Source organism: Mycobacterium sp. PSTR-4-N (assembly GCF_022348085.1).
Lineage (GTDB): Bacteria > Actinomycetota > Actinomycetes > Mycobacteriales > Mycobacteriaceae > Mycobacterium.
This window is the reverse complement of sequence record NZ_JAKRFN010000016.1, coordinates 1-55,911: the sequence shown is the minus strand read 5'-3', so window position 1 is coordinate 55,911 and position 55,911 is coordinate 1. Positions and strand designations below refer to the sequence as shown.

The window sequence follows — 55,911 nt, the reverse complement described above, 5'->3', positions numbered from 1 at the left end:
AATTCCTGATCAAGGACTGGGGTGTCGAGAAATTCCGCGAAGTGCTGGAGACGGAGTACTTGAAGCGCCCGTTGATCGACGGTCCCGCGCCCGAGCCGGTGACCCGCCCGATCGACCACGTCGGGGTGCAGAAGCTCCGCAACGGGCTCAACGCCGTGGGCGTCGCCCCGATCGCCGGGCGCGTGTCGGGCACGATCCTGACCAAGGTCGCCGACCTCGCCGAAGCGGCGGGCAGTGATCGAATCCGGTTCACGCCCTATCAGAAGCTGATCATCCTCGATGTGCCGGACGAGAAGCTGGACGAGCTGCGCACCGGTCTGGACGCACTCGGGCTGCCGTCGACGCCGTCGCACTGGCGGCGGAACCTGATGGCCTGCACGGGCATCGAGTTCTGCAAGCTGAGCTTCGCCGAGACCCGCAGCCGGTCACAGGTGCTGGTGCCGGAGCTGGAGAAGCGGCTCGAGGACATCAACAGCCAGCTCGACGTTCCGATCACCATCAACATCAACGGCTGCCCGAACTCGTGCGCCCGCATCCAGGTCGCCGACATCGGGTTCAAGGGCCAGATGGTCGACGATGGTGACGGTCCCGAGGAGGGTTTCCAGGTTCACCTCGGGGGAAGTCTGGGTCTGGACAGTGGCTTCGGCCGCAAGCTGCGCCAGCACAAGGTGGTCGCCACGGAGCTCGGTGACTACATCGAGCGGGTCGTTCGCAATTTCGTGAAACAACGAGAGCAGGGCGAGCGTTTCGCTACGTGGGCACTACGAGCAGACGATGCGGACTTGAGGTGATGTGACATGACCGACGTGATGACCGAGACGGACTTGCAGCAGTTGGCCGAACGCGGCGCGGCGGAGTTGGGGCCGCACGCATCTGCTGTCGACCTGCTGCGATGGACCGACGAGAACTTCGCGGGCAACTACATCGTGGCGTCGAACATGCAGGACGCGGTCCTGGTGGATCTGGCCGCCGCGGTGCGGCCGGGGGTCGACGTGTTGTTCCTCGACACCGGCTACCACTTCGTCGAGACGATCGGTACCCGCGACGCGGTCGAGGCGGTCTACGACGTGAACGTCGTCAACGTGCGGCCGGAGAAGACCGTCGCCGAACAGGACGCGCTGTTCGGCAAGAACCTGTTCGAGCGCAGCGCCAACGAGTGCTGCCGGATGCGCAAGGTCGAGCCGCTGTCCAAGGCGTTGGCGGGCTACTCCGCGTGGGTCACCGGTATCCGCCGGGTCGAGGCGCCGACGCGCGCCAACGCCCCGCTGATCAGCTGGGACAAGGCGTTCGGGCTGGTGAAGATCAACCCGTTGGCGGCGTGGACCGACGACGAGATGCACGACTACATCGACACCCACGGCATCCTGGTGAACCCGCTGGTCGACGAGGGTTATCCGTCCATCGGCTGCGCACCGTGCACGGCCAAGCCGATCGCCGGCGCCGATCCCCGTAGCGGCCGGTGGGCGGGGCAGTCCAAGACGGAGTGCGGGCTGCACGCGTCGTGACTCCCTCGCCGGACTCGCTGGTGCTGACGGCGCACGGCAGTGCCGATCCTCGCTCGGCCGCGACAGTGCGTGCGATCGCGGAGTGCGTTCGCCGCGTGCGACCCGGGGTCGACGTCCGGGTGGCGTTCTGCGAGCAGACCGCACCGAACCTCGTCGACGTGTTGCGTGAGGTGCCGCGCGGCCGCGCCATCGTCGTTCCGCTGCTGCTCGCCGACGCCTACCATGCGCGCGTCGACATTCCGGCGATGATCGCCGAGTCCGGCGCGGGCGCCCGCCTGGGCGCCGTGCTGGGCGAGGACGAACGCCTGATCGCGGTGCTGCGGCAACGGCTCGAGCAGGCGGGGTTGTCGCGCCTGGATCCGGATGTCGGTGTGATCGTCACCGCGGTCGGCTCCTCACATTCCCAGGCCAATGTCCGTACCGCGGCAGTCGCGCGCGAGGTGGTGCTCACCACCCGGTGGGCGGCCACGACGGCGTTCGCCACCGGTCCGTCGCCGTCTCCGGCCGAGGCGGTCGCCCACCTTCGACAGCGCGGGGTGACGCGGCTGGTCTTCGCGCCCTGGTTCCTCGCGCCGGGCCGCATCACCGACCGGGTCGCGGCGTTCGCGCGGCGGGAAGGCATCCCGATGTCGGCCCCGCTGGGGGCCCACCGCCAGGTCGCGGAGACGGTGCTGGATCGCTTCGACGCGGCCCGCTCTGCCCACGCGGCGGCCTGACCAGCGAATATCCCGGACTTCGGTACGCTCGGTGCCACCTGACGGCTCACGAGCAAGGACTCGATGCACCCTCATAGACCCGAGGCGGTCACATGCTGACCGCCGTTGCTGCAATTCTGCTGGGCCTTGTCGTGGTTTTCGCGATCACCGTGGCGACGGGATACTTCGTCGCTCAGGAGTTCGCCTACATGGCGGTCGACCGGTCGCGCCTGAAGGCCCGCGCCGACGCCGGTGACCGCGCCGCCGAACGCGCGCTGACGGTGACCCGACGAACGTCGTTCATGCTCTCGGGCGCGCAGCTGGGCATCACCGTCACCGGACTGCTGGTCGGGTACGCCGCGGAACCGCTGATCGGCCGCGGCCTGGAGACCCTGCTGGGTGGTTCGGGGCTTCCGATGGCGATCGCCATCGCGATCGGCGGCGTCGCCGCGATCGGTGTCTCGACGGTGATCCAGATGCTGTTCGGCGAGCTGTTCCCCAAGAACCTCGCGCTCGCCCGGCCCGAGCAGCTCGCCCGCCGGCTGGCCTGGTCCACCACCGCGTATCTGACGGTGTTCGGCTGGCTGATCTGGCTGTTCGATCAGTCGTCGAACCTGCTGTTGCGCGCGCTGCGCATCGAACCGGTGCACGATGTCGAGCACTCCGCCACCCCCCGCGACGTGGCGCACATCGTCGCGACATCGCGTGCGGCGGGCGAGATTCCGGCCGGGCTGTCCACACTGTTGGACCGGATCCTCGACTTCCCCACCTCCACGGCCCGGCACGCGATGGTCCCGCGGGCCCGCGTCGACACGGTGCTCGACACCGAGCCGGTGGCAGATGTGCTGTCCCGCATGGGGTGCGCCCACACCCGCTATCCGGTCGTCGCGGCCGGACACGACGACGTCGTCGGCGTCATCCACCTGCACGACCTCCTGTCGGCGGACCCACCCTCGGGCACCGCGGCGGATCACTGTCGACGGGCCGTGGTCGTACCCGAGACGCTGCCGTTGCCGAACGTCGTTCGCGTGCTTGCGGATTCACGGGAGGAGATGGCGATCGTCATCGATGAGTTCGGCGGCTTCGCCGGGATCGTGACGATGGAGGATCTGGCCGAGGAGCTGGTCGGCGACATCGACGACGAGCACGACGGGGCGGACCGCGACGAGCCGGTCACCGAGCTCGCCGATGGCTGGGTGGTGACCGGCGACCTCCCGGTGGACGAGGCCGAGCGCCTGCTGGGCGTGACACTGCCCACCGGCGACTACGAGACGGTCGCGGGCATGGTGATCGCACACGCCGACGGTTTGCCTGCTGTCGGCGATCGGGTGTCGGTGCCCCTGCCCGCCGAACCGTCCGATTTCCTGAGCACCCAACCACCCGGCGAACGGGCGCTCGTCGCCGAGATCCGCGCCGTCCAGCGGCGCGTCCCGGCGCACGTGCACCTGAGCGTGGCCGTCACTGACGCGAGACCACGGGCGGAGCACGATGTCTGATCTCTGGTCGATCTCTGCGATCACTGCGGCGCTGATCGCGTTGAGCGCCTTCTTCGTCGCCGTCGAGTTCTCGTTGATCGCCGCACGGCGCAGCCGACTCGGCGACGCGGCCGCCGACAGTCGCGGCGCAAGGGCTGCGCTGCGCAGTGCATCCGAGCTGTCGGTGGTGCTGGCAGGAGCGCAGCTCGGCATCACCGCCTGCACCCTGCTACTCGGAGCGATCACCAAACCGGCTGTGCACTATGCCCTTTCGCCGTGGCTGCAGACCGTCGGCGCGCCACCCTGGATCGCCGACGTCGGCGGGTTCGTGCTGGCTCTGGCGATCGTGACGTTCCTGCACTTGGTGATCGGCGAGATGGCGCCCAAGTCCTGGGCGATCGCCCATCCGGAGCGGTCAGCCGCTCTGCTCGCGGCACCGATGCGCGGGTTCATGTTCCTCACCCGTCCCCTGCTGCACGCGTTGAACCAGGCGGCGAACTGGTGCCTGCGCCGCGTCGACGTCGCCCCGGTGGACGAACTGGCCGACAGCCAGGACCCCGAGACGCTGCGCCAGCTGGTGGAGCACTCCGCGACCACCGGCACCCTCGACGCCGACTACCACGCGAACCTGTCCAGCGCGCTCGAGCTGGACGGCTTGCGGGTCGGCGAGCTGGCACGTCCGGCCGCGCCGACCGGCTGGGTCACCCCCGACGCCGATACCGGCCACATGCGTTCCGCCGCACGAGAGTCTGGTCACCTGCGACTCCTGGTGGGCGGCAGGGAAAGCGGCACCGTGCTCGGCGTCGTGCACGTCCGCGACGCCCTGGCCTCCACCGCGTGCGCTCGCGAGCTGATGCGTCCCGCGGTGACGTTGGCTGCGGACATGCCGATCTACGACGCCCTGCAGCTGATGCAGAGCACGCGCACGCACCTGGCGGTGGTGCCGACGGCGGGCGGGGTCGCGGTGCTGACCCTGACCGATGTCATGCACCGGCTGCTGGCCATCGACGCGGCGTAGCTCACACCGCCCACTCCTTGACCCTATACCCGGGGGGGTATAACTTCGTGATATCGGAATAGATACCCCACTGGGTATGAAGGAGACGAACGATGAAGTTCATCCAGTACTACCTCGACTGCCTGTCGCACGCCTCGTACCTGATCGGTGACGAGACGTCCGGCCGCGCCGCGGTCGTCGACCCACAGCGTGACGTGTCGGAGTACCTCGCCGACGCACGCGAGCTGGGCATGCACATCGACCTGGTGATCGAGACCCACTTCCACGCCGACTTCCTGTCCGGCCATTTGGAGCTCGCCGATGCGACCGGGGCCACGATCGTGTACTCCTCGGTCGCCGCACCCGAATTCGACGTCATGGGCGTCGAGGACGGGCAGCGCTACGCCCTCGGTCCCGCCGGCGGAGTCACGCTGGAATTCCGGCACACCCCCGGGCACACGCCCGAGTCGATGAGCGTGGTCGTCTACGAACGCGCCGCTGACACGGTTCCCTACGGCGTGCTGACCGGCGACACCCTGTTCATCGGCGACGTCGGCCGGCCCGACCTGCTCGCGTCGGTCGGCTACTCCCGCGAGGAGCTCGCCACGATGCTCTACGACTCGTTGCGCGACAAGCTGATGACCCTTCCTGACGCGACCCGCGTCTACCCCGCCCACGGCGCCGGGTCGGCGTGCGGCAAGAACCTCTCCACGGAGCTGTGGTCGACGATCGGCGAGCAGAAGCGGTGGAACTACGCGTTGACCGCCCCGGACCGGGAGACGTTCATCGCCCTGGTCACCGAGGGCCAGCCGCCCGCGCCCGGATACTTCGCCTATGACGCGACGTTGAACCGCAAGGACCGCGCGCTGCTCGACGAGGATCGGATGCCCCCCGCCCTGACCTACGACGAGATGGCCGACCGGCTGGCCGACGGCGCGGTCCTGGTCGACGGCCGCAGTCCGGTCGAGTTCGCCCAGGGCCATTTCCGCCAGGCGATCAACATCGGACTCGAGGGCCGCTACGCCGAATTCGCGGGTTCGGTCGTGACGCCGGACAACGACATCGTGCTGATCACCGAACCCGGTCACGAGCTCGAAGGGAAGAACAGGTTGGCCCGCATCGGGTTCGACCGTGTGATCGGCCATCTCGAGAACCCCGAACAGGCGATGCTCGCGCATCCAGACCAGGTGAAGATGGCATCGCGGTTGTCCGCCAAGGACTTCGGTCAGCGAGCGGCTACCATCACCGATCTGCAGGTCGTCGACGTCCGCAATCCCGGCGAGGTGCAGGCAGGCAGCATCCCCGGCGCGGTCAACATTCCCGTCGGCCAATTGCCCGGCCGGCTCGCGGAATTGGATCCGGCAGCCCCCACCGTCGTCTACTGCGCCGGCGGCTACCGTTCGTCCGTGGCGGCAAGTGTACTGCGCCGCAACGGGTTCGCCGACGTCAGCGACATCCTGGGCGGATTCGGCGCCTGGTCCGAGATCACCCAGAACGCCTGAGCCGAGCCGGGATTGTTCTGCCCGCCTCGCCTGTTATACCCCCACGGGTAGGATCGCGGACACCCTCGAACCTCGTGCGGAAAGGACCCGTCATGGTCGGTGACGAAGAAGCCATTGGCGCTGTCTTGAACAGACTCCGCCGAGCCCAAGGACAGCTCGCCGGTGTGATCTCGATGATCGAGCAGGGCCGGGAGTGCAAGGACGTGGTGACTCAGCTCGCCGCGGTGTCGCGAGCTCTCGACCGTGCCGGATTCAAGATCGTCGCGACGGGTCTGCGGGAGTGCGTCACCGAAGGCAAGGCCTCCGACGGCGGCACCCGCGAGATGAGTGTCGACGAGCTGGAGAAGCTGTTCCTGGCCCTGGCCTGATCACCGGAGCTGCGCGGGCTCGCCGTCGGTCACGTCGGCCGCGGTCCGCACGTCCTCGGGCAGCCGCGGCACCCTCGTGGCGCGCACGTAGACGGTGTCGCCGGGCCGCAGCGCCAACGCCTCGGCGTCGCCGCGGGTGATCTGCGCGGTGAACGGCGTGCGCGTGGCAGCGCTGGTGAGTTCCACCCGAACCTCGAAGCCGAGCATCACGATGCGGTCGATGGTCGCCTTGGTGACGCCGGCGGACTGCACCGAGTCATCGCCGTTGGCGATCGCCATGTCCGGGTTGCGGCCCACACGGATGTCGTGCGGGCGCACCAGCGCCCCGTTCAGCGTGGAGACCGCGCCGAGGAAACCCATCACGAACGCATTGGCCGGCCGGTCGTAGACATCGGTGGGTGAGCCGACCTGCTCGATACGACCCTTGTTGAGCACGGCGATGCGGTCGGCGACGTCGAGCGCCTCCTGCTGATCGTGGGTCACCAGCACGGTGGTCACGTGCACCTCGTCGTGCAGGCGGCGCAGCCATGCGCGCAGATCCTCGCGCACCTTGGCGTCGAGCGCGCCGAAGGGTTCGTCGAGCAACAGCACGTGCGGATCGACGGCCAGCGCACGCGCCAGCGCCATCCGCTGACGCTGCCCCCCGGAGAGCTGATTGGGATAGCGGGTCTGGAACCCGGCGAGCCCCACCACCTCGAGCAGGTTGTCGACCTTGCTCGCGATCTCCGCCTTGGGCCGTTTGCGGATCTTGAGTCCGAAGGCGACGTTCTCCCGCACCGTCAGATGCTTGAACGCGGCGTAGTGCTGGAAGACGAACCCGATGCCGCGCTTCTGCGGCGGCACGTCGGTGACGTCACGGCCGTGGATCGTGATCGTGCCGGAGTCCGGTTCGTCGAGGCCGGCGATGGCGCGCAGCAGCGTCGACTTGCCCGATCCGCTGGGGCCGAGCAGTGCGGTCAGCGATCCGGCAGGCACGACGAAGTCGACATTGTCGAGCGCGGCGAAATCGCCGTAGCGCTTGTTCGCACCGGAGACGGTGATCGCGTTGCTCATGAGGACATGACTCCCAGATGGTGGACGGAACTCATTGTGCGGCCTTGGTTCGGCGGGCGTCGAGGAGCACCTGGGCGACCAGAACCAGGACGGCGACGCTCATCAACAGCGTGGCGATCGTGTAGGCACCGTATTCGGTACCCCGGTTGTAGCGGTCGGCGACCAGCAGCGTCAGGGTTTGCGACTGGCCCGGCAGGTTGGACGACACCATGATGACCGCGCCGAACTCACCCAGGGTGCGCGCGACGGTCAGCACGATGCCGTACGTCAGACCCCAGCGGATCGACGGGAGCGTGATGCGCCAGAACGTCTGCCACCACTGCGCGCCCAGCGTGGCCGAGGCTTCCTCCTGATCGGTGCCGATTTCGTGCAGCACGGGCTCGACCTCGCGGATGACGAACGGCACGGTGACGAACACGCTGGCCAGCACGATGCCGGGGAAGCTGAAGATGATCTTGAGCCCGAAGTCGTTCTCGACGAAACCGAACAGCCCCGCCGATCCCCAGAGCAGGATCAGCGCGACACCGACGACCACCGGGGACACCGCGAACGGCAGATCGATGACGGCCTGCAGGACGCTCTTCCCGCGAAAACGATTGCGCGCCAACACCAACGCCGTCGGAACCCCGAACAGCACATTGAGTGGCACGACGATCGCGACCACCAGCAGGGACAGCTGTAGCGCCGAGATCGCCGCCGGGGTGCCGACGGAGGCGAAGAACGCCCCGAGCCCCGGCGAGAAGGTGCGCCACAGGATCAGCCCGACCGGCACCAGGACGAGGATGCCGACATAGGCGATGGCGACCCACCGCAGCAGGAGTTTGACGGCCGGGGACAGGATCATTCTGCGAGCTCGTCCCGCTTGGCGGCCCGGGCGCCGAGCGCCCGCAACACGAACAGCACGACGAACGAGACCGCCAGCAGCACGATCGAGATCGCCGCGGCACCGACCCGATCGTCGTTCTCGATGAGCGTGCGGATCCACTGCGAGGACACTTCGGTCTCGCCGGGTATCGCGCCACCGATGAGCACCACGGACCCGAACTCGCCGATCGCCCGCGAGAACGCAAGGCCCGCACCGGACAGCAGCGAGGGCAGCAGCGCGGGCACGATCACCTTCGTGAAGATCAGGTAATTGTTGGCGCCCAGCGACGCGGCCGCCTCCTCCACCTCGCGGTCGAGTTCGAGCAGCACCGGCTGCACGGACCGCACCACGAACGGGAGCGTGACGAACAGCAGCGCTACCCCGATACCCCACTGCGTCTGCTGCAGGTGCAGTCCGACGGGGCTGTTGGGGCCGTAGAGCGCGAGCATGACCAGGCTGGCCACGATCGTGGGCAGCGCGAACGGCAGGTCGATCACCGCGTCGACCAGGCGCTTGCCCACGAAATCGTCGCGGGTGAGCACCCATGCGACGATCAGCCCGAACAGTGCGTTGATCAGCGTCACGCCCACCGAGGTCACGAGCGTCACCCGGAAAGACTCGATGGCCGCGTTCGAGGTGATGGCAAGCCAGAAGGCACGCCATCCCCCCGTCGCGGACTGCCAGACGATCGCCGCGAGCGGGAGCAGCACGATGACCGACAACCACAGTGTCGCGGCGCCGACGCGCAGCGACGTACTGCCGTGGCGGTTTCGCCCGCGCCGGGGCGCAGGCGGTGCTGGAGGCGCTGCGGCGATCGCGGTCATCCCGTGGCCTGCTTGTAGATCTTGGTGATCGAGCCGTTGTCCTTGTCGAACAGCGCCGGGTCGACGTCGGACCAGCCGCCCAGATCGGCGATCGTCCACAGCTTCTGCGGCGTCGGGAAATCGGAGGCGAACTGGGCTGCCACCGCCGGGTCGACCGGGCGGAAGCCGGCCTCGGCCCACAGCTTCTGCCCCTCCGGGGTGTACAGGAAGTTCTTCAGGGCGTTGGCCTGCTGCTGATGGGTGCTTGTCGTCGTGACCGCCACCGGGTTCTCGATCTTGAACGTCTGCGGCGGGTTGACGTGCTCGACGGGCTTACCCTGCCGCTCGACGTTGATCGCCTCGTTCTCATAGGAGATCAGGACGTCGCCGGAGCCCTGCAGGAACACGTCGGTGGCTTCGCGACCCGACCCCGGCCGTGTCTTGACGTGCTCGGTGACCAGCTTGTTGACGAAATCGAGTCCGGCCTGGGCGTTCTTGCCACCGTCGCTCTTGGCCGCGTACGGCGCGAGCAGGTTCCACTTGGCCGAGCCAGAGCTCAGCGGGCTGGGCGTGACGACCTCCAGACCGGGCTGCAGCAGATCGTCCCAGTCCCGGATGTTCTTGGGATTGCCCTTGCGGACCACCAGCGACACGACCGAGCCGAACGGGATGCCCTTTGTGGCGCCGGCATTCCAGTCCTTGGCCACCTTGTCCGCCTTGACCAGGCGGGTGACGTCGGGCTCGACCGAGAAGTTCACGAGGTCGGCGGGCTTGCCGTCGACCACCGCGCGGGACTGGTCGCCGGAGGCGCCGTAGGACGTCGTCACCGCCACGCCCTTGCCCTCCGGGGTGGCCGCGAACGCCGGGATGATCTTGGACCACCCGGGTTCCGGTACGGCATAGGCCACCAGAGTCAGGGTCGTGTCGGCATCCGACGCGCCGTCGCCGCCCGCGACATCGCTCGAGCCACCGCCGCATGCCGCGACGAGCGAGGTGGTCAGGGCCAGCGCGGCGACTGCGCGCCATCGGTTGGGGAGTTTCATGAGCGACCTTTCCGGGTTTCGACGAACGTGAGGCGGAGTCCGGTCACGCGGGAAGGTGGGAGGCAAACCGTGCACGATCGGCACGAAACATGGTTGCCGAACACCTGACCGCCGAACGGGGTGAGGAGTCAGCAACAACAACAAACGTCAGCCACGGCGGAGAAACCGACGGCGATGAGGGCCACGATGTGACCCCCGATGACGCCGCCCGCCGTCTGCATGGCGGGAAGAATAACACCAGCGTGTGTCAGTCGGTGATCAGCGGGTGAGCAGCCACATCAGGATCACCAGCACGATGAGCGCGATCAGCGCCAGCGTCACCCGCGACCGCGGCATTCCACTCACCGACCCTCCACCCGGCCTTCCTCGACGTCGCTCAACGGTTCCTCCTGCGTGCGGCGCAGGTGGGCCCGCAGTCTGGTGCCGCCGTCGACGACGGCATCGAGCACGACCGCCGCCCCGTAGGCCAGCGCCAACACCACCGGCATCACCACCACGGTCTGCAGGACGAACGGCAACCCGGTCAGCCAGAGCTCCACTCCATCCCACCAGCCGAGGAATCCGCCCACCCGGCCAGACTAGGCGCACCGGTTCGGGTGGCGGCTTTGAGTAGACGACAGGCCGCCGCGCAGTCGATGATGGGCAAATGTCCCAGCCCAGCGAGGTCGTGTCAGGCGCCGTGAGCGCCAACGGAGAATCCTCGGCGTTCGCCCTGGCCACTGCCCCGTCGTACGCCAGCGCCGGTCCGCTGCGCAATCCGTTCCCGCCGATCGCCGACTACGCCTTTCTGTCGGACTGCGAGAACACCTGCCTGATCTCCTCGGCCGGATCGGTGGAATGGCTGTGTGTCCCGCGCCCGGACTCACCCAGCGTGTTCGGCGCGATCCTCGACCGCGGCGCCGGCCACTTCCGGTTGGGTCCGTACGGTGTCTCGGTTCCGGCCGCGCGCCGCTACCTGCCGGGCAGCCTGATCCTGGAGACCACCTGGCAGACGCACACCGGCTGGCTGATCGTGCGCGACGCACTGGTGATGGGGCCCTGGCACGACCTCGAACGGCGATCGCGAACCCACCGCCGCACCCCGATGGACTGGGACGCCGAGCACATCCTGTTGCGTACGGTGCGCTGTGTCAGCGGGACCGTCGAGCTGGTGATGAACTGCGAGCCGTCCTTCGACTACCACCGCACCAGCGCCAGCTGGGAGTACTCCGCGCAGGCCTACGGGGAGGCGATCGCCCGGGCGACGAAGAACCCCGACTCCCATCCGACGCTGCGGCTGACGACGAACCTGCGGATCGGGTTGGAGGGGCGCGAGGCGCGGGCCCGGACCCGGCTCAAGGAGGGCGACAACGTCTTCGTCGCCCTCAGCTGGTCGGGCCACCCGGCGCCGCAGACCTTCGACGAGGCCGCCGACAAGATGTGGCAGACCAGCGAGTGTTGGCGGCAGTGGATCAACGTCGGCGACTTCCCCGACCACCCGTGGCGGTCCTATCTGCAGCGCAGCGCGCTCACGCTGAAGGGGCTGACCTACTCCCCCACCGGCGCACTGCTCGCTGCGCCCACCACGTCCCTGCCGGAAACACCTCAGGGCGAACGCAATTGGGATTACCGCTATGCGTGGGTGCGCGACTCGACCTTCGCACTCTGGGGTCTCTACACGCTGGGCCTTGACCGCGAAGCCGACGACTTCTTCGCGTTCATCGCCGACGTGTCGGGCGCCAACAACGGGCAACGGCACCCGCTGCAGGTGATGTACGGGGTGGGCGGAGAGCGAAGCCTGGTCGAGGAGGAGCTCAACCACCTCTCCGGCTACGACAACGCGCGCCCGGTGCGCATCGGCAACGGCGCCTACGACCAGATGCAGCACGACATCTGGGGCACGATGCTCGATTCGGTGTACCTGCACACCAAGTCGCGCGAGCAGATCCCTGAAACTCTGTGGCCTGTGCTCAAGGAACAGGTCGAAGAGGCGATCAAGCACTGGCGCGAACCCGACCGCGGCATCTGGGAGGTCCGCGGCGAACCGCAGCACTTCACCTCCAGCAAGATCATGTGCTGGGTGGCCCTGGACCGCGGGTCGAAACTGGCTGAGCTGGAGGGCGAGAAGTCCTACGCCCAGCAGTGGCGGGCCATCGCCGAGGAGATCAAGGACGACATCCTCGCCCACGGCGTCGACTCCCGCGGTGTGCTGACCCAGCGCTATGGCGACGACGCGCTGGACGCCTCGCTGCTGCTCGCGGTGCTGACCCGGTTCCTGCCGCCCGACGATCCGCGGATCCGGGCCACCGTGCTGGCGATCGCCGAGGAGCTCACCGAGGACGGCCTGGTGCTGCGCTACCGCGTCGAGGAGACCGACGACGGCCTGGCCGGCGAAGAGGGCACGTTCACGATCTGCTCGTTCTGGTTGGTCTCGGCGCTGGTGGAGATCGGTGAGATCCACCAGGCGCGGCACCTGTGCGAACGGCTGCTGTCGTTCGCCAGCCCGCTCCACCTCTACGCCGAGGAGATCGAGCCGCGCACCGGCCGCCACCTCGGCAACTTCCCGCAGGCGTTCACCCACCTGGCGCTCATCAACGCGGTGGTGCACGTGATCCGCGCCGAGGAGGAGGCTGACAGCTCGGGCGTGTTCCAGCCGGCCAACGGGCCTGTGTGACAGAGGTTTTCGAGAAGACTCACGAACCCGCTTCGGCGACCATCGCTGCCGCGAGCTCTGCCGCCTCGCCGTCGATGCGGTAGGCGCAGGCCCACGCCTCGACCGTGGCGTTGGACACGACCGACAGTGCGTGCTGACACTGCCAGCCCGCTGCGTTCTCCTGCTCGGCCGTCTGGGTGAGCAGAGGCGCGCCGCCGTCGGTCACGTCGACGCCGATGGCACCCAGCGCCCAGCTGTAGTCACCGTCGTTGGTGCCGATCGACCGGTTCGCGCAGCCCTCCCACGCCTGTGACGACGAGTCGAAGAACGACTGCGCCTGCTGCGCTGACGGATACAGCACGGCGGTCAGTTCGACCCAGTGCTGATTGTCGTCGTCCGGTTCGCGGGCCACCCGATCACGCACCGCCGTCCAGCCCGTGTCGGCGTAGACGGATTCCTCTGCGGCATAGACCGCGCCGAGGCAGTCGATGTCGGACACGCTGCCGGAGTGGTCGGTCATCTCGTCGACGTCACCGGCGACCTGCATCCGGGTGCCGCCCATGATCGCGTTGATCTCACCGATGCTGAGCACGAGCCGGTCCAGCCCCGCGTCGTCGAGCAGGGGCACGTCGCCGCCTGCGCCTTCGGCACGGACCGCGGCACCCTCGACGGTGCTGACACATCCGGCGAGCACGGTCGAGGCGGCGAGCAGGAGGCCGCTCGCCCACCGCATCCGCGCAGATGTCACCGCGCCATTCTCGCACCGTCAGCGGTGCGAGGTGATCTTGTTCGCGATCAGTTCGGCCACGCCGACAGCGGGTTGCTCCTGGCCACCGGGACGCGGGTCGGTGACCTCGACCTCGACGATGCAGTCACCGGCCAGGGCGACCGCCCGCTGGGCCGTCGGCGATGCGGTACCCGCCGCCGTGTGCAGCACCCGAGCCGAGACGACCCGACTGTCGAACGACACGTCGGCGATGCGGCTGAGCTCACCGGCGCCGGCCTGCTCGCGAGCGACCGTGGCGCCGTTGCATCGTCGCCACCGTTGGCTGGTTGCGGCGAAGTACATCTGCGCGGCCGACGGGTCGCTCATCTGCACCACGCCGAAGAACGCGCTGACCGGCGGCCCGTCGAAGGTGCCGCCCGCCCAGGAGTTGGTGGCCACCGAACGCACAGGGCTGCCGTCGTAGGCGGCCTGCTGCAATCGGTACGCGGCACCGAGGCAGTCCGCCGGTGACGCCTCACCCGCGCCGACGCTGCGCAGCAGCATGTCCGGCCCGCCCTCGACGAGCCGGCCGGCGAAACCGGCGGGTGGGGTGCCCAGTTGCGCCGCCAGCTCCGGTGTCGTCGGGAGGAACTCTCCCAGCGGGACGGCCCGGATCGGTTGCGCCGCCTCGGCGATACGCACGACGGGTCGGTCGTCCACAGGAGCGGCTGCACAGCCGGCGAGGACGACGCACGCACCGGCGAGCGCCGCGAGTTTGGTGGCCACACCCTTCGATAGCACGCCCCGGTGGGCCGCGCACCCCGATCGAGCTCCGCTTGCCCCGCGACCGCGCGTGTCTGCGGGCAACACGCCGTGCGAACGCGGGAGTGTGCGCACGGTCGCCGGCTATCAGGACCTGTCGGCGTCGGCGACGATCTTCGTGACGACCTCGAAGGCCTGGTTCATCACATCCGGTCCGCACACCATTGCTTCGACGACCTTCGTGGCCGCCACCCCCATCGCGTGCTGACACTCCTCCCCCACGCGATCCGAGCGCGTTGCGCGCTGGGTGGGTATTCCGTCGGCGACCTCCACCGGCTCGAGCCGCCAGGTGGCCGGCGCGCTGCCGCCGGACGTCACCGGATACCCGGCGCACACGTTCCACGACAGCTTGGAGGTGCCGAGGATGCCTTGCGCCTCCTCGGCCGAGCGGACGACCACGACACTCTGGTCCACCGAGGCGGCAGACGACTCCGACGACCTGGTCAGCACCGCGGTCGGGCCGGCGTGTTGGTAGACGTTGCGATCGGCGATGCCGACGGTGTGCACACATCCCGGCGGCCGGGCGCCCTTCGCGAGCTCGTCGGTGAACTCCTTGCCGTCCGGTTCACTGTGGAAACCGCTGGCGTGCAACAGTTCATCGAGCTGGACATCGTCGAGCAGCACCGATTCCAACCCGCCCGACGGGGCGGGTACGGCGGTGCCCTCGACGCCTCCGCCACACCCGGTCGCGAGAACCGCCAGCGTGACGACCAGCCGGCGTCGCATCCCGACGACCTACTTCTTCGCCTTGTCGGCGGAGGCCTCGGTGGACAGTGCCGCGACGAACGCCTCCTGCGGAACGTCGACCCGCCCGATGGTCTTCATCCGCTTCTTGCCTTCCTTCTGCTTCTCCAGCAGCTTGCGCTTGCGGGTGATGTCACCGCCGTAGCACTTGGAGAGCACGTCCTTGCGGATGGCCCGGATGTTCTCGCGCGCAATGATTTTCGAACCGATCGCGGCCTGTACCGGAACCTCGAACTGCTGCCGCGGGATCAGCTCTTTGAGCTTGGTGGTCATCTTGTTGCCGTACGCGCTCGCCCCGTCCTTGTGGACGATGGCCGAGAACGCGTCGACGGCTTCGCCCTGCAGCAGGATGTCGACCTTGACCAACGCCGCCTCCTGCTCGCCGGCCTCTTCGTAGTCCAGGCTCGCGTATCCGCGGGTGCGCGACTTCAGCGAGTCGAAGAAGTCGAAGATGATCTCGCCGAGCGGCATCGTGTACCGCAGCTCCACGCGCTCGGGCGACAGGTAGTCCATCCCGCCCAGCTCGCCGCGCCGCGACTGACAGAGCTCCATGATCGTGCCGATGAACTCGCTCGGGGCGATGATCGTGGTCTTCACGATCGGCTCGTGCACCTCGCGGACCTTGCCCTCGGGCCAGTCCGAGGGATTGGTGACGACCATCTCCGTGCCGTCGTCCTTGACCACGCGGTAAACGACGTTGGGCGAGGTGGAAATCAGGTCGAGGTTGAATTCCCGCTCCAGCCGCTCTCGGGTGATCTCCATGTGCAGCAGCCCGAGGAAGCCGCACCGGAACCCGAAGCCGAGCGCCACCGACGTCTCCGGCTCGTAGGTCAGCGCCGCGTCGTTGAGCTGAAGCTTGTCGAGCGCCTCCCGAAGCACCGGGTAGTCCGATCCGTCGACCGGGTAGAGGCCCGAATAGACCATCGGCTTGGGCTCGCGGTAACCGGTCAGCGCCTCCTTGGCGCCGTGCCGGGCCGTCGTCACCGTGTCCCCGACCTTGGACTGACGGACGTCTTTCACACCGGTGATGAGGTAACCCACCTCGCCGACTCCCAGACCGTCGGAGGCCTTGGGTTCAGGCGAGACGATGCCGACCTCGAGCAGTTCGTGGGTGGCGCCCGTCGACATCATCGCGATGCGCTCGCGCGGGGTGATCTTGCCGTCGACGACACGTACGTAGGTCACGACGCCCCGATAGATGTCATAGACGGAGTCGAAGATCATCGCCCGGGCCGGCGCGTCGGCATCGCCGGTGGGGGCCGGGACCTGTCGCACGACCTCGTCGAGCAACGCGGCGACGCCTTCGCCCGTCTTGCCGGACACGCGCAGCACGTCGGAGGGTTCGCAGCCGATGATGTGGGCGAGTTCGCCGGCGTAGCGGTCCGGATCGGCGGCGGGCAGGTCGATCTTGTTCAGCACGGGGATGATCGTCAGATCCCGGTCCAGCGCCAGGTACAGGTTGGCCAGCGTCTGCGCCTCGATGCCCTGGGCGGCGTCGACCAGCAGCACGGCGCCTTCGCAGGCCTCCAGGGCGCGAGACACCTCGTAGGTGAAGTCGACGTGGCCGGGCGTGTCGATCAGGTGCAGGACGTGCTCCTGGTCACCGACTTTCCAGGGGAGCCGCACGTTCTGCGCCTTGATCGTGATGCCGCGTTCCCTCTCGATGTCCATCCGGTCGAGGTATTGCGCACGCATGTCGCGGTCGGAGACCACGCCAGTGAGCTGCAGCATCCGGTCGGCCAGCGTCGACTTGCCGTGGTCGATGTGGGCGATGATGCAGAAGTTCCGAATCTGCGCCGGCGCGGTGAAGGTCTTGTCGGCGAAACTGCTAATGGAATTTCTCCTGGTGAGCGCGATACGGGTACCGGAAACGGCCAGTCCAGAGTAACGAGCACCCGCCCGCACGACACAATCGAGCGCTGCGGCGAGCGCCTACAGTGGGGTGTTATGGCGTCATCGTCCTCGCCCTTCAAGACTTTCCAGAGGCTGGTGTTCTCCGAAGCTCCCAAGCTGGTGCGGCACATCCAGCGGTCGGATTCGCTACAGCGTGGGATCCAACAGGGCATCCAGTACGGGCTTGCGCAGGGCTTGCGGCTGGGCATGGAGGTCATCGCCGGCACCCAGACTCAGCCGGTCCCGGCGCTCCCCGCGGGCCGCCCGGTCTCGAACACCTTCGTCCCGACCGCGCATCGCGCCCGCCGAGTCGTCTACGCCCCCGACCTGGACGGCCGTGCCGATCCGGGCGAGATCGTGTGGACCTGGGTGGTCTACGAGGACGACCCGACCCGCGGCAAGGACCGTCCGGTGCTGGTAGTGGGCCGGGACCGCGACACTCTGCTCGGCCTGATGCTGTCCAGCCAGGATCACCACCGCGGCGATCCGAACTGGGTCGGCATCGGGTCCGGGTCCTGGGACTACGAGGGCCGGGCCAGCTGGGTGCGGTTGGACCGGGTGGTCGATGTGCCCGAGGAGGGCATCCGGCGCGAGGGCGCGATCCTGGACCGCACGACGTTCGAGGCGGTGGCCACCCGACTGCGCGCCGAGTACAGCTGGTCCTAGGCCTGCGCTGGGCCTGCGTCACCCCGAGAGCGCGGGCCACGCCAGGCCGGCGGCCACGCCCAGGGCCAGGCTCAGTCCGGCGGCCACCACCGCCGCACCCGCCGACCAGCGTCCGGCTGGGAACGCTCCGCCGGTTCGCTGCACCGCAGGGACGATCCAGCGCAGGTAGTAGAACAGGCTGATCAGCGTGTTGACGAACACGACCACCGCCAGCCATGCCGCCCCTGCCTGCCACGCCGCGGCCGTGGTGGTCAGCTTGCCGACGAACACCGCCGTCGGCGGGGTGCCGACGAGCCCGAGCAGCGCCACGATCAACGCGAGCGCGAGCCAGGGCCGCGCGCGCAGCAATCCCCGGTAGGACGCGAGTTCGCGGGCCTGCGGCAACGCGGTCGACACCGCGAACGCCGCACTGTTGGTCAGCGTGTAGGCGGCCAGGTAGAAGAGCAGTGCGGGCTCGGCCAGCGCGGCGCGCCCGGCGACCGCGACCGGTACCAGCAGGTAGCCGACCTGGCTGACGGTCGACCAACCCAGCAGCCGCCGCGGATCGGTTTGCCACATCGCGGCGAGATTGCCCAGCGTCATGCTCGCCACCGCCAGGACCGCGATCAGCAGCGGCCAGGCGACGGTGCCCGGCAGGATGTGAACCAGCCGGTAGATCGCGACGACCGCCCCCACCTTCGGCACGGTGGTGAGGAACAGCGCGGCGGTGCCGGTCGAGCCCTGGGCGGCGTCGGGCACCCAGAAGTGGCCGGGCACGGCACCGGCCTTGAACAGCAACCCGCCCAACACGCCGACCGCGCCGGCGGCGACGAGACCGACGGGCGCGCCCGCCAGGCGGTCTGCCACCTCCGGATACAGCGTGGTGCCTGCGGCGCCGTAGAGCAGCGTGACACCGAGCAGCATCAGGATTCCGAACAGCGCGCCCAGCAGGTAGGCCTTCATCGCCGCCTCGGCGCTGCGCGCACTGCCCGCCAGGCCGATGAGCGCATACAGCGGGATGCTGGCCAGCAGGTAGCCGACGGCGAGCACCATCAGGTCGTGGGCGCCGGCCAGCACGAGCACCCCCGCGGTGGCGAACAGCAGCAACGCATACGTCTCGCACTCGCGCGCCGAGCCGGCGAGTTCGTCACCCGCCACGACGAGCGCCAGCAGCGTGCCGAGCGCGGCGACGACGCGCACCACCCCGGTCGCGGTATCCGAGACGAACGTGCCGTCGAAGGCGCTGCCGCCGGGGCCGGCCCAGTGCACGGCGGCGACGGCCGCCGCAGCGATCAGCGCCGCCGCCGCCAGCGCTCGGCCCCATCGCTGGCGTTCCCTGCTCGAGAACGATCCGCTCAGCAGCACCAGCAGCCCCGCACCGAAGATCAGCAGTTCGGGCAGCACCGGTTACCGCCCGACCAGGGTGACGAGCGTGCTCGCGGCGGGCTCGATGATGTCGAGCAGCGCCCCGGGCAGCAGACCGATCACGACCGCCAGCCCCAACAACGTTGCCGGCGGCCAGAATTCGACGCGCGCCAGGTCGGTGAAGCCATCCGAGAGGCCCGTGGCCGGGCCGGTGAACATCCGCTGGAGCGCCCGCAGGAACAGCGCGGCGGTGATCAGGATTCCGGGCAGGGCGACGGCGGTGACGGGCGCGGTCGCGATGCTGCCGGCGAAGATCTGGAATTCGGCGATGAAGCCGGAGAACCCGGGCAACCCCAACGACGCGAACGCGCCCACCGCGAACAACGCCGCGAGCTTCGGGGCGGGACCGGCCAGGCCGCCGTAGTCGGCCATCCGGTAGCTGCCGGTACGGGCGTGGAACACCCCGGCCAGCAGGAACAGCGCACCGGTGATGAGCCCGTGACTGACCATCTGGGTGACCGCACCGGTGACGGCGATGTCGCGGGCGTCGGCGGTGCCGGTGGCCGCCACCCCCGCGGCGCCGACCGCGAGCACCACATAGCCCATGTGGTTGACCGAGGTGTAGGCGATCATCCGCTTGAGGTTCTCCTGGGCGAGCGCCACCAGCGCGCCGTACAGGACCGAGACGATGCCGACCGCGACGATCACCCATGCCCAGTCCCGCCACGCCTGCGGCAACATCGGCATCGCGATGCGCACGAAACCGTAGGTGCCCATCTTCAGCAGCACGCCGGCCAGCACCGCGGAGCCGATCGCGGGAGCATCGGTGTGCGCGGGCGGCAGCCAGGTGTGGAACGGGAACGCGGGGGTCTTGATCAGCAGCCCGATGAGCACCGCGGCCAGCACCAGCGCGCCGGCCGACGGACGGCCGTCCAGCGGCGCCGCGGCGGCCAACGCGAGCATGTCGAAGGTGTGCGGTTCGGCAGCGACGAAGAGGCCGATGAAGCCGGTCAGCAACGCCAGTGACCCGAGGAAGGTGTAGAGGAAGAACTTCAGCGCCGACCGGCCCGCATCGCCGTGGCCCCAGCCTGCGATCACGAAGTACATCGCGACGATGGACAGGTCGAAGAACACGAAGAACAGGATCAGATCCGCGGCGACGAAGAGCCCGAGGCTCACGGTCTGCAGGAACAGGAAGAGGGCGGCCTGTGTCCGGGGGCGGTCGGTGTCGCGCAGGCTGTGGACCGCGCACGCCAGGAAGATCACCGACGTGAGCGCGACCAGCGGCAGCGACAGGCCGTCGACACCGACGTGGTAGCTGCTGTCCACACCGGGAATCCACGCCACCTGTTCGTCGAAGGCCAGCGTGTTCGGCGGCGGGGTCTCGTAACGCAGCCACACCGCCGCGACCAGCGCCAGATCGACGGCGGCGGTTCCCACCCACAGCCATCGCACCGCGGCATCGCCGAGGCGCGGTACCGCGAGCAGCATCAGCGCTGCGGCCAGCGGCAGGAAGACGATCAGGCTGAGCACAGTCACCTCACGTGAGAAGGAGAAGGACGGCGACGACGACGAGGACGGCGGCGGCCATGTAGTACTGGTGCAGCTGCCCGGTCTGCGGGCGGCGCGCGAGCTGTCCCGACCGGCGGATCAGCGCTGCCGACGCCTCGACCGCGCCGTCGACGCCACGGTGGTCGGCGCGGTCGGCGCCCCGGGCCACGGTCACTGTTGCCGTCGCCGTCGTCTCGACGGCTCGGTCGAGCACCCGGTCGTCGAACCGGGCGAGCGCGTCGGCCAGCCGCAGCACCGGCCGCACGACGACCCGGTGGGCGGCCGCCTCGAGCCCGAGCCAGGAGCGCGCCCACCGCGGCTCGGGCACACCCCAGCGCAGCACCGCGAGCACCACGACGGCGGCGAGCACCGCCGATCCGACCAGCTCGGTCACGGGAGCGCTCTCGGCGATGCCCCAGGGCGGCACGGTGAGCACGCCGGCGGCCGCCGCGCCGAGCGCCAGCACCACCAGCGAGATCTGTTCGCCGGCACCGGGCGTCGCGTCGACGGCGTCTCCGCCGGGGACGGGCCGCCAGACGACGAGCAGGATCTTGCCCGCGTAGGCCGCCGACAGCGCGGTGGCGAGCAGGCCGGCCGCGTACCACCACACCGAACGGTCCAGGGCGACGGCGAGCACCGCGTCCTTGGTCGCCCACAGCGACAGCGGAGCGACACCGGCCAGCGCCAGCGCCGACACCGTCGCGGTGACGCCGACGACCGGCCAGCGCCGCGCGGCCCCCTGGAGATCGTCGAGCTTCTTGCTGCCCAGCAGCGCCAGCCACGCCCCGGCGGCGAGGAACAGACCGGCCTTGGTGAACGCGTGCGCGATGAGTTGGGCCGCCCCGCCACCGGTCGCGGCCAGCCCCGCAGCCATCACCACGAACCCCAGCTGCGCCGACGTCGACGCGGCCAGCAACTGCTTGAGATCGCGCTGCGCGATCGCGACCAGCCCGAGCGCGATCGCGGTGAGCGCACCGAGCCACACGGCAGCCGGCGCCGCCCACCCGGTGGCGGCCAGCAACGGCGACACGCGCAGCAGCAGATAGCCGCCCATGGCCACCATCGCCGCCGAGTGGAGCAGGGCACTCACCGGGCTGGGGCCCTCCATCGCCCGGGCCAGCCAGAAGGAGAAGGGCAACTGCGCCGCTTTGCCGAGTGCAGCGACCAGCAGGCCCGCGGCGATCACGTGTCGCCATCCCGGCGACGCGTCGCGCAGGTCCTCGAGCGCCAGCCCGGCTCCCCCGGCCAGCGCGGCGCCCGCCGCGAGGTAGAGCCCGAGATCGGCGCAGCGGGTGGTGAGGAATGCGGTCAGTCCCGCGGAGATTCGGTGGGCGTCCTGCCACCGGTAACCGATCAGGGCGTAGGACAGTGCACCCATGACCTCCCACGCCAACAGCAGCGTCGGCAGGGTGGTGGCGGTGGCGGTCAGCATCGCCGCGGCGGCGAACAGCAGCATGTACCCGTGGAACCGGGCGCCGGCCACCGCGCGGTCGCCGACCGCGAACAGCAGCACCAGCGCGGTGACCACCGCGACCGCGGGCACCAGCGCGGCCGACAACCCGTCGACGCCCATTCCGAACTGCGTGCCGGCCATGAACGCCACGCCGACCCGCGGCCGCGTCGACGCGACCGCGACCGACAGGGCGACCACCAGCACCGACACGACGATCGACACCGCCGCCGCGCTGCGCCGGCGCGGCCGGCCCAGCACCAGCGCAGCACCGGCTGCCGCGGGCAGGCACACCAGCGCCCACAGCGACGACTCGGGGAGAAAGAACACGGAGCTACCCGGACAGATCCGTGGCCATGTCGGTCATGTCCGCCTGGCGGCGACGGTGCAGCAGCGTCGCGACGGCGAACCCCATCGCCATCTCGACGGTCATCGCGGCGATGATCACCATCAGCAGCACCTGACCGGTCGGCGCCGGGGCCACGAACCACCAGATGCCCGCGGCGGCCAGGATCACCGCGTTGATCATCAACTCCAGGCCCATCATGACCATGACCACGACTTGCTGGGACAACGCGCCGTAGAGGCCGACGCAGAACACCGCGGCGGCCACCAGCAGCAGGGTCTGCAGCGTCATCGCCCCACCCCGCCCGGTTGCGGATCCTGCGGCGGCCGCGTCCCGAGGTCATCGCCGAAGCGGTCGTAGCGGCCGCGATGGGCGGCCAGTACCACGCCGCCCACGATCGTGGCCACCATCACCGGGCTGATCACGATCATCACCAGCATCTTCGGGCCCATCAGCGCGTCGCCGAGCGCCGCGGTGACATCGGGGGGCGGCGCCTGGCGGCGGGACGGCCAGTCGACCGCCAGGATGCCGGCGGCCAGCAGCAGGAACACACCCGCCGAGATACCCAGCGACATCCGTTTGCCGTGCACCATGCTCATCGGCATCAGCGCCGGGTTCATCCCCATGAACATGACCATGTAGACGGCCATCACCGCCATCTCCATCACCATCATCAGGATGACGACGACGCCGACGTAGCTCTGCTGCAGCAGCAGCACCACGACGCCGACGGCGATGAAAGACGCGGCCAGCGCGTAGGTGGCTCTCGCCATCGAGTCGACGGTGAACACCGCGATGCCGGCGATGACGGCCACGCCCGCGCAGGCCCAGAACACAGTGTCGGTCAGCAAGCCGGTGACCATGATGGTGATCAGCTCCTCCAAACGGCGACGACGGCGACGACGAGGTCCTGAACCAGCGCCAGCGGCAGCAGCACCAGCCATCCCACTTCCATGAACTTGTCCGGCCGCAGCACCGGGAGCCGGCGGCGTAGCCAGACCAGCACCGTCAGCACCGCGACCGCCTTGACCGGCACCCACAGCCAGCCCGGCAGCACCGGCCCGGCGCCGCCGCCGAGGAACAGCGGTACCGCGACCGCGGCGCCGGCGGCCAGCAACGCGTACCGGCCGAGCTCGAACAGCAGCCGGTCCACGCCGGACAGTTCGGCCGCGGCGCCGCCGGCGATGTCCAGCCCCACCGCCGCCGAGGCGGGTCCCCATACTGCGAACCCGGCGACGCCGAGGCAGTACACGACGAAGGCGACCGGCATCCACACCACGAACCAGAGATCCTGCTGAGCTGCCGCGACGGTGCCCAGGTGCAGGCTCTGCGCGGCGATCGCGGGCGCCACCAGGGCGAACATCAGCGGCAGTTCGTATCCGAGCGCCTGCGCGAGGAATCGGTACCCTCCGACCAGCGAGTGCGCGGAATTGGGTCCCCAGCCGGCGAGCCACACCAGCGCCCACACCGTCACGTCCATCGCGTTGAACCAGACGATCCCGACGTCGAGATCGAAGAGCACCCACTGCCCGAGGGGCACGACGGTGATCATCGACAGCGCGGCGACGAGCAGACCCGCGCCGCCGAGGCGCCACAGGGGCCGGTCGGCCTCCACCGTGACGCGCCGCCGCTGCCGCATCAGCCGCGCCGTCTCCAGCATCGGGGCGGCGACCCGCGCCCCGTCGAGGGCCGCCGCGTAGTACGCGAGACCCCCGAGCGCCAGGGCGGCCACCGGCGCCCACGCCCCGGACACCACCGTCGACGGTGCGCTCATGCCGTCTCCGCCCGGTCGGGTGAGGCTGCGTCGACACCCAGGCCGGCGATCACGAGGCGTACCGCAGCGACGTCGAGCCCCGTCACGATGCCGGGCAGGGCGTCGGCCGCCACCGTCGAGTCGACGACGAGCGGATCGGCGTCGGACGCGTTCGTCGTCATCTCCGCCGTGACCCGCAGGCGGGTGAGCAGCCGGTCCCAGGAGTCACCAGCCAGGAGCGAGGGCAGGCGAGCGCCGGCGACGTGGTCGGCGCTCAACGGGGCGAGGCCGCGCAGGGACCACCGCAGCAGCCTCGACCGACGCACGTCGCGCTGCAGCCGATCGAGCAGGCCGGCGGCACGGCGGTCGTGCGGGTCGTCGAGCAACAGGTCACGGCAGCGGCGCGCCGTCACCGCCCCGCGGCGCCACCCGGCCAGCGCGAACAGGTCGAGCAGGTGATCGCACAGCCGAGCGGCGCCGAGAGTGTCTGCCCGGCAATGGTTTTCGCCGTCGAGCACGTCGACGTCGACGTCGGTCACCACATCGCCGCTCAGGACGCAGCGCAGCACCACACCCGCGGGCCAGTGCGGCAGCACCGGCCCCAGCGGCAGATGCAGCACATCCATCTCGAGGCCGTCGCGGTCGTCGGCGCCCTCGGCCAGGGGGATGCCCGACGGCGCCATGTCGCCGTCACCGGTGTCGGTGTCGGTGTCGGGTCGTGACGGCCGGTTCCGCGCGTCGGCGACCTGAGCGGCGTCATCGAGCAACCCCGCCGCGGCGCGATCCAGCGCGTCGTCGACCGAACCCGCGTCGGCGATGTCGATGCGCACCCGCGGGCCAGGAAGCTGGTCCCACACCCGGTCGAGCACCGCCGCGAACTCCGGCCCGGGGCTTCCGCACACCGCGAGCACGTCGGCGTCGGCCGCAGACGTCGCCGTCGTCCACCCCCGACCGCGCACGCGGCGCTGCACCGCGACACGGGTGGACCAGTGGCCCGGGATCTCCACCGCCAACACATGGGTCCGGCGGATCGCGAGCCGCGCCAGCGGCGCGCTCAGGACCATCGCAGCGCACCCTCACGCCACGCCCAGACGACCGCCACGAACAGAGCGCCCAGGAACGCGAACATCTCGACGATCGCGCCGACCCCCTTCTCGACCACCACCACCGCCCACGGGTACATGAACAACATCTCGACGTCGAAAGCGAGGAACACCAGCGTCGCGGCGTACCAACGCACGTGATACCGCGACAGCGCATGCTCCTCGGGACGCCAGCCCGACTGGAACGGCAGCGACACCAGCGGATCGGCGGCCACCGCGGTCACCCGGTGCAGCAGATAGGCGCCCGCCGCCCCGATCAGGCACACGACGAGCATCGAGGCGATGCCGGTGTACACGTGCTCGGCTCCTCTCGGGCGTTCCGCGGCGTGTCCATAACTTCCCCCGGCGCCGCCGGTTAAACGGTCAGCGGGGCGCCCGCCACATCTGCCACATCGTCGGTCCGCCGCCCGGCACGACGAGTTCGCCCGTCACCTCGAAGCCGAACCGCAGGTAGTACGGCACGTTCGACTCCTTGGTGGACTCCAGGTACGCCGGCGCGCCCTCGGCGTCGCAGCGGTCCAGCCGCGAGCGCATCAGAGCGTTGCCGAATCCGGCGCCGCGCACGTCGGGGTCGCTGCCGATGACCGCGAGATACCAGTGGGGCTCCTCGGGATGGTGGTGTTTCATCAGCTCCGAGACCTCCATGCCGCGCTTGGCCTCGCCGCGCATCGCCAGCAGGAATGTCGGCATCATCGCCAGATCCTCGCGGGTGGTGGTCTTCCACCGCCCCGGCGGATCCCAGAGGGCCGCAGCGCCGAGATCGCCCCTACGGTGGGCCAGCTCGACAGCGTCGCCGGCGAGAAAGTGATGCCGGGTCATCGCCGCGAAGATGCGGGGCAGCGCGGTGGCGCGACGCGCATCGTCGGGCACCATCCACTGCATCACCGGGTCGTCGAAGAACGCCCGCCCGAGCACCCGCGACAGAGCCTTGACATCCGACCGGCGAGCAGCTGAGACGTCGATGCTCATCGGAAAAACCCTACGCGGCCGTGCCGATCTGCAGAAGCGGTATCACCCCGCCACCCACGTGGCGGATCTCCTCGATCTGCGGGTAGCCGGACAGGATGAACTCCGAGGCGCCCACGTCGGCGTACCGACCGAGCACGCCGGCCACGTCGGCGTAGCTGCCGACCGCGGCGGTGCCAGCGCCGTCGCGCACCAGGCTCGGACCCGCCCACAAACCCGGCGCGATCTCGAGGCTGCGGGCGTCGCGCAGCACCCCGTCCGTCAGCGCCGCCATCCGCCGCTGCCCCTCGGACACGCTCGCGGAGTAGCGGGCGTGAGCCCGCCTGACCTGCTCCGGGGTCAGGTCGGCAAGAAGTTCCTCGGCCCGCTCCCACGCCTGCGCGGTGGTGGGTCGGGCCACGGTGTGCAGCCGCACGCCGAAGCGCAGGGCGCGGCCGTGCTCGGCGGCCGCCGCGCGCACCCGCTCGAACTTCTCGGCGACCTGGTCGGGTGTCTCGCCCCAGGTGAGATAGACGTCGGCGTGTTCGGCGGCCACCGCGATGGCCTCGGGCGACGAGCCGCCGAAATAGACCGTCGGGCGCGTGGTGAGCGGGTAGGCGGTCTTTGCCCGCTCGACGGTGTAGAACTCGCCATCGAAGGAGAATTCGTCGTGGGACAGGATGCCGCGCACGATCGTCAGGAACTCGCTGGTGCGCCGGTACCGGGCCGTCTTGTCGAGATCGTCACCGAACCGGCGCATCTCGGCATCGTCGCCTCCGGTGACGACGTTGAGCGCCAACCGGTTTCCGGTGAACCGCTGATACGTGCTGACCTGCTGGGCCGCCAGTGTCGGGGAGAGCACCCCGGGCCGGAAAGCGACGAGGAACTTCAGCGCCCGGGTGTGCTGGGCCAGCGCCGCGGTGGCCAACCAGGAGTCTTCGCAGTACGACCCGGTCGGGGTCAGCGCCGCCTCGAAGCCGAGATCCTCTGCGGTGCGGGCCAGAACGGTCAAATTCTCCAGCGACGGCTCCAGGAACGAGGGCACCCGCGAACCAGTGGCGGCCTGATTGTCCGCGATCGTGGCGGTGTCGCCGTGGGTGGGTAGGTACCAGTGCAGCGTCGGACGGACAGCCATCTTGCGAGCCTCACTGGCACCCGCCCGACGGTCAAGAGTTTCGCCCACGGTGATCGCAAGATCCCAATCATGCTGCGCTAGTTACGATCACAGCGATCTCTATGCTGTCGACAGCCTGACGGTATGCGTAGGTTCTCCCGACGTGATCGAAATCGAGAAACTGACGAAGCGGTTCGGTGAGCGCGCCGTGCTCGACGACGTCAGCCTGTCGGTAGCCGATGGCGAGATCCTGGCGGTGGTCGGGCCCAGCGGCGCCGGCAAGAGCACCTTGAGTCGCTGCATCAGCTTCCTCGAACGGCCCACCAGCGGCACCGTCCGCGTGGACGGGAAGGACTTCACCACCCTGTCCCCCGACCAGTTGGTGGCGGCGCGCCGCAAGATCGGGGTCATCTTCCAGTCCGCACCGCTGCTGCGGCGCCGCACCGTTGCCCAGAACGTGGCGCTGCCCCTCGAATACCTCGGTGCAACAAACGAATCCGTCGATCGACGCGTCGGTGAACTGCTCGACCGGGTCGGCCTGTCCGACCGCGGCGCTTCCTACCCCGCACAGCTCTCCGGCGGTCAGAAGCAGCGGGTCGGCATCGCCCGCGCCCTCGCACTCGGACCGTCGCTGGTGCTCTCCGACGAGGCCACCTCGGGACTCGATCCGGCCACGACCACGTCGATACTCGATCTGCTCAGCCACCTTCGTGACGACTACGGCCTGTCGATCATCCTGATCACCCACGAGATGGAGGTGGTCCGCGACATCGCGGACTCGGTGGCCAGGATCGCCGACGGACGCATCATCGAGTGCGGATCCGTCGAGGACATCATCTTGGATCCTGAGTCGTCACTGGCGCACGAACTCCTTCCTGACCGGCCGAGAGTGCCGCTGCGCGACGACGGTGAGGTGTGGGAGGTGTCCTACGCCTCGCGTGACGTACCGCTGGACTGGCTGACCTCGATACAGCACGCCCCCGGCCTGTCGGGCACCCGGGTCAGCGTCCTCAGCGCCAGCGTGGAGGCGATCCGCGGAATCGCCGTCGGCCGCGCCGTTCTGGCACTCTCACCCTCTGCGCCAACGGGTTTCGCCCGGTATCTCACCGACCTCGGACTGCACGTCAGCGCACGCCGGTCCGCGGAGATCGCGGCGTGACACTGCTGGCCCAAGAAGACTTCAGCACGCCCTGGCACAAGGTACCCGGGCTGCTGTTGCCCGCTTACGGGGAGACGTGGCTGATGGTCGGCATCACGATGGCACTCGTCGTGCTGATCGGCATCCCGGTCGGAGTGATCCTGCACAACACCTCGGGGCTGGGTTTGTACCCGGACCCCCGGGTTTTCGTCGTGCTCAACACGATCGTCAACATCGGCCGCTCACTGCCCTTCCTGATCCTGATGGCGGCGATCATCCCGGTGACACGGTTCCTCGTCGGCACCACCATCGGCATCCCGGCGGCCGTCGTGCCGATGACCGTGGCCGGGGTTCCGTTCTTCGCGCGACTGGTACAGAACGCGCTGAGGGAAGTCCGCTCCGACGTCACCGACATGGGGCAGGTCTCCGGCGGGTCCACACTTCAGGTGATCCGCACCGTGCAGCTCTCCGAGGCACTTCCGGCCATCGCCGGAGCACTCACCGTCAACACGATCGCGATGATCGACTACTCCGCGATCGCCGGTTCGATCGGTGCCGGCGGAATCGGCAACCTCGCGATCACCTACGGCTACAACCGATTCGACGACAACATCATGATCGCGACCGCCATCTCGTTGATCATCACCATCGCCGTCGTCCAATTCGTCGGCGACCGTGTGGTCAAAGCCCTCACCCGGTGAAAGGACACCCATGACCGACCAGATCAGTTCGCCTTCGAGCGCGGGGCTCGACATCGACATCAAGAAGAAGAAGCGCTGGCCGTGGATCGCGGCCGCCGCTGTCGTCGTGCTCGCCGTCGCCGGGGGAATCTCCTATGCGCAGTTCTCCACCAAGGACAAGCCGTTCGGCACGACGTTGCCGGTGGCGACGTGGAGCACCGACATCGCCGCCGAGAACCTGCTGAGCTACATCGCGTCCGACATCGCGCCCGACCACGGGATCACCATCGAGCCCATCAAGATCGACAACCTCATCGAGATCAATCGCGCCGTCGACGCCGGAACCGTCGCAGGCAACTTCTTCGAGCATCAACCTTTTCTCAACGATGCCATCGCCGCCAACGGTTTTCAGCTGACCCTGGCCGCGCCGACGTTCACCTGGGACCAGGCCACCTACTCGGACAAATACCGCAACTGGGACCAGGTGCCCCAGGGCGCCAAGATCGCGCTGCGCGACGATCCCGCCGGACAGGCCATCGCATTGCTGGACCTCGCGCACGACAAACAGATCACGCTCAAGCCCGGTAAGGACACGCTCGCCGGTCTGCCCCAGCTCGGCGACATCGCCTCCAACCCGAAGAACTACCAGTTCGTGCAGGTTCCCATCGGCCAGCTGGCGCGTAGCCTCGCCGACGTCGACGCCATCGTGGTCCACATCTCCGACGTCTACGCCGCCGGCCTGACGGAACAGCAGATCCTCGCCCGCGAACCCGCGCCGAAAGGCAGCGAGGGCGGCCTGGTGGTGAGCGACAAGCACATCGACGACCCCAACGTGGTCAAGCTGATCGACACCTTCAAGGACCCCCGCATCGCACAGTTCCTGCAGACCACCGACAACACGCTGATCCGCGACACGTTGGGCCCGATCTCGTGACCGGCGCCAAGCGGCCCCTGTTCTACTCGGCGTTCGTGATGAACACCGCCTCCCATGTGCTGCACGGGCTGTGGCGGGCGCCCGAGGCTCGCAACCACGAGTTCAACAAGCTACGGCACTGGACGTCGCTGGCCTCGAGCGTCGAGAAGGCCGGCTACGATCTGCTGTTCTTCGCCGACGTGTTCGGGCTGCGCGCACCGTGGAACGGCAACTGGCGCAAGGCTGTCGAGGGCGGTATCCAGGTTCCGGTCAACGACCCGTCGTCGCTGGCGTCGGCGCTGGCGGTGGTCACCGAGAACCTGGGCATCGTGTTCACCAGTTCGATCGTGCAGGACCACCCGTTCAACTTCGCTCGCAAGATGTCATCGCTGGACCACTACACCGACGGGCGGCTCGGCTGGAACGTCGTGACGAGCTTCAATGCCAACATGTTCCGCAGTTTCGGCTACGACGGCACCCTGGGTCACGACGATCGCTACGACTGGGCCTACGAATACGTCGACGTCGCCTACAAGCTGTGGGAGGGGTCGTGGGACGAGGACGCGCTCGTCCAGGACAAGGAGCGCGGGGTGCACTCCGATCCGGCCGGCATCCACCGTATCCATCACGTCGGCAAGCGATACTCGGTCGAGGGGCCCCATTTCTCGTCGCCGTCGCCGCAGCGCACGCCGGTGCTGTTCCAGGCCGGCGCGTCGCCTGCAGGCCAGCTGTTTTCGGCCCGTAACGCCGAGGGTGTCTACATCAGCAGCCCGGACCCGGCGGCCGCCCATGCGCTGACCAACGAAACTCGGGCGCTGGCAGCCGACCACGGCCGGGATCCGGGCGACATCGCGTTCGCGCAGGGCCTGTCGTTCGTCGTCGGTGACACTCACCGCGACGCGGTGAGGCGCCACGACGAGATCAAACGCCATCTCGACCTGGAAGGCGTTGCGCTGCATGCCCTCGGCGACGCGGGTGTGGACGCAGGCCATCTCCCACTCGACACGCCCATCAGCCAGCTCGGCGAGTTCACCGGAGTGCAGGGTTTCGCTCGATGGGCCGCTGAAGCGTCGGGCAATGTGGAGCCGACGATCCGTGACCTGGCTTGGGTGCTCGAAGGGGCCAATCGGGTCGTCGGCACCGCCGACGAGATCGCCGATCAGCTCGAACAATGGCGGGAAGCAGGGGTCGACGGCATCAACGTGTACCACGCGACGGTGCCGGGCTCGTTCCAGGAGACAGCGGACCGCCTGTTCCCGACCCTGCGGGAGCGCGGACTGATCGCCACCGACAAGTCGGGGACGCTGCGGCACAAGTTGTTCGGCCGCGGTGACCGGCTTCCCGACAGCCACCCTGCTGCTGCCTACCGGGGTGCCTTCGCCGACAACTCGCTGCTGGACCCCGTCATCCCTGGGTGATGTAGTCCTGCAACCGCTGTTGCTCGCGCTCGAGCTCCTCCATGCGGGTCTTCACCACGTCCCCGATGCTGACGATGCCGCGCAGCCGGCCATCGACGACGACGGGCACGTGTCGCACCCGGTTGGTGGTCATCAACGCGCTCAGGCTGTCCACCGAATCATCGGGTCCGCACGTCGCGACCACGGTCGTCATGATGTCGGCGACGGGGCGGCGCAGCAGCTCGGCACCGATCTCGTGCAAACCGCGCACCACGTCGCGCTCCGAGACGATGCCCTGCAACCCCTCCTCGGACACCACCACCATTGCGCCGATGTTGTGCACCGCCAACTCCGTGAGCAGCCCCGCCACCGACGTGTCGGGAGTGATGGTCGCGACCGCGGCGCCTTTGACGCGCAGAACGTCGGAGATACGCATCGCCACCTCCTTGTGATGTAGCTCACTCAGGGTACTCCCAGCGAGCGCCGGAACAGAATGCCGCGCCGGATCGGTTGCCCCTTCGAAGACGACGACCATCGGGAGGACCGCATGACACACTCGATCACCCTGGGCGACCATCTGACCGTCAGCGCTCTGGGGTTCGGCGGGATGGCGCTGACGCCGGTGTACGGCGGCGCGGTCGACGACGCCGAGTCGCTGGCCACGCTGCATCACGCGGTCGACGTCGGGGTCACGTTCATCGACACCGCCAACGTCTACGGGTCAGGCGACAACGAGCGTCTCATCGCGCGTCTGCTCGCGGACCGCCGTGACGACGTCACGTTGGCCACCAAGTTCGGCATCGTCGCCAACCCGGCGGGCACCCGGGGCCGCGTCACCGTGCGCGGCGACGCGTCCTACGTGCGGCAGTGCATCGACGAGAGCCTGCAGCGCCTGCAGACCGACGTCGTGGACCTGTACTACCTGCACCGGCGCGACCCCGCGGTGCCGATCGCGGAGACGGTGGGCGCCATGGCCGAGTTGGTGCGCGCAGGCAAGGTCCGCCACCTCGGGCTCTCCGAGGTCTCGGCAGACGAGCTCCGGGCCGCCCACGCCGTGCATCCGATCGCCGCCCTGCAGAGCGAATGGTCGATCTGGACTCGCGACATCGAGGCCCAGATCGCACCCGTGGCCGCCGAACTGGGCGTCGGCATCGTGCCGTTCTCCCCGCTGGGCCGAGGGTTCCTGACCGGCACGGTGCGTTCCGCCGCCGACATCTCCGCTACCGACTTCCGCCGCACGATGCCGCGGTTCGCCGACGGTGCGCTGGAGGCGAATCAGCGCGTGGTGGACGCCATCGGAGAGGTCGCCGGCGACGTCGGCGCCACCGCAGCCCAGGTGGCGCTCGCGTGGCTCCGCCACCGGGCGGAGGAACTCGGCGTGGCCGGCGTGCCGATCCCCGGGACCCGGCGGGCGGCCCGCATCGACGAGAACCTGGGGTCCCTGACGGTGGCGCTGACGGCCGAACAGGTCAGCGCACTCGGGCGCGCAGGCGACGCCGTGACCGGCGGTCGTTACGCCGACACTGCGGCGGTGCGGTCGAGCAGCGACGAGAACACGACCGAGCTGTGATTGCGCCGCGCCGACGCTGTCCTGGCGGTATACCTGCTCCATGATCGAAGTGACCCTGCTCGGCACCGGCAGCCCCATCCCCGACCCTCGCCGCGCGGGGCCGTCGACACTCGTCCGCGCGGGCGGGCAGACGTTCCTCGTCGATTGCGGCCGCGGTGTTCTGCAGCGCGCCGCGGCGATCGGGGTCAACGCGAACAACCTGACCGCGCTGCTGCTGACCCACCTGCACAGCGACCACATCACCGATCTGGGCGACGTCCTGATCAGCCGTTGGGTGGGCAACTTCGCGCCCGACCTGACGCCGCTTCCGATCATCGGCCCGCCCGGGACCGCCGAGGTCGTTCAGAAGACGCTGGAAGCGCTGCAGTTCGACATCGGCTACCGCATCGCCCACCACGCCGACCTGACCGCGCCGCCTCCGGTGGAGGTCGAGGAGGTGACCGGTGGGGTGGTGTGGGGCCGTGACGGCGTGCGAATCGTCGTCGGCCCCACGGACCACCGCCCGGTCGCGCCGACCATCGGGTTCCGCATCGAGCACAACGGCGCCTCGGTGGTCTTGGCCGGGGACACCGTGCCGTGCACCGGTCTAGACGAATTGGCCGCTGGGGCAGGCGCATTGGTGCACACCGTGATCCGAAAGGACCTGATCGACGCGATGCCGGTGCAACGCATCCGCGACATCTGCGACTACCACTCCTCGGTGCAGCAGGCCGCCGAGACCGCGGCGCGCGCCGGCGTCGGCATCCTGATCCTGACGCACTACGTGCCCGCGCTGGTGCCCGGCCAGGAGGACGACTGGCGGGCGCTGGCGGCGACGGCGTTCGACCGTCAGATCGAGATCGGCGACGATCTGCACCGGGTGGAGGTGCACCCGGGGGTGTGCGTCAAGCCAGCCGGGTGATCTCCACGATGACGTCCAGATCCGTCGATCCCTCGCCCGAGTAGATGCCCTTGAGGGGGGTGACGTCTGCATAGTCACGGCCCACACCGACGCTGATGTACTGCTCGGTGATCTCGGTGTCGTTGGTGGGGTCGTAGTGCCACCATTCCCCGGTCCACGCCTGAATCCACGCGTGGCTCTGCCCGTCGATCGTCTCGCCGATCTGCGCCTCGCGCTGCGGATGCAGGTAACCGGACACATAGCGGGACGGAATACCCATGCCGCGCAACAACATCAGGGTCAGATGCGCGAAGTCTTGGCAGACTCCCTTGCCTTCGCGCAACGCATCGACACCGGAGGTGTGCACGCCGGTGGTCCCCGGCACGTACTGCAGTTCGCCCTGCACCCAGCGCGCCGCCTCGATCACCGCTTCGGCGGGGTCGTGGTACTTGGCGATGCGCCGGCCGACGCGTTCGATGCGCTTGCTGGCCGGCACGTAGTGGGTGGGTGCCAGCACCTCGTCGTAGCGGTCGATGACGGCCTCGCCGGCGAGGTCGGTCCAGGACACCTTCTCCGCCGGCGCCTCGGGCCGATCCGTCTCCACCACCGACGACGCGGTCACCTCGAGCTCGGTGTGCGGTGCGTGCAGGTCGAACGCGGTGACCGCGGTGCCCCAGTAGTCGACATAGCGGTAGGACCGGGTCGCCGGAACGGTCTCCACCCGATTGAGGATGACGTTCTGCCGCGAGTCCGAGCGCGGCGTGAGCCGCGCCTCGTTGAACGACGCGGTGACCGGGGACTTGTAGGCGTAGCCGGTCGAGTGGACCACGCGCATCCGCCACATTATCTGCTCCTCTTCGTGGTCTGCTCTTCGCCCGAGGGCTCATCGCTGCGCGACAGGCTCATCGGCCTCAGATCTCCCCTTCTTCGATCACCAGTGCATTGCGCCCGGCATCTGTCCACGCCACCCACGGCGCGGAGTGGAAGTACTGCAGCGCCACCGACTCTCCCACGTCGAAACACGTCTTCTGGAGCGCGGCCAAGCGTTCCTCGAGCGATTCGAGCAGCACCCCGGGCCGCAGGAATTCCAACTCGCTGCGCGCGCGGCCCAGCAGTAGCTGCGCTTCGGCGGTGGCGCCGAGACGTCCGTGCGGCCGGTTCATCAGCTCGTCGAGGCTGTGTTCGGCGAGCCTGAGCGAATAGAAGATGGACCGCGGGAACAGCCGGTCCAACAACATGAATTCGACGACGCGGCCGGCGTCGAGGGCGCCGCGGTAGGTCCGCAGATAGGTGTCATGGGCACCGGCGGAGCGCAGCAGCGTGACCCATGCGGGCGACGACGCGCTGTCACCGACCCGGGACAGCAGCAGACGAACCGTCATGTCCACCCGCTCCAGTGCGCGTCCGAGCACCATGAAGCGGTAACCGTCGTCGCGCGACAGCGTGGAGTCGGCCAACCCGGCGAACATCGCGGCGCGGCCCTCCACGTAGGACAGGAATTCGTGCGGGCCGAGCCGTTTGGCGGCGCGTTCCCGTTCGGCCAGGGCGTTGTAGGTGGTGTTCAGGCACTCCCAGATCTCGGTGGAGGTGACTTCGCGTGCGCCGCGGGCGTTTTCCCGGGCGGCCGAGATGGCCTCGACGATCGAGCAGCCGCCGTAGGTCTCCCGGCTGAAGGCCACGAGGTCGGTCAACGACCACACGTCGAGCACCTCGTCGGGCGGATCCATGCCCAGCACCCGCAGCAGGGTGCGCGACGCCTGGTCGGGGTCGACGCTGGAATCCTCCAAGAGTTGGTGCACCGTGACGTCGAGGATGCGTGCGGTGTCGTCGGCGCGCTCCACGTAGCGCCCGATCCAGTAGAGAGATTCGGCGTTTCTGGCCAGCATCGTCGCCCTCCCCTACTGCTGCTGCTGTTGTTGCTGCTGGTCGTGACTGGACTCGGCCTTGCCGTTGCGGCTGCCGTTCTTGGTGGCCGCCGCCCGGGGCAGGGAGCGCACCACCTCGGCGGCGCCCAGTTCACGGTCGGCGACCGACGTGCGCGAGGCCAGCACCCAGGTGTCCTTCGAGCCACCACCCTGGCTGGAGTTCACCACCAACGATCCTTCGGGCAGCGCCACCCGGGTCAGCCCACCGGGAAGCACGTAGACGTCGTCTCCGTCGTTGACCGCGAAGGGTCGCAGGTCGACGTGGCGGGGTGCGAGTTCGTCGTCGATCTGCGTCGGCACCGTGGAGAGCTGCATGACCGGCTGGGCGATCCAGCCTCGCGGGTCCGCGTTGATCTTGCGGGTGATCGTCGCGAGCTCCTTGGCCGACGCGTCGGGCCCGAACACGATGCCGTAGCCGCCGGAGCCCTCGACGGGTTTGATGACCAGCTCGTCGATGCGGTCGAGCACCTCTTCGCGTTCCTCGTCGAGCCAGCAGCGATAGGTGTCGACATTGGCGAGCAGCGGCTTCTCGCCGAGGTAGTACTCGATGATCGTGGGCACGTAGGTGTAGACGAGCTTGTCGTCTCCTACTCCGTTGCCCACGGCGCTGGAGATCACGACGTTGCCCGCGCGGGCGGCGTTGAGGATGCCCGCCACGCCGAGTACCGAATCGGGCTTGAACTGCATCGGATCGAGGAAATCGTCGTCGATGCGGCGATAGATCACATCGACCTGGCGCTCCCCCTCGGTGGTGCGCATGTACACGGTGTTGTCGCGGCAGAACAGGTCGCGACCCTCGACGAGCTCGACGCCCATCTGCCGGGCGAGCAGCGAATGCTCGAAGTACGCCGAGTTGTAGACCCCGGGGGTGAGCACGACGACGGTGGGATCGGCGACGTTGTTGGCCGCTGCGTTGCGCAACGCGCGCAGCAGGTGCGACGAGTAGTCACCGACGGCGCGCACCCGGTGGGTGGCGAACAGGTTCGGGAACACCCGCGCCATCGTGCGGCGGTTCTCCATCACGTAGGACACCCCGGATGGGGACCGGAGGTTGTCCTCCAGCACACGCCACGTCCCCTGCGCGTCGCGGATGAGGTCGATACCGGCGACGTGGATGCGCACCCCGTTGGGCGGGATGATGCCGACGGCCTCGCGGTGGAAGTGTTCGCACGACGTGACGAGCCGGCGCGGAATCACTCCGTCGCGCAGGATCTCCTGCTCGCCGTAGATGTCGTCGAGGTACATCTCCAGGGCCTGGACCCGCTGGCGGATTCCGCGCTCGAGGCGCGTCCACTCAGCCGCGGAGATGACCCGAGGGACGAGGTCGAGCGGGAAAGGTCGCTCCTGCCCGGACAGCGAGAACGTGATGCCCTGGTCGATGAAGGCGCGGTCCAGCGCGTCGGAGCGGGCCTCGAGGTCGGCCACGTCGGCAGGGGCCAGCTCTTTGTGGATGCCCTTGTAGGGGCCGCGCACGGTGCCATTGGCATCGAACATCTCGTCGAATGCCTGGGCGTAGGTGCCGAGTTTGTTGTATCCGCCGAAGATGCCCTCGTGCCGTCGGGTCGGCTTGGTGGTGCGTGTGGTTCGTGCGGTTTCTGTCGGCAAAGCTCTCGTGCTCCTCCCGTACGCAGACGTGCGCTGTGCATGTACTCCAGACACGCACCTTGCCATGCTGCAGCATTTCCGCCGTTTCGGCAGGCCAGTGGCCTCCGTTTTGGGTGATGTACTCGCTCGCTGCTAACCTGAACAGTCGCTGCCCCCCGCGGGCGCCCCCAGACTCATCCCAACCCGTCGAGATTGCCGAAGGATTACACGCGTGGCCAACATCAAGTCGCAGGAGAAGCGGAACCGCACCAACGAGCGCCGCAGACTGCGCAACAAGTCGGTGAAGTCGTCGCTTCACACGGCGGTCCGCGGGTTCCGGGAGGCCGTCGAGGCCGGTGACAAGGACAAGGCCGGCGCGTTGCTGCTCTCGACCAGCCGCAAGCTCGACAAGGCGGCCAGCAAGGGCGTCATCCACAAGAACCAGGCCGCCAACCGCAAGTCGGCGCTGGCCAAGGCGCTCAACAAGATCTGACGCGCCGCCTCAGTCGCTGACCAGTGAGGCGACCGAGCGCACCGCGTTCTCCAGCGCGTAGTCGGCATCTGCCGCCGCGCCTTTGACGTCGGCGTTGAGCGCTGCCACCAGACGCAGCGCTTCGGCCACGGAATCCCGCGACCATCGTCGCGCCTGTTTCTGCGCCTTCTGCACGCGCCAGGGCGGCATGCCGAGTTCTCCGGCGAGCCGATAGGGATCACCCGACAACGGCGCCACCCGTGCGATCGTGTGGACCGCCTCGGCGAGCGCATCGGCCAGCACGACGTGCGGTTCACCGGCCAACATCGCCCAGCGCAGCGCTTCGGCAGCCCCGGCGACGTCGCCGATGACGGCCTTGTCGGCGATGTCGAAACCCTTCACCTCCGCTTTCCCGGAGTGGTACCGCCGGACCGCGGCAGCGTCGACCACACCGCCGGTGTCGGCCACCAGCTGCGAGCAGGCCGACGCCAGCTCCCGCAGATCCGAGCCGATGGCATCGATCACCGCGTCGACGGTGTCATCGGAGACCTTCGTACGCAGCGCGCGAAACTCCTTGCGGACGAAGTCGACGCGGTCGGCGGCCTTGGTGATCCGCGCGCACGGGTGGACCTCGGCGCCGAGCTTCTTCAGCCGATCGGCGAGCGCCTTGGCCCGCCCGCCGCCGGAATGCACGACCACCAGCAGCATGCCCTCGGGCAGATCAGCGGCGGCGCCCTCGATGACGGCCACCGCCTCCTTGCCCGCCTCGGCTGCAGATTCGAGGACGACCACGCGTTCGTCGGCGAACAGTGACGGGCTGAGCAGCTCGGCGATCTCACTGGCGCTGACCTCCCCGGCCCGCAGGCGGTCGACCGGGACGTCGGTGGTGCCCGCCGAGGCGCGCGCCTGAGCCAGGACCGCTGCGACGGCGCGTTCGACGAGCAACTCCTCGTCACCGAGGATCAGGTGCAGGCCGGTGCTCACCGGACGATGGTGCCACGCCGGCCCGACAGCCCCCGATGCCACACCGCCGCAACCACGCAGGAGCCGGCCGCGACGACCGCCACTCCGGCCAGGCCCGACGGCACCGGCAGTGCCGCCACCGGCACCGCGGCCGCCCAGCGGGCCGTACTCGCCAGCCACCACACCTCCGGACCGGTGAACCGGATGAGCAGCTGGGCACCTGCCGGCCACAGCGGGCACAGCGCCGCCGCGGCCGTCCCGATCACCGTGATCGGCGCGATGACCGGCGCGACGGCCAGATTGGCGATCACCGCGACGAGGCTCACCGACCCCGACACCCCCGCCACGAGCGGGGCCGTGACCAGCTGCGCGGCCAACGCCACACTGACCGCATCGGCGAGCGGGCGCGGCCAGCCGCGGCGCGTCAGTCGCTGCGACCACACCGGCGCGACGAGAACCAGGCCCGCGGTGGCCGATACCGACAACGCGAAGCCGACGTCCACCGCGAGCTGCGGAGTGGCGATCATCAGCACGATGACCGCGGTTGCCAACGCGGGCAGCGCTTGCCGGCGACGATGGGTGAGCACGGCCAGCAGCGTGATGGCGCCCATGACCGCGGCCCGCAGCACGCTCGCCGACGGTTGGACGACGACGACGAAGCCGGCCAGCGTGACGGCGGCAAGCACGACGGCGATCCGGGGTCCGAGCAGCGCAGCGCTGAGCAGCATCGCCGCGCACACGATCGTGATGTTCGCGCCGGACACTGCCATCAGGTGGGTCAACCCGGCGACCCGGAAATCCTTGGCGGTCTGCGCTGACACCGCAGAGGTGTCCCCGAGCACGAGCGCCGGCAGCAGGGTCGCCTGGTCCGCCGGCAGGACGAGGCGGACCGCCTCGGCGAAGTCCGCCCGAATGCGGTGCGCCAGCCGGTACACCGGAGCTGCCTCACCGAGGCGTGGCCGCCCGGTCGCCGACAACACCGCGACGCTGAGATCGCGGCGACCCGGGCGGCCCACCCGGGCGCGGAAACCCGCCGGTCGACCCGCCTGGAGCGCCACGTAATCGGTGCCAGAGGCGAACACCAGCACCGCACCGGACGACGGAGCACCGTCGAGGCGGACGAGCGTGGCCCGGAACATCGTCCGGCCACCGTCGAGCACACGCGGCGTTTCGTCGGGTGTGACCACGACGTCTGCGACCGATCCGATGCGCGTCGTCACCGGGTGATGGTCCACGACGTCGACACGTAGGCACACCGCGACCGCGAACCCGCCACCCACCAGAGCGACCGCCGTCGCGGCGACCACCACCGAACCTCGCTCCGTCCGCCCGCCCGTGGCCTGTCTCCGGCTCGCCCACCACCCCGCCGCGGCGGTCACCGCGACCCCAGCGACGACGGCGGCACCTGCGGCGGCGTAACCCCACACGATCCCGGCGGCCGTCACCGCCCACGCGGTCAGCGCCGCGGGGATCAGCCGCACATCGGTCATCGCACGCTCGGTCACTTCACCGCTCGGTCACTTCACCGCGACGAGGGGGCGCAGCTTGTCCAACCTCGCCGGGCCGATCCCGTCGACGTCGCCCAACTGATCGACGCTGCCGAAGCGACCGTGCGCGTCCCGCCACGCCACGATCGCCGCCGCGGTGACCGGACCGACGCCGGGCAGGGCATCGAGTTGCTCGGCGGTCGCGGTGTTCAGGTCGACCGGTGTCTGCGCGGCCCCTGCCGCCGGCGGCGCACCCGCCGACGAGGTCGTGGGTGACCCCGGTGGCGCGGACGCATCCGACACCACCGAGCTGCCCATCTCGGTCGGCTGCCCGGGCACCGCGCCGATGCCCACGACGATCTGTTCGCCGTCGGCGACCTTGCGCGCCAGGTTCAGGCCGAGCACGTCTGCGCCGTCGAGCGCCCCGCCCGCCGCCTCGAGCGCGTCGGCGATCCGTGCTCCCGGCTCGAGCGTGACCAGACCGGGGCGGTGTACCAGCCCGACGACACTGACCACGGCAGGTCCCGGCGCCGCCGAGGTCAGCGGCGCGGGGGCGCCGGAGGCCGCCATCTCGACCGGCGGAAGCCTGGCCGACACCACCGCGGGTGGCTGGTCACGCATCAGACTGATGACCGTCACGAGCACCGCGATCACGCCGACGACGCCCAGAGCGACGACCCCGGCGCGGCCGGGGTCGGCGCGCACACGTGACAGCCACGCCGGGCCGCGGTCAGTGCTCTGCTCGGGCAGCCAGCGCGACAGCACGGAGTCGGCGCCGTCGTCGTCGGGCTCCGCAGGGTCCGCCGTGATGTCCGCCGCGACGTCGGAACCCAGGCGCCGCCGGAGCCGCTCGGCAGGCAGTTCGCTCGACATACCGCGACGGTAGGCACGCCCGCCGACGGGCACGGCGATGCGCCGCGTCAGCCCGCCCGGCCTGTGGATGAACTCGGCTCTGGGGACAGCGGGATAGCATGACCGCCAATGAACGGTCGAGCCCCGATGATCGCCGGCGCCGCGTTCGCGGTGCTGTACGCCACGGCCGTCGTCGTCCTCCACGCGCTGCCCGGCGCCGACCCCGGTGTCACCCGCGTGCAGGCTCTCCTGCTGACCTTCGCCGCGCTGGCGCTCGTGGTGGTGCTGGCCTTCGCCCGGGACCGGCTCAGCGGACCGCCCGCCCACCTGTTCACGATCGGCTCGACCCTGCTGGTGGCCGAACTCTGCATCGCCGTCTGGTTCCTCGGCGGACTCTCGCTGCGGCCCGGCCAGACCGCGGTCGCCACCGCACGCGCCATCGAGGACGTCGGCGTGATGTGGCTTCCCGTGGCCACGATCGCCAACATCGTGGTGGCCGCACCGATCCTGCTGTACGCCAACGAGGGCCGGCTGCCGCGGTGGCTCGGCATCCTCGCCGCCGTCTTCGCGGTGGAACAGCTGATCGAGACCATCACGGTGATCGGTCCGCCCGGCAGCTTCATCTCCCCCGGCGGCCCCATGAACCACTACGTCGGTGGCCTGCTGTCGGTGCTGTTCGTCGCCGGACTCGGTGTCGCGCTCGGCATCCCGACCGCCGGGGAATCCACCGCGACCCCCGAGGACACCGACGAGGCGAGTGGCGAGGCCGGTGACGGGGCCAGAGACGCCGACGACGCCCGAGAACCCGTAGGAGAGTGATGGCGCTTCCCCGCCTGGTACCGCAGTCGAGCGGCGACCATTCGAGCACCGACGGACTGCGCGCCGAGGTTCGAGGTTTCCTCGCCGAGCAACGCGCCGCGGGCACCTTCCACCCCTCGGTCGATGTGTGGCTGTCCGGCTGGGACGAGGCGTTCACCGCGGCGTTGGCCGCCCGCGGCTGGCTCGGCATGACGGTGCCTGTGGAGTACGGCGGGCCGGGACGGTCGTTCCTCGAACGTTTCGTGGTGACCGAGGAACTCCTGGCCGCGGGCGCTCCGGTGGCTGCTCACTGGATCGCCGACAGGCAGATCGTGCCATCACTGCTCAAGTACGGCACCGAGCGACAGAGGGCTCATTTCCTCCCGAGAATCGTTGCCGGCGAATGCTTTTTCGGCATCGGCATGAGCGAGCCGGATTCCGGCTCGGACCTGGCCAGTGTGCGGACCCGCGCGCAGCGGGTCGAGGGCGGCTGGCGGCTCACCGGCACGAAGGTGTGGACCTCCGGTGCGCATCTGGCCCACGCGTTCATCGCGCTGGTACGCACCGCACCCGTGGATCCCGCCCACCGGCACGCGGGACTGAGCCAGTTCATCGTGGACCTGCGCGGCGAGGGGGTGCAGATCCGGCCCATCACGTCGATGAACGGCGCCCACCACTTCAACGAGGTGATCCTGGACGACACATTCGTGCCCGACGACATGGTGTTCGGCGAGATCGGCGCCGGCTGGCAGCAGGTCACCTCGGAGCTGGCCTTCGAGCGCAGCGGACCCGAACGGGTGCTCTCGACGTTCATACTCCTCGACGCGATGGCTCGGGCGATGAGCGACGGCGAGCTCCCGCGCGATGCCGAGCTGGGCAGACTCGTGGGCCGTGTCGCCGGCCTTCATCAGATGTCCTCCGCGGTGGCCGGCGCGTTGCAGCGCGGCGAGCCGGCGGACGTGCCCGCCGCCGTCGTCAAGGTCCTTGGCACCACCACCGAAGGCGATATCGCCGAATACGGTCATCTGGCAACCGAACACGGTGCGAGCATCGCCGCGCTGGCCGAGGCGGCGGTGGACCAGCGACCCGGCTTCACCATCCGCGGGGGCACCAACGAGGTGTTGCGCGGCGTGATCGCCCGCGGATTGGGGTTGCGATGAGCGTGTCCGAGGTCGATGCCGCGCTGACCGCCATGATGGCGGCCGTGTTCGCCGAACACGGCGACGACAGGGATCTGTGGGATCGCCTCGACGCTCTGGGCCTGATCCGGCTCACCGGTTCGGAGGATTCCGGCGGCAGCGGCGCCGGATGGGCCGAGGCCGCCGAGCTGCTGTCCGCCGCGGTACGCCATGCCGCGCGAATCCCGGTGGCCGAGCACGATCTTCTGGCCTGCTGGCTCCTCGACGCCGCGGGTGTCCCCGCCGACTCCCGGCCACGCACCGTGGCACTGCTCGACTCCCGAGGCCGCGCAGACGGGGTACCGTGGGCGTCCCGCGCACGGCGGATCGTGCTGGTGTGGCAGCAGGACGACGGCTACCGGGTCGCCGACGTCGACGCCACCGATGTCTCGATCACGCCGGGCGCCAACATGATCGGCGAACCTCGCGACACCGTCGCCGTCGACATCGCGGCGGTGTCCGGCGTCGCGGTCGCCGGGGAACTCGTCGATACGCTGCGCCTCAAGGGCGCCCTGGTGCGCGCCGTACAGATCTGCGCGGCACTGGACAGCGCGCTCGAATCGTGCGTCGACCACGCGACCACCCGCATCCAGTTCGGCCGCCCGCTCGCGAAGTTCCAGGCCGTCCAGAACCTCGTCTCCGACATCGCGTGCGAGGCCGCGCTGGCCCGCTCGGCCACGGAGGCAGCCCTGTCGGTCGCCACGGCCACCGACTGGGCGGCCCCGCAGTTGGAATTCCTTGTGGCAGCAGCCCGTTCGTGCGCCGGACACGCGTCCTCCGTGGTGGTCCGCAACGCCCACCAGGTACACGGCGCGATCGGCACCACGATCGAGCACCGACTGCACCACTTCACGCGGGCGGCACTGGCGTGGCGTTCGGAATTCGGCTCGACGAGGCACTGGGATCAGCGGCTGGCCGACATGGCGGTGCAGGCCGCCCCACACGGGCTGTGGTCGTTGATCAGCCCCTGACGATCACCGAGCTGGGTTCGCGCGGTGCGCCCAGCACGTCGCGGTGCGACGGAGGAACCCGGCCCCCGGCATCGGTGATCCCGTACTCGCGCGCCACCTCTGCGCCGATCACGGCCCGGCCGCTGCGCTGGGAGAGTTGCGGATCGCCGAACATCGCGTCGATGAGATGCCCGGTGAATTCCGGTGTTTCGGCATGGGAGGCGAAGCCCTCGAGTGCGGCGGGATTGCCGTCGAACATGCGGCGCATGCGCTCGGTGAGCAGGATGCCCATCCAGATCGACACCGTCGCCACGCCGGTGCCGGCGAAGTCGACCGCCATGTCGGCGGCCATCTTGTCGGTGCCCGCCTTCTGCGCTCCATAGGCGGGGCCGTGCATGTAGCACACCGCTCCGGGAGAAGACGTGAACGCGATGAGCGCGCGGTCTCGCTCGATGAGCAGCGGGGCGGCGTACCAGGCGGCGACGTAGGAGGATCGCAAGCCGACGTCGAGGACGTCGGCCAGCGCTCTCGGCCTGCGCCAGAACGGATCCGGGCCCACCAGGTCGTCGGAGATCGCGGCCGCGTTGTTGACCAGGAGGTCGAGCCGTCCCTCGTCGCGCGCCAGCCGGTCGAAGAACTCGCCGACGGCGTCGTCGTCACGGTGATCGAGTTGCACGCCGACACCCCAGTGCGGGGCGGGATCGACACCGCGGCCGGTTCCGTACACCCGCCAGCCGTGAGCGGCCAGCGCCGAGGCGATGCCGTGCCCGGCTCCCCGGCTGGCACCTGTCACCACGGCGACCCGCGTCGACTCACCCATGCGGCAACTCTAGAGGCGGTAGGTTGACGCCATGTCAGATGCCATGTCGATGGACAAGCCCCTGCGGGTCATCCAGTGGACCACCGGGAACATCGGCCGCCGGTCTCTGCACGCGATCATCGGGCGCGACGACATGGAGCTCGTCGGCGTCTACGCCCACGGCGCGGACAAGGTGGGCGTGGATGCCGCCGAGTTGGCCGGCTGGCCCGAGCCGACCGGGATCGCAGCGACGAACGACATCGAGGCGCTGATCGCGCTGCGTCCCGACGCCTGCTGCTACAACCCGCTGTGGCCGAGCGTCGACGAGTTGGTGCGGCTGCTCGAAGCCGGTGTGAACGTCTGCTCGTCGGCAGCCTGGATCACCGGGGGCAAGCAGTCACCAGAAGACCTCGAACGTATCCGAAACGCCTGCGCGAGCGGCAATTCCACGATCTTCGGCAGCGGTGCACATCCGGGGATGTCGAATCTGGTCGGCATGGTGCTCAGCGGCGCATGCGAGCGGGTCGACGAGATCCGGATCACCGAGTCGGTGGACTGCTCGACCTACGAATCCGCCGGCACACAGACCGCGATGGGCTTCGGCCGGCACCCCGACACCCCCGGTCTGGCCGAGAGTGTGCGCCGCGAGAGCGAGGTGTTCGCCGAGTCGGCCGCCATGATGGCCGACGCCATCGGCGCGACGCTGGACCGGATGACCTTCGACGTGACGTTCACCGCCGCCACCGGAGACAGCGACCTGGGGTTCATGACGATCCCCGAGGGCACCGTGGGCGCCGTGATGGGATACCACCGCGGCTGGGTCGGTGAACGCAACGTGGTCAGCGTCGGCTTCAACTGGATCATGGGCAGCCACGTCACACCCCCGAAGCCTCTGGAGCACGGGCATGTGGTGCAGGTGTTCGGGGTGCCCAACATGCGCACCGTCGTGCACTGTCTGCCGCCGAGGGACTGGACCGAGCCCGGCTTCATGGGCCTGGGCATGATCTACACCGCGCTGCCGGTGACCAACGCGGTGCCCGCAGTGGTGGCGGCGCCGCCGGGCATCGTGACGCTGGCCGACCTGCCGCCGATCACAGGCCGGTTCGCGGGCTGACCTCGGACACCTGCACGGCCACCCCGACCGCTCCCCCGCCGACATGGACCGACAGCACCGGACCCATGTCCTCGACGGTCAACGACGACAACTGCGGCAGCCGCTGGGTCAGCGCCGCGCCGAGTCGGTCGGCGGCATCGTGATTGTCGACGTGGTGCACCACCACGTCCGCCGGCCCCGTGGCGACGATGTCGGCGACGCGATCCACCAGCGCGGCGTGCGCCTTGCTGACGGTGCGGATGCGCTGATCGAGCACGAGCCGGCCGTCCATGTCCAGTTTCAGCAGCGGCTTGAGCGACAACGCGGTGCCCAGCCACGACGACGCGGTACCGATACGTCCGCTGCGGCGCAGGTTGTCCAGCCGGTGCACCACGAGGAAAACCCGGGTGCGGTCGCGGGCCCCGCGGGCCGCCTCGGCGACCGCGTCGAGATCGCCGCCGCGGGCCGCGCAGCGCGCCGCCTCCCGCGCGATGAACCCGGTGCCCATCGCCGCCGAGCGCGAATTCACCACGCGCACAGACGCGCCGAACTCGCGCGCGGCAGTGACGGCAGCGCTGTAGGTGCTCGACAGAGCCGCCGAGAGATGCACGGCCACCACACCGTCGCCGTCGCTGTCGGCCAGCGCACGGCGATAGTGCTCGGCCAATTCCGTCGGTGCGGCGCCCGCCGTCGTGACCTTGGGCCGGTCGTGAAGATCATGCGGGACGTCGTCGACGCCGTCGCGCAGATCGGCACCGTCGACGAGCACGTGCAACGGCACCTCACGGATGCCACGCCGTGCCGCCTCGTCGCCCAGGCGAGCCGAGGAGTCGCTGACCACCACCACGGCCATGGTCAGGTGCGCGAATCCGGGATCGGGACACCGGCTTCAGCGAGCCCTTTGAGCATCATGTCGGCGACCGCCCGGTGCGCCTCGAAGTTCCAGTGGATACCGTCGGGATTGCCGCGGCCGCTGTAGATCTCGTCTGCGACGGCGGCTTTCAGGTCGACCAGTGGGACCGCGTGCTCCTGCGCCCAGCGGGTGAGCGCGGCGACCGTGCCGGCCCGGCCGTGGTGCGCTTTGCCGTAGGACGCCGCGGTGTGCACCGACGGCAGCGACGCCACCACCGGTATCCCGGGCCGGTTGAAATCGATGGCGGCGCGCGTCATCTCGAGGTATTCGACGGTCAGATGCGGCGGTAGCGCCGGCCGCGCGATCGGCGAGAGCCGCGGCTGCAGCCAGCTGTAGCCGTCGCGCACCCAGCGTCGCAGCCGCGGCGGCCGGGCGTAGCGGATCAATTCCCGCAGCGCGGTGGGCAGCACCGATGGCAGCGAGTCCATACCCGACGTCGCAAAGACCACGGCGCCGGCGCGGGGAAGCGCCGCCCACGACCGCGGATCCTGCGTCGCCGCCCACCACACGTCGCGGCTGGTCCAGCCTATCCGCCCGATGACCTCGACATCCCAGTCGAGCTGCGCGGCAACGAGATTCGGCCAGATCCGTGGGTCATCGGCGGGCAGGCCGCCGGTCGGGCCGTAGTAGGACAGGGAGTCGCAGAAGACGAGCAGCGTGCGACGGCCGGCGTCAGAGGACATCGCCTGCGACCTGCGCCGAGGCGTTCCACACGTCGAGGCGCCAGCGGATGTCGGCCAGGCTCGCCGGATCGCCGTCGCGGCGGGTGTGCCCGGCCAACTGCACCCAGCTGGCGTTGCCCAGCCCGCCGAGGACGGGCCAGTTGTCGACGGGCAGGTCGAGCAGCGCCGCGGTCAGCGCGGCGATCAACCCGCCGTGCGCCACGAGCACCACGGGCCGGTCGGCGGCATCGGCACCCCACTCCGGCTGGCCGGCCACCAGTTCGCGCACCAGCGGCAGGCTGCGGTCGGCGACGTCGACCCGGCTCTCCCCGCCGTGGGGGGCCCAGCGCGCGTCGTCGCGCCACGCCAGCCGGGCCCCGGGGGCGACCTCGTCGACCTCGAGGTGGGTCATCCCCTGCCAGTCACCCAGGTGTGTCTCCCGCAGCCGGGTGTCCAGCGACACCTGCTGACCGCACCGGTCACCCAGCGCCACCGCGGTGTCGAGGGCCCGGCGCAGGTCCGACGAGACGATCAGCAGCGGCTGACGTTTGGCGAGCGCTTCGGCTGCGACCACGGCCTGCTCACGGCCGAGATCCGACAGGTCGGTGTCCAGCTGACCCTGCATGCGGCTGCCGGCGTTGTACTCCGTCTGTCCGTGCCGCAGCATGACCAGCTTGCGCACCGTCACGCGTCGTCTCCGGACAGCTCCACCGGCACCAGCGGGCAGTCGCGCCACAACCGGTCCAGGGCATAGAAGTTCCGTTCGTCCTGGTGCTGGATGTGCACCACCACGTCGACGTAGTCGAGCAGGGTCCAGCGGCCCTCCCGGGTGCCTTCGCGGCGCGCGGGCTTGTACCCGGCCTGCCGCATCTCCTCCTCGACCTCGTCGACGATCGCGTTGACCTGGCGTTCGTTGGACGCCGAGGCGATGACGAAGCAGTCGGTGATGACGAGCTGCTCGGACACGTCGATGACGACGACGTCGTCGGCGAGCTTGGCCGCCGCCGCACGCGCGGCGGTCTCGGCCATGTGGATGGCTTCAGGTGTGGCGGTCAGGGGCGGTCTCCTTCACATGGGGTTGGTAGAGATGCCGTTTGGCGACGTACTGCACGACACCATCGGGCACCAGGTACCAGATCGGCCGCGAGGCTTCGGCACGCTCACGGCAGTCGGTCGACGAGATGGCCAGCGCCGGCACCTCCACCAGATGCAGGGCATCGTCGGGCAGTTCGGCCATGGCGGCGGAGATGTGTTTGCCGTCCAGCTCGTAGCCCGGCCTGCTCACCCCGACGAAACGCGCGATCGAGAACATCTCTTCCCAGTTCTGCCAGGACAAGATCGACGCCAGTGCGTCGGCACCGGTGATGAAGTACAGGTCGGCGTCGGGGTTGAGCGCGTGCAGATCCCGCAGGGTGTCCTTGGTGTAGGTGGGGCCGCCGCGGTCGATGTCGACCCGACTGACCGAGAACATCGGGTTCGACGCGGTGGCCACGACCGTCATCAGGTAGCGGTCCTCGGCGGGGGTGACGGTTCTACTGCGCTTCTGCCACGGCTGGCCGGTGGGTACGAACACCACCTCGTCGAGGCTGAACAGGTTGGCCACCTCGCTGGCGGCGACGAGGTGGCCGTGGTGGATGGGGTCGAAGGTTCCACCCATCACCCCGAGCCGCCGTCGCGTTTGCACGAATAGCGAGCTTACGGGACCGAAACGCAGGCCTCAGACCGATGAGAGCCGGTGGGCGCCCAACTCCTCGGAGACCTCGAAGGCCGCGCGATCGGCGCGGTACACGTCGCGCGCGTACTCCACGCATCGGCCGGAGGTGTCGCGGGTGCTGCGAGTCAGCAGGGTGCCCGCCGATCCGGCGCGCACGCCCAGCTGCATGCTCGACGCGTCGTCGAGCACGATCGACTCGAGCACCGCGGTGGACCGCGCCAGGTCGATCCCGTAGCGCGAGCGCAGCAGTGCCCACAGCGACCCGTCGTCCGGCTCGTCGAGGATTCCGGGAGTGAGGTCGGCGGGCAGGTACGTGGTTTCCAGCGCGAACGGCACGTCGTCGACGCTGCGCAGCCGGTAGAACACGTGCACTGCGGCGCCGTCGGGCAGGTCCAGCGCGCGCCCGACCGCGGGCTTGGCGGTCTGGTGTTCGGCCCACAGCAGCTTCGCCGCCGGCCGCCGCCCCATCCGTGCCACCTCTTCGGAGAAGCTACCGACGTGGAAGCGGACGCGCGGTTCGGCGACGAAGGTGCCGCGTGGCGGCTTCCGGTAGACCGCTCCTTCGCTCTCCAGCAGTGAGAGCGCCTGACGCGCGGTCATCCGGCTGACGCCGTGCTGTTCGGCGAGTTCACGTTCGGACGGCAGCAGGGTGTGCGGACCCAATTGCTCGGTGGCTATCCGGTCGCGGACGTCCGCGGCGATCGACATGTACAGCGGCGTGCCCGAGGCCATCCCGTCAGATTAGTCCTGCGAGCTGGGCTTCGACCGGTGTGACGGCGGGGTAAAAAGTCGGTTTCCGGATTGACGGGCGTCACAAGTGACCTTCATACTTTGGTTCAACCACATGGTCTATACCATCAATCGAACGGCCAGGAGGCTCCCGTGACCCGCCCTGACTCCCGCGACTCGGCCGAGCTCGCTCAGTTCGGCTACACCCAATCCCTGGAGCGGCGTACCGGCAGGTTCGCCTCGTTCGCCGTCGCCTTCGCGTTCGTCTCGATCGCCACGGGCATCTTCACCACCTACGGGGCGGTGTTGAACAGCTCCGGCCCCGTCGGGATCTGGACCTGGCCGATCGCGGTCGTCGGGCAGCTGGCCGTGGCATTCGTGCTGGGCGCGCTGGCCTCCCGCATCCCGGTCACCGGCTACCACTACCAGTGGATGTCGCGGCTGGCGAACCCCACCCTGGGCTGGATCATCGGCTGGATCTCGTTCACGTTCCTCGCGATCGTGGTGGTCGCGGTCGACTACACGATCGCCTCGACGATCCTGCCCGTGCTGCTCAGCTATGACAGCACCCCGACGATCGCCTGGGTGATGACCGCCGGTGTCCTGATCCTGCAGGCCCTGCTGGTGGCGCTGTCCACCCCGTGGGCCGAGCGGGTGAACAACAGCCTGGTGACGCTGGAGCTGATCGGGATGGCGCTGTTGACGGTGCTGCTGCTCGTGGTCGGCGCGGTGCGCGGCGATATCGATGTCGCGAACCTCGTCAGCAAGGGTGCGGTGGCGACGGAGGGATTCTGGAGCTTCGGCGACTGGACATCGGCCGGACCGTGGATGCTGGGCTTCCTGCTGGGCGCGTTCACGATCGTCGGTTTCGAATCCGCCGCCAACCTCGCCGAGGAGACCCACGATCCGGAGCGCGTGGTGCCACGCGCCATGTGCAATGCGGTGCTGGCCTCCGGTGTGCTCGGCTTCGTGTTCCTCATCGCGGTCACGCTCGCCGCCGGCGATCCCGTCGCACTGGCCGAATCGGGCACCCCGATCGCCGACGTCATCAAGAACACCCTGGGCTCGGTGGTGGCGACACTGCTGCTGCTCATGGTCGTGCTCGCGATCTTCGCGTGCGGTTTGGTCATCATGATCACCGGCGTCCGATTGACCTGGGCGATGTCCCGCGACCGCCGCTTCCCCGGCTGGCAACAGTGGAACCAGATCTCGCCCCGCTTCCACACCCCGTTCAAGGCGACCCTGCTGTACTTCGCGCTCGCACAGCTGATCCTCGCGATATTCGCCCACTCCGAGACCGCGCTGTTCACCCTCTTCAGCGCCGCGACACTCCTGCCTGCTGTGATGTACGCCTCGACGGTGGTGTTGTACTTGGTCAAGCGCTCGTCGCTTCCCCGTAACGGCAAGTTCGATCTCGGAAAGTGGGAGATGCCGATCCTGGTGGTGGCAGTCGTCTGGCTGGCCTTCGAGCTGGCCCTGTTCCGCGACGCCGCCTTCGAGCAGGCGTGGGCCTACGTCCTGGTGATGGTCGCGATCGGCGCGGCCTACCTCGTCTATCTGTTGATCCGACACGGTCGTGCGGGGCTGACGATGCCCGACATGGCCTCCATCGACGCCGAGCTGCGGGAGTGAGCGGAGCGATCCTGGCGATCGACCAGGGCACCTCGGGCACCAAGGCCGTCGTCGTCGACGACCGCGGCCGGGTGTGCGCAACGGCCGAGGTGCCGCTGCGGCCCGACTACCTGCCCGGCGGCGGCGTCGAGCAGGACCCCGAAGCGTTGTTCGCGAGTGTCGTCACCGCCGGACGCCGCGCGCTCGCCGAGGCCGGCGTGCCCGTGGCCGCGGTGGCGCTGGCCAACCAGGGCGAGACCGTGCTCGCGTGGGACCGCGCCACCGGCGCTCCGCTCACCCCGGCGGTCGTGTGGCAGGACCGGCGCGCCGAAGCGCTGTGCGGGTCGCTGGTCGAGCACGGTGCGCGCATCGCCGAACGCACCGGCCTCGTCCTCGATCCGTACTTCTCGGCGCCGAAGATGGCGTGGATCCGGGAGAACAGGACGCGCGACGGCGTCGTCACCACCACCGACACCTGGCTGGTGCACCGGCTCTGCGGCGCGTTCGTCACCGACGCCGCGACGGCCAGCCGCTCCCTGCTGACCACGCTGGACCAGGCGGTCCGGGTCCCGGAGTGGGACGACGAGCTCGTCGCGCTGTTCGGACTCGCCGGCGAATCGATGCCCGAGATCGTGGCCTGCGATCAGACCGTCGGGCACACCGACGTGTTCGGGCCGACGCTGCCGGTCGGCGGCCTGATCGTCGACCAGCAGGCCGCCCTGCTCGCCGAGAGCTGCCTGGAGCCCGGCTCGGCGAAATGCACATACGGCACCGGGGCGTTCCTTCTCGCCCAGCTCGGCACCGAGCCGGTGCGATCCCGGTGGGGGCTGACGACGTCGGTGGCCTGGCGGCTGCACGACGAGACCGCGTTCTGCGTCGACGGCCAGGTCTACACCGCGGCATCGGCGGTCCGGTGGGCCGTGGATCTCGGTCTGGCGCCCGCGCCCGACCAGCTCGACGCCGTGTCCGCCGACACGAGCGACGGCGTGGTCTGCGTGCCCGCTCTGGCGGGGCTCGCGGCGCCGTGGTGGAACGCCGCGGCCACCGCCAGCTTCACCGGCATGACATTGTCGAGCACCCGCGGGCACCTGGTCCGGGCGCTGCTGGAGGGGGTCGCCGCGCAGGTGACCGCACTGACCGAACTCGTCTGCGCCGACCTCGGCCGGCCGCTGACCCGGCTGCGGGTCGACGGGGGCCTGACCCGGTCCGAGGTGCTGATGCAGGCCCAGGCCGATCTGGCGCAGCTCCCGGTGGAGGTCTACCCGTCACCGCACGCCACCGCGCTCGGCGCCGCGGCATGCGCCCGGCTCACCATCGATCCCGGCCTCGCCGTCAGCGACGCGATCGGCGCCTGGACCCCGCAGCGCACCTACGAACCGCGCTGGCCGGCCGAGCGCAGCACCGACTTCCTGGCGCGCTGGCGCCGCACCGTTGAGGAGACCACCCAATGACTGCCGAACATGTCTCCGACGTCGTCGTCGTCGGCGCAGGCATCGTCGGCGCGGCGATCGCCCGCGCGCTCGCCGGCACCCACCTGTCCGTCACGCTCCTCGAGGCCCGTGACGACGTCGGCGACGGCACCAGCAAGGCCAACACCGCGCTGCTGCACACCGGGTTCGACGCCACCCCCGGCACTCTGGAGTCCCGTCTCGTCGCCCGCGGCTACGACCTGCTCGGCGCCTACGCCGAAGAAACCGGAATCCCCGTCGAGCGCACCGGCGCCATGCTCGTCGCCTGGACCCAGGAAGAGGTCGACGCGCTGCCCGGCCTGATGGTCAAGGCCGAAGGCAACGGCTACCGCGACTGCGGGCTCTTGAGTGCCGACGAGGTCTATCGTCGGGTCCCCTCGCTCGGGCCCGGGGCGATGGCCGGCCTGAGCGTGCCCGGCGAGTCGATCATCTGCACGTGGACCACGAACCTCGCGCTGGCCACCGATGCGGTGGCGCGCGGCGCGACGCTGGTCCGCGGCGCGCGTGTGACGACCGTGGAGCCCGGCGCCCAGCACACCACCGTGCACACCACCCGTGGCGAGATCCGCGCCCGCTGGGTGATCAACGCCGCCGGCCTGGGCGCCGATCACCTCGACGCTCAGTTCGGATACAAGCGCCTCACCGTCACCCCGCGACGCGGTGAATTGCTGGTGTTCGACAAGCTGGCGCGGCCCATGGTGCCGGTGATCGTGCTCGCCGTCCCGTCCTCGCGCGGCAAGGGCGTTCTCGTCAGCCCCACCATCTACGGCAACGTGATGGTCGGTCCGACGTCCGAGAACCTGACCGACCGGACGGCGACCGGAACGTCGGAGAAGGGGCTGGACTTCCTGGTGTCGAAGGGCCGCGCACTGATGCCGGCGCTGTTCGAGGAGGAAATCACCGCGACGTACGCGGGCCTGCGGGCGGCGAGCAATCACGACGACTACGTGATCGACCTCGACGCGGCCGCGCGTTATGTCCTGGTCGGCGGTATCCGGTCCACCGGCCTGACCTCGGGGATGGCGGTGGCCGAGTACGTCTGCGGTCTGCTCGCCGAGGCGGGGGTCGACGTCTCCGAGCGGGAGGGTCTGCCGCCTCCGCCGCGGATGCCGAACATCGGCGAGACCGGCGTGCGGCCCTATCAGGACGGGCAGCGCATCGCCGCCGACCCCGACTACGGCCGGCTGGTCTGCTTCTGCGAACGCGTGAGCGTCGGTGAGATCCGAGACGCATTCCAATCTTCCATTCCCCCAGCCGATCTCGATGGTCTGCGGCGCCGCACCCGGGTGATGAACGGGCGATGCCAGGGCTTCTACTGCGGCGCGCACACCGCCGAGCTGCTGGCCGAGGGAGTGGCGAGATGAGCCGGGTCGCGATCATCGGCGGCGGACCCGCCGGGCTGACCGCGGCCGCCGCGCTGGCGCCCCGCGTCGAGGGCGAGGTGCTCGTGCTCGATCGGGAACGCCACACCGGTGGAATCCCCCGCCACAGTGACCATCTCGGCTACGGCATGCGGGATCTGCACCGGTTCGTCTCGGGACCCGCCTACGCGCGGCGGCTGACCGCGATGGCGGTTGAGGCGGGCGCGACGCTGGAGACCGAGGCGATGGTCACCGGCTGGGCGGGCGAGCGCACGCTCCAGATCACCTCGCCGCGCGGGGTGCGGACCGTCACCGCCGACGCCGTGATCCTCGCGACGGGTGCGCGGGAACGGCCCCGCCCCGCACGGCTGATCCCCGGCGACCGGCCCGACGGTGTGTACACCACGGGACAGCTGCAGAATCTCGTGCACCTGCACCACGGCCACGTCGGCACCCGGGCCGTCATCGTCGGCGCCGAACTGGTCAGCTGGTCAGCGGTGCTGACGCTACGGGAGGCGGGCTGTGCGACCGTTGCCATGATCAGCCGATATCCACGCGCCGAGGCGTACGCCGCGTTCCGCCTTCCGGGCCGGGCGCTGATGTCAGGTCCGGTGCTGAGCAGCAGCCGGGTGGTGGCCGTCAACGGCAAAGGCAGGGTCCAATCGGTCACCGTCGAGCGCAACGGCGCCCGCCGCGACATCGCTTGCGACACCGTCGTTTTCACCGGCGATTGGATTCCCGATCACGAGCTGGCCCGCACCGGCGGGCTGGACATGGACCCGGCGACCCGCGGGCCCGTCGTCGACGCCGCGTTGCGCACCAGCCGGCCCGGCGTCTTCGCGGTCGGCAACCTGCTGCACCCGGTGGACACGGCCGACGGCGCCGCGCTAGACGGTCGCCACGTCGCCGCGGCAGTCGAGCATTGGCTCCACACCGGCGGCACGGCGGAACCGGTGTACAGCGCGGCGCACATCCGGGCGCAGGCGCCGTTGACGTGGGTTGCGCCGCAGCGGGTGTCGACGGTCGGCGGCAGCGCGCCGCGAGGTGATCTACTGCTGTGGACCGACGAATACCGCCGGCTGCCCGCGCTGCGCGCAGTACAGGACGGGCGCGTCGTCGGCACTGCCCGCACGCTGTGGCCGGCGGCGCCCGGTCGGGTGTACCGGGCACCGTGGTCGCTGGTCGCGGGGGCGGACCCCAAGGGCGGCGACGTCACCGTCTCCCTCTCCTGACTTCTGCCGCGAGTGTGCGGTTTCATCCGCAACACGCGCCTTGAGTTCAAGGGGTCGATGCAACAGTTGGCGGTTTGGACAGTAGTTGGTTAAGGGCTTCGGCTGGGGTTTTCCAGTCGAGGGTTTTGCGGGGTCGGCCGTTGAGTTCGGCGGCGACGTTGTCGAG

General features: G+C 69.6%; 58 protein-coding genes (1 of these 58 only partly in view). 24 read left to right on the top strand and 34 right to left on the bottom strand.

Annotation, left to right across the window (positions count from 1 at the left end; translation table 11 throughout):
* From MHN84_RS19910 to MHN84_RS19880, 7 genes are all read left to right on the top strand, one after another.
* Positions 1-791, top strand: partial view of a nitrite/sulfite reductase gene (locus MHN84_RS19910; protein ID WP_241206227.1) — the 3' portion only. Its footprint begins 886 nt before the window's first position; only the last 791 of its 1,677 coding nucleotides appear in the window; its start codon lies off the left edge, out of view; it ends in the stop codon at positions 789-791.
* Between the two features lie 6 nt (positions 792-797).
* The gene (locus tag MHN84_RS19905; protein WP_241206226.1) at positions 798-1,505 is read left to right on the top strand and encodes a phosphoadenylyl-sulfate reductase; all 708 of its coding nucleotides are present in this window, start codon (positions 798-800) and stop codon (positions 1,503-1,505) included.
* Complete coding sequence (locus tag MHN84_RS19900) at positions 1,484-2,221, top strand: sirohydrochlorin chelatase (protein ID WP_241206225.1); 738 nt, start codon at positions 1,484-1,486, stop codon at positions 2,219-2,221. Before MHN84_RS19905 ends, MHN84_RS19900 begins: the two co-directional genes overlap by 22 nt.
* A 92-nt stretch (positions 2,222-2,313) precedes the next feature.
* A complete protein-coding gene (locus tag MHN84_RS19895; protein ID WP_241206224.1) occupies positions 2,314-3,696 on the top strand; it encodes a hemolysin family protein in 1,383 nt (460 codons plus the stop codon).
* On the top strand, positions 3,689-4,693 hold the full coding sequence (locus MHN84_RS19890) for a hemolysin family protein (RefSeq protein ID WP_241206223.1): 1,005 nt from the start codon (positions 3,689-3,691) through the stop codon (positions 4,691-4,693). Before MHN84_RS19895 ends, MHN84_RS19890 begins: the two co-directional genes overlap by 8 nt.
* 92 nt (positions 4,694-4,785) lie before the next feature.
* Positions 4,786-6,174, top strand: coding sequence for a rhodanese-like domain-containing protein (locus MHN84_RS19885; protein WP_241206222.1), 1,389 nt, complete (start codon positions 4,786-4,788; stop codon positions 6,172-6,174).
* A 92-nt stretch (positions 6,175-6,266) separates the two neighbouring features.
* Complete coding sequence (locus MHN84_RS19880; protein ID WP_241206221.1) at positions 6,267-6,542, top strand: metal-sensitive transcriptional regulator; 276 nt, start codon at positions 6,267-6,269, stop codon at positions 6,540-6,542.
* Here MHN84_RS19880 and MHN84_RS19875 read toward each other — a convergent pair whose 3' ends face one another.
* From MHN84_RS19875 to MHN84_RS19850, 6 genes are all read right to left on the bottom strand, one after another.
* Positions 6,543-7,595, bottom strand: coding sequence for a sulfate/molybdate ABC transporter ATP-binding protein (locus MHN84_RS19875; protein ID WP_241206220.1), 1,053 nt, complete (start codon positions 7,593-7,595; stop codon positions 6,543-6,545). It abuts the gene before it with no gap.
* 31 nt (positions 7,596-7,626) lie between these two features.
* Entirely contained in the window at positions 7,627-8,439 is an 813-nt protein-coding gene (gene cysW, locus MHN84_RS19870) for a sulfate ABC transporter permease subunit CysW (protein WP_241206219.1), read from the bottom strand.
* Positions 8,436-9,284 carry a sulfate ABC transporter permease subunit CysT gene (gene cysT, locus MHN84_RS19865; RefSeq protein WP_241206218.1) on the bottom strand — a complete coding sequence of 283 codons (849 nt, stop codon included), beginning with the start codon at positions 9,282-9,284 and terminating at the stop codon, positions 8,436-8,438. Before cysT ends, cysW begins: the two co-directional genes overlap by 4 nt.
* On the bottom strand, positions 9,281-10,306 hold the full coding sequence (locus MHN84_RS19860; RefSeq protein WP_241206217.1) for a sulfate ABC transporter substrate-binding protein: 1,026 nt from the start codon (positions 10,304-10,306) through the stop codon (positions 9,281-9,283). The genes cysT and MHN84_RS19860 overlap by 4 nt, the downstream gene beginning before the upstream one ends.
* 128 nt (positions 10,307-10,434) lie before the next feature.
* A complete protein-coding gene (locus tag MHN84_RS30005) occupies positions 10,435-10,527 on the bottom strand; it encodes an Ms4533A family Cys-rich leader peptide (RefSeq protein ID WP_374238392.1) in 93 nt (30 codons plus the stop codon).
* Positions 10,528-10,647: 120 nt separating this feature from the next.
* On the bottom strand, positions 10,648-10,875 hold the full coding sequence (locus MHN84_RS19850) for a hypothetical protein (RefSeq protein WP_241206215.1): 228 nt from the start codon (positions 10,873-10,875) through the stop codon (positions 10,648-10,650).
* Positions 10,876-10,952: 77 nt separating this feature from the next.
* Between MHN84_RS19850 and MHN84_RS19845 the strand changes: the two genes are divergently transcribed.
* Complete coding sequence (locus tag MHN84_RS19845) at positions 10,953-12,959, top strand: glycoside hydrolase family 15 protein (RefSeq protein WP_241206214.1); 2,007 nt, start codon at positions 10,953-10,955, stop codon at positions 12,957-12,959.
* A 19-nt stretch (positions 12,960-12,978) separates the two neighbouring features.
* On the opposite strand, the gene MHN84_RS19840 is transcribed toward MHN84_RS19845, so the two are convergent.
* The 4 genes from MHN84_RS19840 to lepA form a co-directional block, all read right to left on the bottom strand.
* Complete coding sequence (locus MHN84_RS19840) at positions 12,979-13,686, bottom strand: sensor domain-containing protein (protein ID WP_308192966.1); 708 nt, start codon at positions 13,684-13,686, stop codon at positions 12,979-12,981.
* A gap of 18 nt (positions 13,687-13,704) precedes the next feature.
* Entirely contained in the window at positions 13,705-14,430 is a 726-nt protein-coding gene (locus tag MHN84_RS19835) for a sensor domain-containing protein (RefSeq protein ID WP_241206213.1), read from the bottom strand.
* Positions 14,431-14,553: 123 nt separating this feature from the next.
* The gene (locus tag MHN84_RS19830; protein ID WP_241206212.1) at positions 14,554-15,192 is read right to left on the bottom strand and encodes a sensor domain-containing protein; all 639 of its coding nucleotides are present in this window, start codon (positions 15,190-15,192) and stop codon (positions 14,554-14,556) included.
* A 9-nt stretch (positions 15,193-15,201) separates the two neighbouring features.
* Entirely contained in the window at positions 15,202-17,088 is a 1,887-nt protein-coding gene (gene lepA, locus MHN84_RS19825) for a translation elongation factor 4 (RefSeq protein WP_241206341.1), read from the bottom strand.
* A 69-nt stretch (positions 17,089-17,157) separates the two neighbouring features.
* Here lepA and MHN84_RS19820 point away from each other — a divergent pair, with 69 nt between their 5' ends.
* On the top strand, positions 17,158-17,769 hold the full coding sequence (locus MHN84_RS19820; RefSeq protein ID WP_241206211.1) for a type II toxin-antitoxin system PemK/MazF family toxin: 612 nt from the start codon (positions 17,158-17,160) through the stop codon (positions 17,767-17,769).
* 18 nt (positions 17,770-17,787) lie between these two features.
* Here MHN84_RS19820 and MHN84_RS19815 read toward each other — a convergent pair whose 3' ends face one another.
* The 10 genes from MHN84_RS19815 to MHN84_RS19770 form a co-directional block, all read right to left on the bottom strand.
* On the bottom strand, positions 17,788-19,152 hold the full coding sequence (locus tag MHN84_RS19815; protein WP_241206210.1) for an NADH-quinone oxidoreductase subunit N: 1,365 nt from the start codon (positions 19,150-19,152) through the stop codon (positions 17,788-17,790).
* Positions 19,153-19,155: 3 nt separating this feature from the next.
* Entirely contained in the window at positions 19,156-20,646 is a 1,491-nt protein-coding gene (locus MHN84_RS19810; protein WP_241206340.1) for a NuoM family protein, read from the bottom strand.
* A 7-nt stretch (positions 20,647-20,653) separates the two neighbouring features.
* A complete protein-coding gene (locus MHN84_RS19805) occupies positions 20,654-22,444 on the bottom strand; it encodes a proton-conducting transporter membrane subunit (RefSeq protein WP_241206209.1) in 1,791 nt (596 codons plus the stop codon).
* A gap of 4 nt (positions 22,445-22,448) precedes the next feature.
* Positions 22,449-22,751, bottom strand: coding sequence for an NADH-quinone oxidoreductase subunit K (locus tag MHN84_RS19800; RefSeq protein ID WP_241206208.1), 303 nt, complete (start codon positions 22,749-22,751; stop codon positions 22,449-22,451).
* On the bottom strand, positions 22,748-23,311 hold the full coding sequence (locus MHN84_RS19795; protein ID WP_241206339.1) for an NADH-quinone oxidoreductase subunit J: 564 nt from the start codon (positions 23,309-23,311) through the stop codon (positions 22,748-22,750). The genes MHN84_RS19800 and MHN84_RS19795 overlap by 4 nt, the downstream gene beginning before the upstream one ends.
* Positions 23,312-23,331: 20 nt before the next feature.
* A complete protein-coding gene (locus MHN84_RS19790; protein ID WP_241206207.1) occupies positions 23,332-24,234 on the bottom strand; it encodes a complex I subunit 1 family protein in 903 nt (300 codons plus the stop codon).
* Positions 24,231-25,277, bottom strand: coding sequence for a hypothetical protein (locus MHN84_RS19785; RefSeq protein ID WP_241206206.1), 1,047 nt, complete (start codon positions 25,275-25,277; stop codon positions 24,231-24,233). The genes MHN84_RS19790 and MHN84_RS19785 overlap by 4 nt, the downstream gene beginning before the upstream one ends.
* On the bottom strand, positions 25,268-25,612 hold the full coding sequence (locus tag MHN84_RS19780; RefSeq protein WP_241206205.1) for an NADH-quinone oxidoreductase subunit A: 345 nt from the start codon (positions 25,610-25,612) through the stop codon (positions 25,268-25,270). Before MHN84_RS19780 ends, MHN84_RS19785 begins: the two co-directional genes overlap by 10 nt.
* A 67-nt stretch (positions 25,613-25,679) precedes the next feature.
* A complete protein-coding gene (locus tag MHN84_RS19775; protein ID WP_241206204.1) occupies positions 25,680-26,285 on the bottom strand; it encodes a GNAT family N-acetyltransferase in 606 nt (201 codons plus the stop codon).
* A 10-nt stretch (positions 26,286-26,295) separates the two neighbouring features.
* Positions 26,296-27,396, bottom strand: coding sequence for an LLM class flavin-dependent oxidoreductase (locus MHN84_RS19770; RefSeq protein ID WP_241206203.1), 1,101 nt, complete (start codon positions 27,394-27,396; stop codon positions 26,296-26,298).
* Positions 27,397-27,538: 142 nt separating this feature from the next.
* On the opposite strand from MHN84_RS19770, the gene MHN84_RS19765 reads away from it, so the two are divergent.
* Genes MHN84_RS19765 through MHN84_RS19750 form a run of 4 tightly spaced genes read left to right on the top strand, consistent with a single transcriptional unit; the run spans position 27,539 to position 31,524 of the window.
* The gene (locus MHN84_RS19765) at positions 27,539-28,534 is read left to right on the top strand and encodes a methionine ABC transporter ATP-binding protein (RefSeq protein WP_241206202.1); all 996 of its coding nucleotides are present in this window, start codon (positions 27,539-27,541) and stop codon (positions 28,532-28,534) included.
* A complete protein-coding gene (locus MHN84_RS19760; RefSeq protein ID WP_241206201.1) occupies positions 28,531-29,214 on the top strand; it encodes a methionine ABC transporter permease in 684 nt (227 codons plus the stop codon). The genes MHN84_RS19765 and MHN84_RS19760 overlap by 4 nt, the downstream gene beginning before the upstream one ends.
* Positions 29,215-29,224: 10 nt before the next feature.
* On the top strand, positions 29,225-30,127 hold the full coding sequence (locus tag MHN84_RS19755) for a MetQ/NlpA family ABC transporter substrate-binding protein (RefSeq protein WP_241206200.1): 903 nt from the start codon (positions 29,225-29,227) through the stop codon (positions 30,125-30,127).
* 38 nt (positions 30,128-30,165) lie between these two features.
* A complete protein-coding gene (locus tag MHN84_RS19750) occupies positions 30,166-31,524 on the top strand; it encodes an NtaA/DmoA family FMN-dependent monooxygenase (protein WP_241206338.1) in 1,359 nt (452 codons plus the stop codon).
* Here MHN84_RS19750 and MHN84_RS19745 read toward each other — a convergent pair.
* Positions 31,511-31,939: a CBS domain-containing protein gene (locus MHN84_RS19745; RefSeq protein WP_241206199.1), complete on the bottom strand. Its 429-nt coding sequence runs from the start codon at positions 31,937-31,939 to the stop codon at positions 31,511-31,513. The two genes, MHN84_RS19750 and MHN84_RS19745, sit on opposite strands and share 14 nt — an antisense overlap.
* Positions 31,940-32,050: 111 nt before the next feature.
* Between MHN84_RS19745 and MHN84_RS19740 the strand changes: the two genes are divergently transcribed.
* A complete protein-coding gene (locus tag MHN84_RS19740) occupies positions 32,051-33,073 on the top strand; it encodes an aldo/keto reductase (RefSeq protein ID WP_241206198.1) in 1,023 nt (340 codons plus the stop codon).
* A 40-nt stretch (positions 33,074-33,113) separates the two neighbouring features.
* Complete coding sequence (locus tag MHN84_RS19735; RefSeq protein ID WP_241206197.1) at positions 33,114-33,974, top strand: ribonuclease Z; 861 nt, start codon at positions 33,114-33,116, stop codon at positions 33,972-33,974.
* Here the strand turns inward: MHN84_RS19735 and MHN84_RS19730 are convergent.
* From MHN84_RS19730 to MHN84_RS19720, 3 genes are all read right to left on the bottom strand, one after another.
* Entirely contained in the window at positions 33,958-34,797 is an 840-nt protein-coding gene (locus MHN84_RS19730) for a transglutaminase family protein (protein ID WP_241206196.1), read from the bottom strand. The genes MHN84_RS19735 and MHN84_RS19730 overlap by 17 nt on opposite strands.
* Before the next feature lie 67 nt (positions 34,798-34,864).
* Positions 34,865-35,839 (bottom strand): alpha-E domain-containing protein, encoded by a 975-nt coding sequence (locus MHN84_RS19725; RefSeq protein ID WP_241206195.1) that lies wholly within the window; start codon positions 35,837-35,839, stop codon positions 34,865-34,867.
* 12 nt (positions 35,840-35,851) lie between these two features.
* Complete coding sequence (locus tag MHN84_RS19720; protein WP_241206194.1) at positions 35,852-37,483, bottom strand: circularly permuted type 2 ATP-grasp protein; 1,632 nt, start codon at positions 37,481-37,483, stop codon at positions 35,852-35,854.
* 211 nt (positions 37,484-37,694) lie between these two features.
* On the opposite strand from MHN84_RS19720, the gene rpsT reads away from it, so the two are divergent.
* Positions 37,695-37,955, top strand: coding sequence for a 30S ribosomal protein S20 (gene rpsT / locus MHN84_RS19715; RefSeq protein WP_221362558.1), 261 nt, complete (start codon positions 37,695-37,697; stop codon positions 37,953-37,955).
* 9 nt (positions 37,956-37,964) lie between these two features.
* Here the strand turns inward: rpsT and holA are convergent, their stop codons facing one another.
* The 3 genes from holA to MHN84_RS19700 are packed head-to-tail and all read right to left on the bottom strand — an operon-like array spanning position 37,965 to position 41,257.
* A complete protein-coding gene (holA, locus tag MHN84_RS19710; protein WP_241206337.1) occupies positions 37,965-38,906 on the bottom strand; it encodes a DNA polymerase III subunit delta in 942 nt (313 codons plus the stop codon).
* Between the two features lie 8 nt (positions 38,907-38,914).
* Entirely contained in the window at positions 38,915-40,387 is a 1,473-nt protein-coding gene (locus tag MHN84_RS19705; protein ID WP_241206336.1) for a ComEC/Rec2 family competence protein, read from the bottom strand.
* Between the two features lie 27 nt (positions 40,388-40,414).
* Positions 40,415-41,257, bottom strand: a complete 843-nt coding sequence (locus MHN84_RS19700; protein ID WP_241206193.1) for a ComEA family DNA-binding protein — start codon at positions 41,255-41,257, stop codon at positions 40,415-40,417.
* Between the two features lie 108 nt (positions 41,258-41,365).
* Between MHN84_RS19700 and MHN84_RS19695 the strand changes: the two genes are divergently transcribed.
* From MHN84_RS19695 to MHN84_RS19685, 3 genes are read left to right on the top strand one after another with little or no spacing between them, the layout of a single operon-like run.
* On the top strand, positions 41,366-42,055 hold the full coding sequence (locus MHN84_RS19695; RefSeq protein WP_241206192.1) for a hypothetical protein: 690 nt from the start codon (positions 41,366-41,368) through the stop codon (positions 42,053-42,055).
* Entirely contained in the window at positions 42,055-43,194 is a 1,140-nt protein-coding gene (locus MHN84_RS19690) for an acyl-CoA dehydrogenase family protein (protein WP_241206191.1), read from the top strand. The genes MHN84_RS19695 and MHN84_RS19690 overlap by 1 nt, the downstream gene beginning before the upstream one ends.
* The gene (locus tag MHN84_RS19685) at positions 43,191-44,183 is read left to right on the top strand and encodes an acyl-CoA dehydrogenase family protein (protein WP_241206190.1); all 993 of its coding nucleotides are present in this window, start codon (positions 43,191-43,193) and stop codon (positions 44,181-44,183) included. The genes MHN84_RS19690 and MHN84_RS19685 overlap by 4 nt, the downstream gene beginning before the upstream one ends.
* Here MHN84_RS19685 and MHN84_RS19680 read toward each other — a convergent pair.
* Complete coding sequence (locus tag MHN84_RS19680; RefSeq protein WP_241206189.1) at positions 44,173-44,982, bottom strand: SDR family NAD(P)-dependent oxidoreductase; 810 nt, start codon at positions 44,980-44,982, stop codon at positions 44,173-44,175. The two genes, MHN84_RS19685 and MHN84_RS19680, sit on opposite strands and share 11 nt — an antisense overlap.
* Positions 44,983-45,031: 49 nt before the next feature.
* Between MHN84_RS19680 and MHN84_RS19675 the strand changes: the two genes are divergently transcribed.
* A complete protein-coding gene (locus MHN84_RS19675; RefSeq protein WP_374238394.1) occupies positions 45,032-46,075 on the top strand; it encodes a dihydrodipicolinate reductase in 1,044 nt (347 codons plus the stop codon).
* On the opposite strand, the gene MHN84_RS19670 is transcribed toward MHN84_RS19675, so the two are convergent.
* From MHN84_RS19670 to MHN84_RS19645, 6 genes are read right to left on the bottom strand one after another with little or no spacing between them, the layout of a single operon-like run.
* Positions 46,053-46,907 (bottom strand): DegV family protein, encoded by an 855-nt coding sequence (locus MHN84_RS19670; protein WP_241206188.1) that lies wholly within the window; start codon positions 46,905-46,907, stop codon positions 46,053-46,055. The genes MHN84_RS19675 and MHN84_RS19670 overlap by 23 nt on opposite strands.
* A 2-nt stretch (positions 46,908-46,909) precedes the next feature.
* Positions 46,910-47,650: a diglucosylglycerate octanoyltransferase gene (gene octT / locus MHN84_RS19665; protein ID WP_241206187.1), complete on the bottom strand. Its 741-nt coding sequence runs from the start codon at positions 47,648-47,650 to the stop codon at positions 46,910-46,912.
* Positions 47,640-48,317, bottom strand: coding sequence for a glucosyl-3-phosphoglycerate phosphatase (gpgP, locus tag MHN84_RS19660; RefSeq protein ID WP_241206186.1), 678 nt, complete (start codon positions 48,315-48,317; stop codon positions 47,640-47,642). Before gpgP ends, octT begins: the two co-directional genes overlap by 11 nt.
* Positions 48,314-48,685, bottom strand: a complete 372-nt coding sequence (gene rsfS / locus MHN84_RS19655) for a ribosome silencing factor (RefSeq protein WP_241206334.1) — start codon at positions 48,683-48,685, stop codon at positions 48,314-48,316. Before rsfS ends, gpgP begins: the two co-directional genes overlap by 4 nt.
* Complete coding sequence (nadD, locus tag MHN84_RS19650) at positions 48,669-49,313, bottom strand: nicotinate-nucleotide adenylyltransferase (RefSeq protein WP_308192965.1); 645 nt, start codon at positions 49,311-49,313, stop codon at positions 48,669-48,671. The genes rsfS and nadD overlap by 17 nt, the downstream gene beginning before the upstream one ends.
* Positions 49,314-49,346: 33 nt before the next feature.
* Positions 49,347-50,075, bottom strand: a complete 729-nt coding sequence (locus MHN84_RS19645; RefSeq protein WP_241206185.1) for a GntR family transcriptional regulator — start codon at positions 50,073-50,075, stop codon at positions 49,347-49,349.
* 150 nt (positions 50,076-50,225) lie between these two features.
* On the opposite strand from MHN84_RS19645, the gene MHN84_RS19640 reads away from it, so the two are divergent.
* The 4 genes from MHN84_RS19640 to MHN84_RS19625 are packed head-to-tail and all read left to right on the top strand — an operon-like array spanning position 50,226 to position 55,745.
* Complete coding sequence (locus tag MHN84_RS19640) at positions 50,226-51,704, top strand: amino acid permease (RefSeq protein WP_241206184.1); 1,479 nt, start codon at positions 50,226-50,228, stop codon at positions 51,702-51,704.
* Positions 51,701-53,134 (top strand): FGGY family carbohydrate kinase, encoded by a 1,434-nt coding sequence (locus MHN84_RS19635; RefSeq protein ID WP_241206183.1) that lies wholly within the window; start codon positions 51,701-51,703, stop codon positions 53,132-53,134. The genes MHN84_RS19640 and MHN84_RS19635 overlap by 4 nt, the downstream gene beginning before the upstream one ends.
* The gene (locus tag MHN84_RS19630; RefSeq protein ID WP_241206182.1) at positions 53,131-54,516 is read left to right on the top strand and encodes an NAD(P)/FAD-dependent oxidoreductase; all 1,386 of its coding nucleotides are present in this window, start codon (positions 53,131-53,133) and stop codon (positions 54,514-54,516) included. The genes MHN84_RS19635 and MHN84_RS19630 overlap by 4 nt, the downstream gene beginning before the upstream one ends.
* The gene (locus MHN84_RS19625; protein ID WP_241206181.1) at positions 54,513-55,745 is read left to right on the top strand and encodes an NAD(P)/FAD-dependent oxidoreductase; all 1,233 of its coding nucleotides are present in this window, start codon (positions 54,513-54,515) and stop codon (positions 55,743-55,745) included. The genes MHN84_RS19630 and MHN84_RS19625 overlap by 4 nt, the downstream gene beginning before the upstream one ends.
* Positions 55,746-55,911: the final 166 nt, after the last annotated feature.

Excerpts from the sequence above, each read along its gene's own strand:
- MHN84_RS19905 (WP_241206226.1), top strand. The coding sequence starts at position 798 with ATGACCGACGTGATGACCGAGACGGACTTGCAGCAGTTGGCCGAACGC.
- MHN84_RS19895 (WP_241206224.1), top strand. The coding sequence starts at position 2,314 with ATGCTGACCGCCGTTGCTGCAATTCTGCTGGGCCTTGTCGTGGTTTTC.
- MHN84_RS19890 (WP_241206223.1), top strand. The coding sequence starts at position 3,689 with ATGTCTGATCTCTGGTCGATCTCTGCGATCACTGCGGCGCTGATCGCG.
- MHN84_RS19885 (WP_241206222.1), top strand. The coding sequence starts at position 4,786 with ATGAAGTTCATCCAGTACTACCTCGACTGCCTGTCGCACGCCTCGTAC.
- MHN84_RS19880 (WP_241206221.1), top strand. The coding sequence starts at position 6,267 with ATGGTCGGTGACGAAGAAGCCATTGGCGCTGTCTTGAACAGACTCCGC.
- MHN84_RS19875 (WP_241206220.1), bottom strand. The coding sequence starts at position 7,595 with ATGAGCAACGCGATCACCGTCTCCGGTGCGAACAAGCGCTACGGCGAT.
- cysW (WP_241206219.1), bottom strand. The coding sequence starts at position 8,439 with ATGATCCTGTCCCCGGCCGTCAAACTCCTGCTGCGGTGGGTCGCCATC.
- cysT (WP_241206218.1), bottom strand. The coding sequence starts at position 9,284 with ATGACCGCGATCGCCGCAGCGCCTCCAGCACCGCCTGCGCCCCGGCGC.
- MHN84_RS19860 (WP_241206217.1), bottom strand. The coding sequence starts at position 10,306 with ATGAAACTCCCCAACCGATGGCGCGCAGTCGCCGCGCTGGCCCTGACC.
- MHN84_RS30005 (WP_374238392.1), bottom strand. The coding sequence starts at position 10,527 with ATGCAGACGGCGGGCGGCGTCATCGGGGGTCACATCGTGGCCCTCATC.
- MHN84_RS19845 (WP_241206214.1), top strand. The coding sequence starts at position 10,953 with ATGTCCCAGCCCAGCGAGGTCGTGTCAGGCGCCGTGAGCGCCAACGGA.
- MHN84_RS19830 (WP_241206212.1), bottom strand. The coding sequence starts at position 15,192 with ATGCGACGCCGGCTGGTCGTCACGCTGGCGGTTCTCGCGACCGGGTGT.
- MHN84_RS19820 (WP_241206211.1), top strand. The coding sequence starts at position 17,158 with ATGGCGTCATCGTCCTCGCCCTTCAAGACTTTCCAGAGGCTGGTGTTC.
- MHN84_RS19800 (WP_241206208.1), bottom strand. The coding sequence starts at position 22,751 with ATGACGCTGCAGACCCTGCTGCTGGTGGCCGCCGCGGTGTTCTGCGTC.
- MHN84_RS19790 (WP_241206207.1), bottom strand. The coding sequence starts at position 24,234 with ATGAGCGCACCGTCGACGGTGGTGTCCGGGGCGTGGGCGCCGGTGGCC.
- MHN84_RS19785 (WP_241206206.1), bottom strand. The coding sequence starts at position 25,277 with ATGGTCCTGAGCGCGCCGCTGGCGCGGCTCGCGATCCGCCGGACCCAT.
- MHN84_RS19775 (WP_241206204.1), bottom strand. The coding sequence starts at position 26,285 with ATGAGCATCGACGTCTCAGCTGCTCGCCGGTCGGATGTCAAGGCTCTG.
- MHN84_RS19770 (WP_241206203.1), bottom strand. The coding sequence starts at position 27,396 with ATGGCTGTCCGTCCGACGCTGCACTGGTACCTACCCACCCACGGCGAC.
- MHN84_RS19755 (WP_241206200.1), top strand. The coding sequence starts at position 29,225 with ATGACCGACCAGATCAGTTCGCCTTCGAGCGCGGGGCTCGACATCGAC.
- MHN84_RS19750 (WP_241206338.1), top strand. The coding sequence starts at position 30,166 with ATGAACACCGCCTCCCATGTGCTGCACGGGCTGTGGCGGGCGCCCGAG.
- MHN84_RS19745 (WP_241206199.1), bottom strand. The coding sequence starts at position 31,939 with ATGCGTATCTCCGACGTTCTGCGCGTCAAAGGCGCCGCGGTCGCGACC.
- MHN84_RS19740 (WP_241206198.1), top strand. The coding sequence starts at position 32,051 with ATGACACACTCGATCACCCTGGGCGACCATCTGACCGTCAGCGCTCTG.
- MHN84_RS19735 (WP_241206197.1), top strand. The coding sequence starts at position 33,114 with ATGATCGAAGTGACCCTGCTCGGCACCGGCAGCCCCATCCCCGACCCT.
- MHN84_RS19730 (WP_241206196.1), bottom strand. The coding sequence starts at position 34,797 with ATGTGGCGGATGCGCGTGGTCCACTCGACCGGCTACGCCTACAAGTCC.
- MHN84_RS19725 (WP_241206195.1), bottom strand. The coding sequence starts at position 35,839 with ATGCTGGCCAGAAACGCCGAATCTCTCTACTGGATCGGGCGCTACGTG.
- MHN84_RS19705 (WP_241206336.1), bottom strand. The coding sequence starts at position 40,387 with ATGACCGATGTGCGGCTGATCCCCGCGGCGCTGACCGCGTGGGCGGTG.
- MHN84_RS19700 (WP_241206193.1), bottom strand. The coding sequence starts at position 41,257 with ATGTCGAGCGAACTGCCTGCCGAGCGGCTCCGGCGGCGCCTGGGTTCC.
- MHN84_RS19695 (WP_241206192.1), top strand. The coding sequence starts at position 41,366 with ATGAACGGTCGAGCCCCGATGATCGCCGGCGCCGCGTTCGCGGTGCTG.
- MHN84_RS19690 (WP_241206191.1), top strand. The coding sequence starts at position 42,055 with ATGGCGCTTCCCCGCCTGGTACCGCAGTCGAGCGGCGACCATTCGAGC.
- MHN84_RS19685 (WP_241206190.1), top strand. The coding sequence starts at position 43,191 with ATGAGCGTGTCCGAGGTCGATGCCGCGCTGACCGCCATGATGGCGGCC.
- MHN84_RS19680 (WP_241206189.1), bottom strand. The coding sequence starts at position 44,982 with ATGGGTGAGTCGACGCGGGTCGCCGTGGTGACAGGTGCCAGCCGGGGA.
- MHN84_RS19675 (WP_374238394.1), top strand. The coding sequence starts at position 45,032 with ATGGACAAGCCCCTGCGGGTCATCCAGTGGACCACCGGGAACATCGGC.
- MHN84_RS19670 (WP_241206188.1), bottom strand. The coding sequence starts at position 46,907 with ATGGCCGTGGTGGTGGTCAGCGACTCCTCGGCTCGCCTGGGCGACGAG.
- octT (WP_241206187.1), bottom strand. The coding sequence starts at position 47,650 with ATGTCCTCTGACGCCGGCCGTCGCACGCTGCTCGTCTTCTGCGACTCC.
- MHN84_RS19645 (WP_241206185.1), bottom strand. The coding sequence starts at position 50,075 with ATGGCCTCGGGCACGCCGCTGTACATGTCGATCGCCGCGGACGTCCGC.
- MHN84_RS19630 (WP_241206182.1), top strand. The coding sequence starts at position 53,131 with ATGACTGCCGAACATGTCTCCGACGTCGTCGTCGTCGGCGCAGGCATC.
- MHN84_RS19625 (WP_241206181.1), top strand. The coding sequence starts at position 54,513 with ATGAGCCGGGTCGCGATCATCGGCGGCGGACCCGCCGGGCTGACCGCG.